At 64.7% G+C, this 56571-nt stretch carries 55 protein-coding genes (1 of these 55 only partly in view); 32 read left to right on the forward strand and 23 right to left on the reverse strand.

Translation table 11 applies throughout. The annotated features are described in order from the left end of the window. Positions 1-27: 27 nt before the first annotated feature. Both JQ633_RS06645 and JQ633_RS06650 read left to right on the forward strand, forming a co-directional pair. Entirely contained in the window at positions 28-372 is a 345-nt protein-coding gene (locus JQ633_RS06645; RefSeq protein ID WP_211983700.1) for a DUF952 domain-containing protein, read from the forward strand. After that, positions 369-1466: a quinone-dependent dihydroorotate dehydrogenase gene (locus JQ633_RS06650; protein ID WP_211983701.1), complete on the forward strand. Its 1098-nt coding sequence runs from the start codon at positions 369-371 to the stop codon at positions 1464-1466. The genes JQ633_RS06645 and JQ633_RS06650 overlap by 4 nt, the downstream gene beginning before the upstream one ends. Before the next feature lie 110 nt (positions 1467-1576). On the opposite strand, the gene JQ633_RS06655 is transcribed toward JQ633_RS06650, so the two are convergent. The 4 genes from JQ633_RS06655 to JQ633_RS06670 form a co-directional block, all read right to left on the reverse strand. Continuing rightward, positions 1577-2896, reverse strand: coding sequence for an MATE family efflux transporter (locus tag JQ633_RS06655; protein WP_211983703.1), 1320 nt, complete (start codon positions 2894-2896; stop codon positions 1577-1579). 58 nt (positions 2897-2954) lie between these two features. Next, positions 2955-3260: a DUF6460 domain-containing protein gene (locus tag JQ633_RS06660; RefSeq protein WP_211983705.1), complete on the reverse strand. Its 306-nt coding sequence runs from the start codon at positions 3258-3260 to the stop codon at positions 2955-2957. 98 nt (positions 3261-3358) lie between these two features. Further along, positions 3359-5014, reverse strand: a complete 1656-nt coding sequence (locus tag JQ633_RS06665; RefSeq protein WP_211983707.1) for a cisplatin damage response ATP-dependent DNA ligase — start codon at positions 5012-5014, stop codon at positions 3359-3361. Then, entirely contained in the window at positions 5011-6066 is a 1056-nt protein-coding gene (locus tag JQ633_RS06670) for a ligase-associated DNA damage response exonuclease (RefSeq protein ID WP_211983709.1), read from the reverse strand. The genes JQ633_RS06665 and JQ633_RS06670 overlap by 4 nt, the downstream gene beginning before the upstream one ends. A gap of 131 nt (positions 6067-6197) precedes the next feature. Here JQ633_RS06670 and JQ633_RS06675 point away from each other — a divergent pair, with 131 nt between their 5' ends. From JQ633_RS06675 to JQ633_RS06720, 10 genes are all read left to right on the forward strand, one after another. Next, entirely contained in the window at positions 6198-7118 is a 921-nt protein-coding gene (locus tag JQ633_RS06675; protein WP_211983711.1) for a class I SAM-dependent DNA methyltransferase, read from the forward strand. Between the two features lie 287 nt (positions 7119-7405). Continuing rightward, positions 7406-8608 carry a site-specific integrase gene (locus JQ633_RS06680; RefSeq protein ID WP_211983713.1) on the forward strand — a complete coding sequence of 401 codons (1203 nt, stop codon included), beginning with the start codon at positions 7406-7408 and terminating at the stop codon, positions 8606-8608. A gap of 67 nt (positions 8609-8675) precedes the next feature. After that, entirely contained in the window at positions 8676-9146 is a 471-nt protein-coding gene (locus JQ633_RS06685; protein ID WP_211983715.1) for a hypothetical protein, read from the forward strand. Positions 9147-9256: 110 nt separating this feature from the next. Further along, the gene (locus tag JQ633_RS06690) at positions 9257-9517 is read left to right on the forward strand and encodes a hypothetical protein (RefSeq protein WP_211983717.1); all 261 of its coding nucleotides are present in this window, start codon (positions 9257-9259) and stop codon (positions 9515-9517) included. Positions 9518-9639: 122 nt separating this feature from the next. Further along, positions 9640-10536 (forward strand): helix-turn-helix domain-containing protein, encoded by an 897-nt coding sequence (locus JQ633_RS06695; RefSeq protein ID WP_211983719.1) that lies wholly within the window; start codon positions 9640-9642, stop codon positions 10534-10536. Between the two features lie 203 nt (positions 10537-10739). Continuing rightward, positions 10740-11126 (forward strand): hypothetical protein, encoded by a 387-nt coding sequence (locus JQ633_RS06700; RefSeq protein WP_211983720.1) that lies wholly within the window; start codon positions 10740-10742, stop codon positions 11124-11126. 68 nt (positions 11127-11194) lie between these two features. Continuing rightward, the gene (locus JQ633_RS06705) at positions 11195-11461 is read left to right on the forward strand and encodes a hypothetical protein (RefSeq protein WP_211983722.1); all 267 of its coding nucleotides are present in this window, start codon (positions 11195-11197) and stop codon (positions 11459-11461) included. 63 nt (positions 11462-11524) lie between these two features. After that, positions 11525-12589: a hypothetical protein gene (locus JQ633_RS06710; RefSeq protein ID WP_211983724.1), complete on the forward strand. Its 1065-nt coding sequence runs from the start codon at positions 11525-11527 to the stop codon at positions 12587-12589. Beyond that, complete coding sequence (locus tag JQ633_RS06715; RefSeq protein ID WP_211983726.1) at positions 12576-12755, forward strand: hypothetical protein; 180 nt, start codon at positions 12576-12578, stop codon at positions 12753-12755. The genes JQ633_RS06710 and JQ633_RS06715 overlap by 14 nt, the downstream gene beginning before the upstream one ends. A 612-nt stretch (positions 12756-13367) precedes the next feature. Then, the gene (locus JQ633_RS06720) at positions 13368-14120 is read left to right on the forward strand and encodes a DUF5131 family protein (RefSeq protein WP_211983727.1); all 753 of its coding nucleotides are present in this window, start codon (positions 13368-13370) and stop codon (positions 14118-14120) included. Here the strand turns inward: JQ633_RS06720 and tcmP are convergent. From tcmP to JQ633_RS06745, 5 genes are all read right to left on the reverse strand, one after another. After that, positions 14078-14980 carry a three-Cys-motif partner protein TcmP gene (gene tcmP / locus JQ633_RS06725; protein WP_211983729.1) on the reverse strand — a complete coding sequence of 301 codons (903 nt, stop codon included), beginning with the start codon at positions 14978-14980 and terminating at the stop codon, positions 14078-14080. The two genes, JQ633_RS06720 and tcmP, sit on opposite strands and share 43 nt — an antisense overlap. 255 nt (positions 14981-15235) lie before the next feature. Further along, positions 15236-16381 (reverse strand): hypothetical protein, encoded by a 1146-nt coding sequence (locus JQ633_RS06730; protein ID WP_211983731.1) that lies wholly within the window; start codon positions 16379-16381, stop codon positions 15236-15238. Between the two features lie 57 nt (positions 16382-16438). Further along, positions 16439-17101, reverse strand: coding sequence for an SOS response-associated peptidase (locus JQ633_RS06735; protein ID WP_211983733.1), 663 nt, complete (start codon positions 17099-17101; stop codon positions 16439-16441). Positions 17102-17108: 7 nt separating this feature from the next. Further along, complete coding sequence (locus tag JQ633_RS06740) at positions 17109-17972, reverse strand: GIY-YIG nuclease family protein (RefSeq protein WP_211983735.1); 864 nt, start codon at positions 17970-17972, stop codon at positions 17109-17111. After that, the gene (locus JQ633_RS06745) at positions 17972-18385 is read right to left on the reverse strand and encodes a hypothetical protein (RefSeq protein ID WP_211983737.1); all 414 of its coding nucleotides are present in this window, start codon (positions 18383-18385) and stop codon (positions 17972-17974) included. Before JQ633_RS06745 ends, JQ633_RS06740 begins: the two co-directional genes overlap by 1 nt. Positions 18386-18595: 210 nt before the next feature. Here JQ633_RS06745 and JQ633_RS06750 point away from each other — a divergent pair, with 210 nt between their 5' ends. Beyond that, positions 18596-18763: a hypothetical protein gene (locus tag JQ633_RS06750; RefSeq protein WP_211983739.1), complete on the forward strand. Its 168-nt coding sequence runs from the start codon at positions 18596-18598 to the stop codon at positions 18761-18763. Continuing rightward, a complete protein-coding gene (locus JQ633_RS06755) occupies positions 18760-19314 on the forward strand; it encodes a hypothetical protein (protein ID WP_211983741.1) in 555 nt (184 codons plus the stop codon). Before JQ633_RS06750 ends, JQ633_RS06755 begins: the two co-directional genes overlap by 4 nt. A gap of 9 nt (positions 19315-19323) precedes the next feature. Here the strand turns inward: JQ633_RS06755 and JQ633_RS06760 are convergent, their stop codons facing one another. Both JQ633_RS06760 and JQ633_RS06765 read right to left on the reverse strand, forming a co-directional pair. Next, the gene (locus tag JQ633_RS06760; RefSeq protein ID WP_211983743.1) at positions 19324-20088 is read right to left on the reverse strand and encodes a hypothetical protein; all 765 of its coding nucleotides are present in this window, start codon (positions 20086-20088) and stop codon (positions 19324-19326) included. 382 nt (positions 20089-20470) lie between these two features. Then, positions 20471-20911: a hypothetical protein gene (locus JQ633_RS06765; RefSeq protein WP_211983745.1), complete on the reverse strand. Its 441-nt coding sequence runs from the start codon at positions 20909-20911 to the stop codon at positions 20471-20473. 473 nt (positions 20912-21384) lie between these two features. Between JQ633_RS06765 and JQ633_RS06770 the strand changes: the two genes are divergently transcribed. From JQ633_RS06770 to pdeM, 3 genes are all read left to right on the forward strand, one after another. Next, entirely contained in the window at positions 21385-22611 is a 1227-nt protein-coding gene (locus JQ633_RS06770) for an ABC transporter substrate-binding protein (protein ID WP_211983747.1), read from the forward strand. Positions 22612-22837: 226 nt separating this feature from the next. Further along, the gene (locus tag JQ633_RS06775) at positions 22838-25456 is read left to right on the forward strand and encodes a ligase-associated DNA damage response DEXH box helicase (RefSeq protein WP_211984172.1); all 2619 of its coding nucleotides are present in this window, start codon (positions 22838-22840) and stop codon (positions 25454-25456) included. Between the two features lie 63 nt (positions 25457-25519). Next, positions 25520-26191, forward strand: a complete 672-nt coding sequence (gene pdeM, locus JQ633_RS06780) for a ligase-associated DNA damage response endonuclease PdeM (RefSeq protein WP_211984174.1) — start codon at positions 25520-25522, stop codon at positions 26189-26191. Positions 26192-26230: 39 nt separating this feature from the next. Here pdeM and JQ633_RS06785 read toward each other — a convergent pair whose 3' ends face one another. Further along, positions 26231-27094, reverse strand: a complete 864-nt coding sequence (locus JQ633_RS06785; protein WP_211983749.1) for a LysR family transcriptional regulator — start codon at positions 27092-27094, stop codon at positions 26231-26233. Between the two features lie 98 nt (positions 27095-27192). Between JQ633_RS06785 and JQ633_RS06790 the strand changes: the two genes are divergently transcribed. From JQ633_RS06790 to JQ633_RS06800, 3 genes are all read left to right on the forward strand, one after another. Continuing rightward, positions 27193-28119, forward strand: coding sequence for a DMT family transporter (locus JQ633_RS06790; protein WP_211983751.1), 927 nt, complete (start codon positions 27193-27195; stop codon positions 28117-28119). Next, on the forward strand, positions 28116-28877 hold the full coding sequence (locus tag JQ633_RS06795) for an MBL fold metallo-hydrolase (protein ID WP_211983753.1): 762 nt from the start codon (positions 28116-28118) through the stop codon (positions 28875-28877). The genes JQ633_RS06790 and JQ633_RS06795 overlap by 4 nt, the downstream gene beginning before the upstream one ends. Before the next feature lie 70 nt (positions 28878-28947). Further along, positions 28948-30285: an NRAMP family divalent metal transporter gene (locus JQ633_RS06800; RefSeq protein WP_211983755.1), complete on the forward strand. Its 1338-nt coding sequence runs from the start codon at positions 28948-28950 to the stop codon at positions 30283-30285. 103 nt (positions 30286-30388) lie between these two features. Here JQ633_RS06800 and JQ633_RS06805 read toward each other — a convergent pair whose 3' ends face one another. The 5 genes from JQ633_RS06805 to JQ633_RS06825 all read right to left on the reverse strand — a co-directional run bounded on the left by JQ633_RS06805 (position 30389) and on the right by JQ633_RS06825 (position 37743). Beyond that, positions 30389-31171, reverse strand: a complete 783-nt coding sequence (locus JQ633_RS06805; RefSeq protein ID WP_211983757.1) for a TIGR02186 family protein — start codon at positions 31169-31171, stop codon at positions 30389-30391. After that, entirely contained in the window at positions 31168-32100 is a 933-nt protein-coding gene (locus JQ633_RS06810; protein WP_211983759.1) for a sulfite exporter TauE/SafE family protein, read from the reverse strand. Before JQ633_RS06810 ends, JQ633_RS06805 begins: the two co-directional genes overlap by 4 nt. Positions 32101-32356: 256 nt before the next feature. After that, on the reverse strand, positions 32357-33205 hold the full coding sequence (locus JQ633_RS06815; protein ID WP_211983760.1) for a hypothetical protein: 849 nt from the start codon (positions 33203-33205) through the stop codon (positions 32357-32359). Between the two features lie 109 nt (positions 33206-33314). Beyond that, positions 33315-36941, reverse strand: a complete 3627-nt coding sequence (locus tag JQ633_RS06820; protein WP_211983762.1) for a tetratricopeptide repeat protein — start codon at positions 36939-36941, stop codon at positions 33315-33317. Positions 36942-37155: 214 nt separating this feature from the next. Further along, positions 37156-37743 (reverse strand): PadR family transcriptional regulator, encoded by a 588-nt coding sequence (locus JQ633_RS06825; RefSeq protein WP_211983764.1) that lies wholly within the window; start codon positions 37741-37743, stop codon positions 37156-37158. A 155-nt stretch (positions 37744-37898) separates the two neighbouring features. Between JQ633_RS06825 and JQ633_RS06830 the strand changes: the two genes are divergently transcribed. From JQ633_RS06830 to JQ633_RS06845, 4 genes are all read left to right on the forward strand, one after another. Beyond that, positions 37899-38318: a nuclear transport factor 2 family protein gene (locus JQ633_RS06830; protein ID WP_211983766.1), complete on the forward strand. Its 420-nt coding sequence runs from the start codon at positions 37899-37901 to the stop codon at positions 38316-38318. A gap of 108 nt (positions 38319-38426) precedes the next feature. Next, positions 38427-40217 carry an acyl-CoA dehydrogenase C-terminal domain-containing protein gene (locus JQ633_RS06835; protein WP_211983767.1) on the forward strand — a complete coding sequence of 597 codons (1791 nt, stop codon included), beginning with the start codon at positions 38427-38429 and terminating at the stop codon, positions 40215-40217. A 75-nt stretch (positions 40218-40292) separates the two neighbouring features. Beyond that, positions 40293-41501 carry an acetyl-CoA C-acetyltransferase gene (locus JQ633_RS06840; RefSeq protein ID WP_211983769.1) on the forward strand — a complete coding sequence of 403 codons (1209 nt, stop codon included), beginning with the start codon at positions 40293-40295 and terminating at the stop codon, positions 41499-41501. A gap of 19 nt (positions 41502-41520) precedes the next feature. After that, positions 41521-43746: an FAD-dependent oxidoreductase gene (locus JQ633_RS06845; RefSeq protein WP_211983771.1), complete on the forward strand. Its 2226-nt coding sequence runs from the start codon at positions 41521-41523 to the stop codon at positions 43744-43746. Between the two features lie 169 nt (positions 43747-43915). Here JQ633_RS06845 and gstA read toward each other — a convergent pair whose 3' ends face one another. Continuing rightward, a complete protein-coding gene (gstA, locus tag JQ633_RS06850; protein ID WP_211983773.1) occupies positions 43916-44533 on the reverse strand; it encodes a glutathione transferase GstA in 618 nt (205 codons plus the stop codon). Between the two features lie 130 nt (positions 44534-44663). Here gstA and JQ633_RS06855 point away from each other — a divergent pair, with 130 nt between their 5' ends. The 3 genes from JQ633_RS06855 (at position 44664) to JQ633_RS06865 (ending at position 47372) form a co-directional block, all read left to right on the forward strand. Beyond that, the gene (locus JQ633_RS06855) at positions 44664-45188 is read left to right on the forward strand and encodes a MarR family winged helix-turn-helix transcriptional regulator (protein WP_211983775.1); all 525 of its coding nucleotides are present in this window, start codon (positions 44664-44666) and stop codon (positions 45186-45188) included. A 93-nt stretch (positions 45189-45281) separates the two neighbouring features. Further along, positions 45282-46652: a glutamate--cysteine ligase gene (locus JQ633_RS06860; protein ID WP_211983777.1), complete on the forward strand. Its 1371-nt coding sequence runs from the start codon at positions 45282-45284 to the stop codon at positions 46650-46652. 165 nt (positions 46653-46817) lie between these two features. After that, positions 46818-47372 (forward strand): PAN domain-containing protein, encoded by a 555-nt coding sequence (locus JQ633_RS06865; RefSeq protein WP_211983779.1) that lies wholly within the window; start codon positions 46818-46820, stop codon positions 47370-47372. Between the two features lie 104 nt (positions 47373-47476). Here JQ633_RS06865 and JQ633_RS06870 read toward each other — a convergent pair whose 3' ends face one another. From JQ633_RS06870 to JQ633_RS06890, 5 genes are all read right to left on the reverse strand, one after another. Further along, positions 47477-48043: a nucleotidyltransferase family protein gene (locus JQ633_RS06870; protein WP_211983781.1), complete on the reverse strand. Its 567-nt coding sequence runs from the start codon at positions 48041-48043 to the stop codon at positions 47477-47479. A 99-nt stretch (positions 48044-48142) separates the two neighbouring features. Then, complete coding sequence (locus tag JQ633_RS06875; RefSeq protein ID WP_211983789.1) at positions 48143-48481, reverse strand: MmcQ/YjbR family DNA-binding protein; 339 nt, start codon at positions 48479-48481, stop codon at positions 48143-48145. Positions 48482-48609: 128 nt separating this feature from the next. Next, positions 48610-49386, reverse strand: coding sequence for a signal peptidase I (gene lepB / locus JQ633_RS06880; RefSeq protein WP_211983791.1), 777 nt, complete (start codon positions 49384-49386; stop codon positions 48610-48612). Then, positions 49386-50810, reverse strand: a complete 1425-nt coding sequence (gene tldD / locus JQ633_RS06885; RefSeq protein ID WP_211983793.1) for a metalloprotease TldD — start codon at positions 50808-50810, stop codon at positions 49386-49388. The genes lepB and tldD overlap by 1 nt, the downstream gene beginning before the upstream one ends. A 422-nt stretch (positions 50811-51232) precedes the next feature. Beyond that, the gene (locus JQ633_RS06890) at positions 51233-51766 is read right to left on the reverse strand and encodes an invasion associated locus B family protein (protein WP_249158881.1); all 534 of its coding nucleotides are present in this window, start codon (positions 51764-51766) and stop codon (positions 51233-51235) included. 583 nt (positions 51767-52349) lie between these two features. On the opposite strand from JQ633_RS06890, the gene coxB reads away from it, so the two are divergent. From coxB to JQ633_RS06915, 5 genes are all read left to right on the forward strand, one after another. After that, positions 52350-53189 (forward strand): cytochrome c oxidase subunit II, encoded by an 840-nt coding sequence (coxB, locus tag JQ633_RS06895; RefSeq protein WP_211983795.1) that lies wholly within the window; start codon positions 52350-52352, stop codon positions 53187-53189. Positions 53190-53272: 83 nt separating this feature from the next. Beyond that, on the forward strand, positions 53273-54889 hold the full coding sequence (gene ctaD / locus JQ633_RS06900) for a cytochrome c oxidase subunit I (protein ID WP_211983797.1): 1617 nt from the start codon (positions 53273-53275) through the stop codon (positions 54887-54889). 63 nt (positions 54890-54952) lie between these two features. Further along, positions 54953-55891 (forward strand): heme o synthase, encoded by a 939-nt coding sequence (locus tag JQ633_RS06905; protein ID WP_211983799.1) that lies wholly within the window; start codon positions 54953-54955, stop codon positions 55889-55891. A 29-nt stretch (positions 55892-55920) separates the two neighbouring features. Further along, positions 55921-56085, forward strand: coding sequence for a CoxF protein (locus JQ633_RS06910; RefSeq protein ID WP_211983801.1), 165 nt, complete (start codon positions 55921-55923; stop codon positions 56083-56085). A 5-nt stretch (positions 56086-56090) separates the two neighbouring features. Further along, positions 56091-56571: the 5' portion of a cytochrome c oxidase assembly protein gene (locus tag JQ633_RS06915; RefSeq protein ID WP_211983803.1), read on the forward strand. It continues 176 nt past the right edge of the window; only the first 481 of its 657 coding nucleotides appear in the window; it begins with the start codon at positions 56091-56093; the stop codon falls past the right edge of the window.

The following is a 56571-nucleotide window of genomic DNA, read 5'->3' on the forward strand; positions in this document are numbered from 1 at the left end:
CTCAAGGACAAAAGGGACCGCCGGCACGTGCCTATGATCTACAAAATCACCCCCGCCTCGGCCTGGCGCGAGGCCGAGCGGCAGGGCGTGTACCGGGGCAGTGCGGACGACATACGCGACGGCTACATCCATTTTTCGACTGCCGCACAGGTCGCCGAGACCGCGCGCAAGCACTATTTCGGGCAGACCGGCCTGTTCCTGGTGGCGGTCGATGCGGACGCGCTCGGCGATGAGCTGCGCTGGGAGCCGTCGCGCAACGACGAACTGTTTCCGCATCTCTATGGCGAGCTCGATCTTGGCGCCGTGACCGAGATCCTCGATTTGCGCGCGCGATCCGATGGCGGGCACGACGTTCCGGAGCTCAAGCCGTGATCCGCGCCTTCGATGCCTTCTCGCTGCCGCTGCTGCGCTGGTTCGATCCCGAAGATGCCCATCGCATGGCGATCCATGGCCTGAAGCTGCTGCCGCCGATCCGCCAGCGGGCGGATGATCCGAAGCTCGCGGTGCGCGCCTTCGGGCTGAACTTTCCGAACCCGATCGGCATGGCGGCCGGCTTCGACAAGAGCGCGGAAGTGCCGGACGCGCTGCTGCGGCTCGGCTTCGGCTTTGTCGAGATCGGCTCGGTGACGCCGAAGCCGCAACAAGGCAACCCGCGGCCGCGGCTGTTTCGCCTGGAACGTGATGAAGCCGTCATCAACCGCATGGGCTTCAACAATGACGGCGCGGAGGCGGTGCTGCGCCGGCTCGCCGCGCGCGCCAGCCAGGGCGGCATCATCGGCGTCAATGTCGGAGCCAACAAGGATTCGGCCGATCGCATCGCCGACTATGTGAAGCTGATCGAGACCTTCGCGCCGGTTGCGAGCTACTTCACCGTCAACGTCTCCTCGCCGAACACGCCGGGCCTGCGCAACCTGCAGCAATCGGCCGCCCTCGACGATTTGCTGGCGCAGGTGATCGACACCCGCGAGCGGGTGCGCCGCAATGCCGGCGACTCGCCCGTGCTGCTGAAGGTCGCGCCCGATCTCAGCCTCGCCGAGCTCGACGATGTCGTGCATATCGCGCGCTCGCGTCGTGTCGACGGCATGATCGTCGCCAACACCACGCTGGCGCGGCCGTCGACCCTGCGCGAAGAGAACCGCGCCAGGGAGCAGGGCGGTCTGTCGGGCCGTCCGCTGTTCCGCCTCTCGACCCGGATGGTCGCCGAGACCTATGTGCGTGTCGAAGGCGCATTCCCCTTGATCGGCGTCGGCGGCATCGACAGCGGCGGCGCCGCGCTGACCAAGATCCGCGCCGGCGCCAGCCTGATCCAGCTCTATTCGTCGCTGGTCTACAAGGGGCTCGGCCTGGTCGAGGACATCAAGCGCGATCTCTCCTCGACGTTGCTGCGCACCGGCCGCGATTCCTTGTCCGAAATCGTCGGCGCCGACGCCGCGACGATCACCGCCGAGGATTGGCCGGTGAGGTAGGTGCTTTACTGCCTCGTAGCCCGGATGCAGCGAAGCGTAATCCGGGGCGATCTCGCTGCGGATAGAGGCCCCGGATTTCGCTTCGCTGCATCCGGGCTACCGATGTGGTGCTACCTGAACGATTTCCGCAGCAGAGACGGATAGCGCAGTCCCTGGAAGCCGCCGCGCGCGACGTAGAAGCCGAGCAGTGCAATCCACAGTCCGGTGTTGCCGTAGCCGCTGAGCGCCCACCAGATGACGAGGAAGGCTGCCAGAGAAGCGAGCATCAGATTGCGCATCTCGCGCGCCCAGGTGGCACCGACATAGATGCCGTCGAAGCCGAATGCGAACACGCCGGGCAGCGGCGCCAGGATCACGAACAGCAGGAAGTCGCGCGCAGCGCGGCGCACCTCCGCGCTGGTCGTCATCAAGTCGATCAGCGCCGGTCCGAACAGCGCAAACAGCACCGAGACGACGAGCGCGAAGCCGATGCCCCACAGCAGCACCAGCCGGGTCGAGTCGGCAAAGCCCCTCGCATCGCGCGCGCCATAGCTGCGACCGCAGAGTTGTTGGGCGGCGTTGGCGAGGCCATCGAGGAAGAACGCTGAGACCAGCAGGAAATTGTTCAGCACCGAATTCGCGGCCAGCGTGACGTCGCCGTCGCGCGCCCCCTTTGCGGTGAAGAACAGGAACACGACGATCAGTGCCGCAGTGCGGATCATGATGTCGCGGTTGACCGCCAGCATGCGCATCAGCTTGGCACGGTCGAATAGCGTCGCGGGCGATACGGCAAAGCCGCCCGCGGAGATCCGCCATGCCGCGACGACGCCGAGCACAAATCCCGCCGTCTCGCCGAGCACGGCGGCGATCGCCGCGCCAGCGATGCCGGCGGCGTAGACCTGCACCAGGAGCACGGTCGCCACCACGTTGATGACGTTGATCACGATCTGCAGCGCCAGCGCCAGATTGGCGCGGGCCTGTCCGACCAGCCAGCCGAGGATGACGTAGTTGCCGAGCGCCAGCGGCGCCGACCAGATCCGGATCATGAAATAGGTCTTGGCGGCGTGCGTCACGCCCTCGCTGCCGCCCATCAGCTGGAAGGTGACCGCGGCGAGCGGCACCTGCAATGCGATCAGTGCGGCGCCGATCAGGCCGGCGACGATGAAGCCGCGCACCAGGATCGCGGAAAATTCCTGCGGCTCGCCGGCGCCCTGCGCCTGCGCGGTGAAAGCCAGCGTCGACATGCGCAGGAACGCGAACAGCCAGAACAGGCAGTCGAAGATCACCGACGCCATCGCGACGCCGCCGAGCAGCGCGGCGTCGTCGAGCCGGCCGATCGCGGTGGTCGAGACGATGCCGATCAGCGGCGTGGTCAGGTTCGCGACCATCGCGGGGCCGGCGATGGCGAACACCTCGCGCGAGGTGATTTTGGGATGGACGGGCGCGTGCATGGTCAGAACTCGATCGTCATGCCGTCGCCCGCTGCTAGATGCGGCCTCTCCTGAAGTGTCAGCGGCCGCGCGGCGCGCCGAACAGCCGCGACAGCAGCCAGATCGGGATCACGACCACCGCGCCGAGCAGGAAGTAGCGCCAGGCCCAGTTGATGGCGTCGAAGCCGAAATCCCAGATATTCTGGAACAGTCGCTGGATGCTGTAGAGGATGTTCCAGGGATCGAAGCCGATCGTGGCGAGCACGACGCCGACCAGGATCGAGAGCAGGATCAGCCGGAACGCCACCGACAGCGGCGAGCCGCCGAGGAAGCGGTACAGACCGTCATTCTGGCTGGCCGGCAAGTCCCGGACGTCGTTCGGCATCTCTCGGTCTCCCGCGGAATCGTCCGCATTATAGGTCACGGCGGGGCACATGGGGAACCCGCAATGCGCGTTCAATGGCTGCCATGCGCGCTTCGCGCTTAATTTCCCGTCATGCTCATTAACAGCCGTTCAAGTGTCTCCAGCCGGTCGGCCTCGCGCGGCGGCTTGTCCCAACGCAGCCGGCTGATGCGGGGAAAGCGCATCGCGACGCCGGATTTGTGCCGCGGCGAGCGCTGCAAGCCTTCGAACGCGACCTCCAGCACCAGGCCCTGGTCCGGCTCGTGCACGACGTGGCGTACCGGGCCGAATTTCTCGGTCGTGTTGCGGCGGACGAAGCGGTCGATCTGCAGCAGCTCCTCGTCGGTGAAGCCGAAATAGGCTTTTCCGACCGGCACCAGCTCATCGCCGCCATTCTCGCCACTCGTCCAGACGCCGAACGTATAGTCGGAGTAGTAGGACGAGCGCTTGCCGTGGCCGCGCTGCGCATACATCAGCACCGCGTCGATGATGTGCGGATCGCGCTTCCATTTCCACCACGGGCCCTTCGGCCGTCCCGGCAGATAGGGCGCATCGCGCCGCTTCAACATCACGCCTTCGACCGCGTCGGCATCGTCACCTGCGCCGGCGCTTTTCGGATCGGCGCGCGCTGCGGCGAGTTCGTCCCAGCTTGCGAACGGGACGGTCGGCGAGAGATCGATGCGCGGATCGTCCAGCTTCGCCACGAAGCGTTCGAGATGGGCGCGGCGCTCGGTGAACGGCAGCTCGCGCAGATCGGTCTCGTCGTCGCCGAGCAGATCGTAGGCGCGCAGATGGATCGGGAATTCCTTGATCAGCTTGGGCGAGACGACCTTGCGGTTGAGCCGCTGCTGCAGCACGTTGAAGGTCTGCACGCGGCCGTCGCGCAGCACCAGGAGTTCGCCGTCGATGGCGCCGGGCAGATGCAGCGACGGCGCGAGGTCCGGGAAGCTGCCGGTGATGTCCTCGCCGGTGCGCGAATAGAGCCGCGCCTGGATGTGGCCGCGTTCGTCGCGGCCGGACACCGCCTGCACGCGGATGCCGTCCCATTTCCATTCGGCGCTGAAATCGGCGGCGTCGAGATTGGCGAAATCCGAATCCTCGATCGCATGCGCCAGCATCACCGGGCGGAACGGTGTCGGGTCGCGGTTGACCGGCTTGTCGCCGCGGCCTTCGAGCCAGGCGAACAGATCGAGATAGGGCGGCGACAGGCCCGGCCACATCAGCTCGATCTCATGCGGGTCCTTGTCGCCGAGCGCCGCCGCCGCGGTCTTCGCCAGCCGCGCCGAGATCCCGATCCGCATCGCGCCGGTGACCAGCTTCAGCAGCGCCCAGCGCCCGGTCTCGTCGAGCTCGTCCAGCCACCGCGCCAGTTGCGCCGGCAGTTCGGCCTTGCCGAGCGTGCGCAGCGTGGTGACGACGTCGGTGAGGGTCGGCGGGGGTGGGTTGTTGTGGCCGGGCAGCTCCGCCTTCGGCCACATCAGCGCGACCGTCTCCGAGAGATCGCCGACATAATCGTAGGAGTAGCCGAACAGTACCGGATCGGCGCGCTCGGTGATGAGGTCGCGGATCAAGCCGGGCTTGGCATGCTTGAACGACAGCGCGCCGGTCAGCGCCGCCAGCGCATAGCCACGGTCGGGATCCTCGGTGTCGCGGAAGTAGGCGACCAGCAGCTTGATCTTGTTGTTGCGGCCGGGTTCGTAGGCGAGGCGGTCGAGCAGCTCGGCGAAGCGGTTCATGCAGTGGTCTCGCCGCCGTTGGCCTCGCCGGTCAGCGCCGCGGTCTCGCCTTCGTCCTCGTCACCATAACCGACCAGGTCGAGCGGTCGTGCAGCGAGGCCCTTCGTCTTGCACCAATGCACCAGCGCGTCTTCCTGGCCGTGGGTGACCCAGATCTCGCCGGCACCGGTGGCGGCGATCGTCGCCGTCAGCCCGTCCCAATCGGCATGATCCGAGATCACCAGAGGCAATTCGACGCCGCCCTGCCGGGCGCGGGCGCGCACCCGCATCCAGCCTGAGGCGAACGCGGTGACCGGATCGGGGAAACGCCGGGTCCAGACGTCCGAGGTCGCGCTCGGCGGCGCCAGCGTGATGGTGCCAGCGAGATCGGCTTTCTTCACGCCGCGCGCCGGCCTGAGCTCGCCGAGCGGGATGCCACGCTCCTGATAATAATAGGTGATCTTCTCCATCGCGCCGTGCAGATAGATCGGCGCGTCATAGCCGGCCTCGCGCAGCAGCGCGATCACACGCTGCGCCTTGCCGAGCGAGTAGGCGCCGACCAGATGCGCGCGCTCAGGAAACAGTTTTACCGAGGCCAGCAGCTTGCTCACTTCGCCCGCGGCATCGCCATGGCGGAACACCGGTAGCCCAAACGTCGCCTCGGTGATGAAGACGTCGCACGGCACCAGCTCGAACGGGGCGCAGGTCGGATCGCGTGCGTCCTTGTAGTCGCCGGAGGCGACGATGCGCGTGTCCTTGCAGGTCACCGCGATCTGCGCCGATCCCAGCACGTGGCCGGCCGGATGGAAGCTCACGGTGACGTCGCCGAGCCTGATCTCCTCGCCGTAAGCTATGGCCTGCGTCGAGCCGGCGAAATCATCGCCATAGCGCAGCCGCATCATGTCGAGCGTCTCTTGCGTGGCGAGCACCGCGCCATGGCCGGGGCGGGCATGGTCGGAATGGCCGTGGGTGATCAGCGCCCGCTCGACCGGCCGCACCGGGTCGATATGAAAGCCGCCGGGCTTGCAGCAGAGGCCGGCCGGTACGGGCATCAGGATGTCTTGCGGACGCATTGTCCCAATATAGGCGCTCGATCCGCGATGTTTAGCCGTCATGCGCGGGCTTGACCCGCGCATCCATCTTCGGAAAGAGTTGCGGCTTTCATGGCCGAAGCCGGCCACGACAACCGGTTCCTTAAGAGAGAATGCGCCTGTTCCTGTCCTCCGGCGATCTCGTCGCCGACCGCCGCTACGAATTCGCGCGCGACCTGCAATTGAAGGGTGATCTGCCGGCCGCTGCCGACCTGCTCGAACAGGCGATCGAGCTGGCCCCGAACTTCGCCTCGGCCTGGTTCACGCTCGGTGAGATCCGCCGCCAGCTCGGCCAGCCCGAGGCGGCGATCACGGCCTTTCGCGCCGCGCGCGAGGCCGATCCCGAGGACCGCCATGGCGCCGGCCTGCGCCTGATGCAGCTCGGCGCCGAGGCGGTGGCGGCGATGCCGCCGGCCTATGTGCAGACGCTGTTCGACCAATATGCGCCGCGCTTTGAGGCCGCGCTGGTCGGCGATCTCGGCTATCGCGGACCGGCGCTGCTGCTCAGGGCGGTGCTGTCGGTGTGTGCTGCCCCGAAGCAGCCGGCCTTCTTCAAGCGCGCGATCGATCTCGGTTGCGGCACCGGCCTCGCGGCCGGCGCCTTCGCCGAGCATGTCGACCGCTTTATCGGCATCGACCTGTCGCCGCGCATGATCGAGAAGTCGCGCGCCACCGGGTTCTATGCCGAGCTCGAGACCGACGACATGCTGAGCGGCATGACGACCAAGCCCGACGCCAGTGCCGAGCTGATCCTCGCCGCTGATGCGATGGTGTATGTCGCCGATCTCGCGCCGGTGCTGCGTGAAGCGAAGCGCGTGCTGGTGGCCGGTGGCGTGTTTGCCTTCACGGCCGAGACCCATGATGGCGAGGACGTCATCGTCGGCGGCGGGCTGCGCTACGCCCATAGCGCGCCGTATGTGCGGGCGGCTGTCGCTGCGGCGGGGCTGACGCTGGCTTTGCTCGAAGATCTTTCGGCGCGCAATGAAGACAATATCCCTGCGCCGGGTCTTGTCGTCGTCGCAGTCAAGCCGTGACGCTCTCATCCTCTCCCCTTGTGGGAGAGGGTGGCTTCGATGCGGAAGCATCGAAGCCGGGTGAGGGGTATCGCTCCGCGGATACAGACCCCTCATCCGTCGCGGACCGCGTCCGCGCCACCTTCTCCCACAAGGGGAATATTTGTCCCTCACAGAGCCTCGTGCTATACCTCGATCCATCAGTAACCCCTTATAAATCCTAGAGAATACCTCATTTCGCATCATAGAGCCTCATAGAGGGATATCTACACTCTAGGGACATTCTAAGGGACACCGAGGGATACGATATGGCTCGAAGCCGCTACTCCAACAGTCTAAAGAACCGAACAAACCGCCTCAAGCTGCCGATCAAAAAGAAGCCGTACAAGCTGCTGATCGCGCCGCAGATTTTCCTTTGCTATCGACGCAACGAAGGCCCGGGCACGTGGAGCGTCGAAGCCGGATGGTTGAAGCGCTTCGCGCTCGCCGATGATTATGAGGCCGCCAACAACGGCAGCGTGATGACCTTCTATCAGGCGCAGCAACGCGCGCTGAAGCTGGCGCGCGGCAGCGAAGGCGACAGCGACAAGCCCGTGACGGTTGACGAAGCGCTCACCGCATATGAGACCGATCTGGGGGCACGCGGCGGTGCCAAGTACAACGCAACATCGGTTCGCAACCACCTTGACGCGGCCATGTTGTCGAAAGTGGTGATGCTGCTCACCGAGCAGGAGCTGTTGAGCTGGCGCAATGGGCTTGTCACTAAAGGCCTGAAGCTGTCGAGCGCGAACCGCATCGGAAAATCGTTCAAGGCCGCGCTGGCGTTGGCAGCCAAGCGCGACAAGCGGATTACGAACGGCGGCGCATGGAAAAATGGCCTCAAGCCGCTGAAGGCCAAGGGCGGCAGCAACCCGCCGCGCGATAACTACTACCTGCCGGATGCCGGCATCCGCGACATCGTCGCCGAATGCTATGTCGAGGGCGACGATTTCGGCGCTGCGATCGACGTTCTCGCGGTGACGGGCACGCGCGAAAGTCAGGCGCTGAAGATTTACCCTCACGACCTCCGCGACGACAATGAAAACGAGCCGCGCCTGATGGTCTGGTGCTCGAATAAGGGCGCGGTGGATCGCGACCCCGAGCAGCGTTCGGTTCCGATCACGCCGAAGCTGGCCGCGATGCTCCGAAAGCGCGCGGATGCACGCGGAGCGAAGCGCCCGCTGTTCGACCGCATCTGGAATATGTCGGCGCGGTTCCGCGTCGTGCTCAAGCGGCTGGAACTCGACCTGACGCTAACACCCTACACGATGCGGCATTCATCGATCATCCGGCAGATACTCGCCAACGTGCCGGTGCGCGTCATCGCCTTCAATCACGACACCTCCGTGCAGGAGATCGAGCGCACCTATGGCCGCTATCTCGGCGATGCCTCGAACGACCTTACCCGCAAGGGATTGCTGGCCGACACCGAGCCGCAAAAGCTGGACAACGTGGTCCGGCTGGCGCGATAAAAGCGACCGGGCCGAAAGGCGCTCGCAACGCCCCGGCCCGGACTGACCAACCCAGTGAGATGTGCACATGGGCAAGGCTAAGCGTGACGGTAGCACGCCCGAGAAGCCAACCGCTATCGGGAGGTTAGCGGCGACGCCGGCGCAGCGCGCCGCCTTCCAGAAGGTGGTGGCTGAAAAGTTTGAGCGGGCCGCTCAACTAGATCGGGCACGCGCAAACATCGACCGCGCCATTGCCGTCCGCGACGGTTTGATAGAACCGCCGTGGGCAGAGCCGCGCGGCGGCCCCGAAGCGGAAATTCAGACCGCCACCAAGCGGAAGGCCAAACCCAAACCCGAGAAGGAGCGGAAGTCGTATTGGGACGACGCGGTGACGCGTGTCTTGAAAGAGAAATTCCCCAACAATGACGCCAACACCTTCCGCCCCGGGGTCGTTCGGAAATTGGTTCAGGACGCGCTTGCCGACGAGGTCAAGCAGTCTGGTCGCCGGGAGCCAGGCCGAGGCTTGATTTTGCGCAAAACCGGTCACTGGAAAACTTGACCATAGGAAAGATTGCACGTGTGCAACACCACCGCACAGGTGCAATCTCTGCGCTGGCATTTTGACGACGTGGCCGCATCATCCTCCTCATCATCACTGAGGAGGCAGATATGGCGAACAAGACGAAGGCGGAAAGGGCAGCGGAGTTGCAGGCTGCGGGCATTCCGCAGAAGGCTTTTACGATCCCGCAGTTCTGCGCGCGGCACGCGATTTCCGAAGGGCTGTATCAGAAGCTACGCGACCAAGACCCTCCGCTTACGCCACGCGAGACCCGCCTTCTCGACCGCGTCATCATCACCGAGGAGGCGGAAACCGATTGGCGGCGCGAGCGCGAGGCCGCGAGCGTCAGGCGACAGGTCGCTGCCGAATAGAACTGCCGGGCGCTGCCAGCAGCAGCGCACCGGCCAAATGTAAGGGCATTCAACCCGCCCTCCATATGCGCCAGCGCGCGCGACACCGCAAGCCCGGCCTTTCACATCTGAAAGGCCACGATATGCCCGCCGACAAAGCCAGACCCGTTGCCGCCCACGAAGGACCTCCGCGCGACGTGACAACCTTTAAACTCCGCGACGAATGGGTGCGGCTCGCAGCGGTGCAGGAGTTGTCACCGATACTGCGTGTCGTTGGCATGAGGCTGGCCCATTTCCGCAACGGTGAAACCGGGCAACTGAACCCGTCCTACGCGACGCTCGCGAAGGAGTGTGGCACCACGGAACGGACAGCGCAGAAAGCCGTCGCCGCGTTTCGGAGGATTGGAATGATAGCAGACACGCGAAATCCCGGCGGACACCACGACGCCACCAACGATTTCGTCCTGATCATACCCTATCGACGGGTGTCCAAACGGACACCCGTAAAGTCAAAGTCACGGGTGTCCAAGCAAACACCCGTAGAAGCGCGGACGGGTGTCCATGCAGGTGGCGAACGGGTGTCCGGATCGGTCGTTGACGGGTGTCCACCCGTGCACCCAAATAGCGTAAGGAATAGCGTAACGAATAGCGTGCTCGCCGCTCACGGCGAGCGCACCGCCGATGCCGATACAGACAGCGCACCTATCAGCAGCGCAGAAGCTGTCGATGACGCACCACTGAACCAGCGCGCTGTCGCGCTGGTCGATAATGTCGCAACACGCCAGCAACTACCTTCCGCAACCTCAATAGGTACTGACGCAAACGACGCGAGCGCTGCGCCCGCCGCCGTGCACGACCTCGCGAGGGAGGTCCTTGGCGCGGACAATGCCGACGCCCTGCTGTCCGATCTTCTGCGCGCATACGACGGCGATCCTGAGGAAGTAGAAACCGCACTGCTCGCCGCCAAACTGGATTTCGACCCGGTTGGGTACATCGAGGACGACATCGCGAGGCAGGCGCGCTGGAGCGGCGGGCAATGACAAGCAGAGGAGCGAGAGAGCATGCCGACACCCTACAGCCGCGCGACCAGCCCCAAGGCCCGCGCCGACAAGCGGCAGCGCGTGTCCCATGCGTCAAAGCGAGGTCGCCGGGCAAGAGAGTGCGGCCAAAGCAAACGCGCGTCAGCGGGCCGCGCTGTGGCTTGCAGACGTGGTTCTTATCATTCACGGCAGGAAGCGTTTGTATGAATAGGCACCAGCGCCGCTCCGATCTGCGCGCCTTCAGGCGCGCGACAACAGCACTGCGGACCTATCTCGTCTCGCCTGATGATGCCGCCCTCGACGAGGTGCCCTTGCTGCGACAGGCTTCGCAAAGCTGGGTCGATGGTCTCGCGGAACGGGCGCGGCACTGCATCATCTGCGCGTCATGGGTCGTGGACCGGGAGCACGTCGGTGCGCTGCTCTTGAGCACTCCGGACATACCCCGGCCGAGCACCGTTGGCACCTGCGCGATCTGCAAGCCCTGCTGGAATGCCAATCTGCCTGTCGATGCGCTGGAGCGCGCCTGTGCGAACGTGCTGAGGCCGGTCGTGCCAGGCGGGGCATTCGAGCCGTTGGACCCGGCAACATGAAGCCGCTTCGAACCAGCGACCTCCCGCATGCGGTCCCGGTCGGTCGGGATCATGGCCGGACCCCAGCCGTGCAGCTAGCGCTGGATGAGCGCGACCGGCTGCTGATCGCGGCGGCGGGGTTCTACCCCGGCCACTCAGGTCGTGAGATCGCGCGGCAGTTCCGGGTCAGATTGTCGAGGTACCGCAACGGTCGTTGGCGTCGAGATCGCACCGAGTTGACTTGCCCGCTGCAGTACCGGGGCACGCTGACGCAGGTGCTGTGGATGATCCTCAAAACGAGGGATGCGATACCGGGCGACCGGACGATCAGATCGGCGCTCCGTGATCTACCGTGAGCCGGGCTACTCGTTGCCCACGCGAGGTGATCCGCTTCATCAATCATCGCGATGGAGGCGACCATGACATTCGAAGCCGCATCGAGACCTGCAGCGCCGATCAGCATGCATATGGGCACCGAAGTCGATGCCTCGCGGTTGTCGGACAGGGCCGTGAGCAGGCTTACCAGCCTGCGCCAGCGCGTTGCCGATCTGCATGCGCAAATCCCATCGTTCGAGCAGATCAAGGAGCAGGCGGACGCCAAAGCGATCCACAGCAGCCGCATCGAGCAACTGCGCAAACCGAGATCGGAGGGTGGCTTCCAGCTTGATGAAACGGCACCGCAGGTTATGGCCGAAGGCAGGCGGCTTGAACTCGCTAGCGCCCAGCTTGCGCGCCTCACTGGGCTCTATGAGACCCGGGGCGAGCGCTGGAGCTTGTCGGGCCAGCTTGCGCGAGCCGTAACTGATTGGCTAACGCAGGGCGGCATCCCGCTCGGCGTCGTGCTCGAAGATGTCGAGGACGACGATGTCGCCGAGTTGCTGAAGCCGAAGGAAACCATCGCCGACGGCATCGAGCGCTATCGGTTGCGGCTGCGCGAGCTGAAGGCGGACTTGCACCGCATTCGCTCGGCGCCGTACCCGTCGGCCGGCGCGAAGTCCGCGATGCGCGAGCAGATCGCCGCGCTTGCGGTCGCTGCGGCACCGAATGTTGATGGAGCAATCGAGTTCGGCCAGCCGGTGCAGTTTGCGACCTCGCGGCTGACCGCGAACATCTACAATGCGAATTCGCCGGGCGTCATCGGTTTCGGCGAGACACACGATGCCGTTGGTTTGGTCGCATGGCTGTTTCGCGATCAACTCGTCGCCGCGCTGGAGCGCGAGATCGACGCGGCTGCGGACGACGCCGCCGCTCTGACGCGCGAACAGCGCGAAGTGCAGGAGGCGGCAGTTCTTCAGGACATTCTCGCTATCGAACGGCGCGAGGTCGCCTTGATCTTTGTCGCCGAGGCGCAGGGCACCATTATTGATTTCCGGCCTGATACGTCACCCCAAGCGCTGCTTGGTGTGCGGCTTGTCACCGCGCCGCGTCAAGCGTCGGGCTCATCGCCGGAGCATGCGTGGGATGTCGCCTATGGCAGAAGGTAGCAGACTGCCCGATGGTCTCTTCCGGTTTCACGTGAAATCAGATGGAGCACGCCGCCGCCATCTCTCGGCCCTGTTCGCTGAGTTCGCCGATCAGCAGCATGATGTGCCGGACCTCGCCGTCGTCATCTCGGTGGAGGTGGACGACGTTGCTGCCGTTTCCGTTTGACTTCGATGCTCCGTTCCCATTGCGACTAACGTTAGTCGCACCGTCCTCCGTTCTAATCCGCGACATCCCAGCCCATGACACCGCACTGGCGGATCACCATCGGTTTTCGCCTGCGCGCGCTTTGGATTGCAGCCGATGAAGTGCCGTCGAACTCACCGGCTTCGTCGCCATTCCTCATCAGTCTCCCGAGAACGACGATGCCTGGAAGCGGAGGGCAGCTTCAGCGATGGTCGGGAAGCGGTCGGCCCAATCATAGCCACCGCGTGTGAAGCGGCGCACCCGGGAGCCGTCCCGGCGCACCATCAGCCGGTCGCCGTCATGCTTGTTTTCATGGACCCAGTCCGGACCGGAAGGTGGTCGCGCCGCCTTTGACGGCAGGCACGGTTCGATGAAGCCGGAGGGACGCCGCCGCTGGATCATGGCCGAAGGATAGGGAAGCCGCCGCCCGCAATCTGCAGGAAAGTGCCTTTGTGTTAACCTTCAACCCGCGGCGGTATGGTAGGTCTTGGTTTCGGGGAACTGCAAATGGCCCAAAGAGTAGGTTATCGATCCCACACGTGCGGTCGGTCAGAAATTTTGGATTGACCATGAGCTACAAGGATCGAGACCGTCATGGCTGATACTTCAATCGAATGGACCGACGCGACATGGAACCCCGTGGCCGGGTGTACAGTCCTGACGGCGGGCTGCACGAACTGTTACGCCATGCGGATGGCCGCTCGGCTCGACGCTATGGGCACGAAGAAGTACCGTGGGCTCACTCGGAAAAGCGGGAAAAGAGCCGTGTGGACCGGCAGAATTCGGTTGGATCACGCATCGCTCGACGCACCGAAGGCGTGGTCTAAGCCTCGCAAGGTTTTCGTCAATTCCATGTCAGACCTCTTCCACGACGACGTGCCCGTGGAATTTATTGCGCGGGTTTGGGCCGTGATGGAGCAGACCCCGCGCCACACATATCAAATCCTCACAAAGCGACCCGAGAGAATGGCCGAGGTGCTATCGCAGCCATCCTTCCCAGTTCTCTCGAACGTTTGGCTTGGTACTAGCGTTGAGGATGGTCGTGTCCTGCACCGTTTGGATGCATTACGACGTGTCCCAGCCGTAGTTCGATTTGTTTCCCTAGAGCCCCTGATCGGATCGGTTGCCACAGGCGACTTCACGGGCATCCACTGGGCAATCGTGGGCGGAGAAAGTGGTCCGCGCGCGCGGGAAATGAAGCCAGAATGGGTCGATGAAATCGAAGGGATGTGCCGTCGTTCGGGTACGGCGTTTTTCTTCAAGCAGTGGGGTGGGAAGAACAAGAAGGCGGCGGGGCGCACGCTTCACGGGCGTACTTTCGACGAGATGCCAGATTTCAGAATGTGACCCGCGATGCGCGAGGCAAGGCCTATCGCGACGTTCTTAGGATTTGAAATCGCGAAGAAGAGCGCAAACTGAGGAATGCCTCTATCGTCATTCAGTCGCAACGGCGGCAGTACGGCCGGAAACAGTTTCGCCAACCGCGCGCCAAAATACCGCTCCATGTCATCGACTTCAGCCGTGCGTGCAAGGCGCTCGTCTACATCGCCGAAAAGGTTAGTTCGCCGCTTCATCTCATACCAGTCGTTCTCCCAGTCTGCCGTTCCGATCATTCTGGTGAGCGCAGCACGCTTTGAGGGGTCCAAATCTTCAGCGTCGCGAGTTGCTTGACGAAACAGGCCGGAGAGCGAGACCAGATACCAAACATCGATTGCTTCGGTTCTTCTGATTGCTTCTAGCGTGCGCCAATCGACCGACATGCCATATGGGTCGAGGAACATCACAGCCCGTGTTCCAGCCCAGCTTTTTTGTTCACCGAGCAGCTTCATTATTTCTGCGTTGGCGTCGCCGGGAACGACAGAAATATTTCGGGATTGATTTGCGGCTCGCAAATCATTCAATGCCGCGATGTGCTTCGGCCTTTTATCCATGAAAACCAGCTTGTCGAAGGCTGGTGAGACATCGATTGCAATTTTGGCTGATCCAGCCCGGCGCTCAACGCGCGCATCGATTTCGGGTCCGAGCATGTCGGCGGCCCGCCCCGGAATGATAACGGTCCTCTCACCCGTGCCCGCGAAGGCGTCAATATACCAGAGCTGTTGGAATTGAGGCCGCAACGCCGTTGTAAATTGCTGCAGGTACCCGCCGACCAGAGACAACTTGAGGTCCGTGGATATCCCGCCAAATTCGTGGTCGCTGTGTGCCATCGCCGCCTGTGCCCGCTGTCCGATCCGATAGTTCCGCAACCGGAAGGCGAGAGCAAGTGTCTGCAATACCGAAAGGCCCTCTATTTGCCAAAGCTTGAATTGAAGGCCTGGGCGGCGCCCCGCCGCCCTTGCCTTTTGAGCCCGTGTCCATCGTAGGCGATCTTCCTCGCCCGCCCGCGCATGATCCTGAGTGCGTCATCAGGAAGGGGACGCACGGCGCACGCTCGATGAGATGCGGCGCGCCGCCGCAATGTCTTAGATTATCGTTGACCCAGATATGGCTGGTCGCACACCTTCCTTGTGTGCTTGCTGCAACTCAGGGAGGACATCCTCCCAAATACCTTCGATGATCTTCAAGAAGCACTCTCGCATATTCTTCGCGTTAGCTCGCAATTCTTCCGGCAAGTGCTGATCTAAGAGACCGAAGACGTTGACGCGATCAGCAAGCGGCGGGTGTGACGTTCCAGCTGGGGCGTTGTCGAAGCCTGTCTCTAACACCCAACGCGCACGTCGGATCATGTCCATCAACCCCAGCACGATAACGCCGCCTACACCCGACAATGCATAGATGTTCGGCGGCTCTGCCTTGTCGCCTAAAGTCATGCTGACCGCGCGCGCAAAAAGATCCGCTTCGTGCTCATCGTCGAAGACGCTGCGCGTTCCTGCAGTGGACGTAACTTGACCATGTTTCATCACGTGATGGCCATACTCGTGGGCAAGCGCAAACCATTCCATTGCCCTCAGAAGCAAAATTCGGATCACTTGCTGCCCAACCTCATCAGGCGGCGGGCTAATGAAATGCGGCGGCAATTCACCGTAGGCGAAATGCAGGATGATCAGCTTCCATTCGCCCAGTAGCTTTAGCGATGCGCGTAAGTTCGGAAGCACCACAGCAGGATCATTGCTCACTTTGATTAGCGGCCCCGCTTCATGCGGCAGCGTTCGAGCGAGCGCTTTGCTTGTGCAATTGCAAAACACCAGAAATGGCAGGCTGACATCGATAATGCTGACGTCAGTCGCCATGACTTCGCGCTGTCTTGCTAGCAATTCAAATTCCGGCGCAACGCCATGGACTACGCCGTTTCGGATCGGAATTTTCTGTTCAAGGCAGAGGTCTTCAATATCCCGCAATATCGGATCGAGGATCGCACGTGCATTTTTGTCGTCGAGTTTTGAACCGGGCGATGCCGAGGCGAGGTACGCCTTGTATTCTTCAACCACGGTTTCAACGTCGATGTCTGGGGTTCCGTTTGCTTTGATCAGATCGCGCAGACGCTGCTCGTTTTTCGCCAACCACTCATCAAAGCCTGTAGAGGAGTATGCGAAGCCACTTCGCTGCGCGTCGGCATGCTGGCGCTGCTGCCGATAGTCTTCTGCAGCCGCTTTGCTCTCTTCTGTCATTGCGGTTTTGGACCCTTTCGCGAGTGGGTAGTCGATGACGGCATCTGGGCGCACAGGTCACGCTGCCGGCCTATCTTCCTTTTCCGTACCGCGCATTACGATGTTGAGCGCGTCTTCGACCAATGGCCGCTGCAGCGCTTTGGCTTCATCCCACGGCGCGCGCATCCAAACGTCGCGTTCCTCGTTGGTAGTCAGGATCACCGGCATCGCCTTCGGATGGATCGGCTCGACCACCGCATTCGGCGATGTCGTGAGAAAACCGTAGACCTGATGCGGTCCGGGCACCGGCTTTGACTTCGTGCCACGATCACCGTTGAAAGTCGTCCAGATGCCTGCGAAGCAGAACAGCGGGCGGCTCTCATTGAGCGCGAACCAGACCACATCCTTTTTCTTAGTCTCTGGGTTCGGCTCCGGCGCATATTCGGCGAAGCTGTTAGCCGGGACCAAGCACCGGTTCTCCGGCTTGAGCCACGTGCGCCAGTGCGGCGATGACGTGTTGCGGATGTTGGTGACCGGGGGACCGCCAGTGCGCGGTGGCGGCGGCATGCCCCACCGCATCAGCGCCAGTTCCGTTCCGGCATCATTGTTGCGGATCACCGGAGCCGGGTAATCCGGGAATACGCCCGGCATCGGTGCGAGATTGCCTACGTAGCGGTTGACGACGCGGAACAGCGCAGCAATCGCGGCTTGGTTGGTGGTGATGCTGTAGAGATTGCACATGCCTTGACTAAACCTTTGCTGCCAAGGGGCCTACCACCACCTCATCTCTTGCCCGCTTGTATTCCAGCAGCTGCGACACCGCATCGTAGGAATGATACCTAGCGTAAACGCTCTTTGCATTTCTTTCGCGAAGGTCGGCGAGGGCGTCCGCCCAGTAGGCAACCATTGCACGACGAACTCCGTCGCGCTTGAAGAAGCTCTCGGCCTTTGCAAAATCGTGCTCGAAACTCACGCTTACTGCCCGTTCAGCGGTCTTGTAATCAGCTTGCTGAACATCACCACCATTTTGGCCGAGCCATAAAATCGTTTTCGGGTACTCTAAGATGAGGCGATCTAGCACGAGGTAATGCAAGAACTTGCCGTCTGCGCCCGTACGTGTGCTAAACGCCACTTCATGCGGCCCAATGTTCACCGTGAACCAGCGACCTCCCTTGGTCTGAGGAAGAACGCTCAAGGTCCACGCACCCTGAATGTCGAGATTGCCGTACAATCCAGAGAGTTGGAACAGCCTAAAGAGATACAATCTTGCGGCATCGTTGTTGAAAAGCTGATCCGCTTTTTCGGGATCGACACGAAGTGGTCCACTTGTCGAGCGTAGTCGTTCACGAGCTTCATGAGGAGCTACACTGAAGAGTTCGTTCGTTCCCTCCATCTTGACGTGGCGGTCACGGAAATGGCGATGAAGGGCGGTCTCTACGACGACGCAGTCTGTCACGTGGACGAAGTCTGACAATTCCCAAGGCCCGTGAGGAGCGTATGCTTCGCCGCCGTTAATTCCTCTAAGCCGCTCGCTGATTGGCCGCTCTGTACGACCGATCTTTATGTGGTCGCTGTTGGGAGAAACGAGCACATAGACAAACCCTTGCGACATTAGCGCTCCCCCGGCCACCAAGTGGACGGTGGATCACTTGCGGAAATCTTCGTGGGACGCAAGGCAACTAAATGGCTACGCTTATACGGATAGCCTCGCACCTGCGAGCAGTCCTTACAGCGCATGTAGCGCTCCAGCTCATGGACCGGCGTCGTCTTCGGTCGGCGGACGATGTCGAGCGCAACGGTCTGGTTGGTGTTGCAGCCGAGACAGCGCACTTCGAGATAGCCGTATCCGGCATTGAGCGCGTCGCCTATCGTCGGCGACGGCTGCGCTGGTCCCTGAAAGCCGAGCATGCGCATGTTCCACGCCGCGACGGCGAGCCGGTCGGCGTCTTTACGCGCCTTGGCAGCCTGTTCAGCCGCCGCCCGGATCGAAGCGCCGTAGATGCTCTCGCGTGATTTCGTGCCCATGCCAAGGCGCAGGATCGCCGGGCGGCAACGGTCAAGCAAGCCGCTACCGATAGCGGCCTAGGTCGCACCGGACACAACACAGGCGCAGCCCGCCCAGTCGGGTACCCCGGCAACGATGGCGGGGATAATGAATTCCGGCCGAAAACTTGGTTTTACTGCACGCGCGGTGGGTGGCTGCCTTCGGGCTCCAGCAACAACAGGAGCAAGCCAGTGCAGACCCCGAAACCCTTCACCGTTTACCAGCCAGTGCCAGGGCAGACCGCCAAGCCGCTTTTCACTGTCCACGCCTACACAATCGAGCAGGCGCGCGCGGTCGCCGCCGCCAAGGTCGCGGGCGAGACCATCGTCGTCGCCGCGCCGGAGGGAGCAACCCGATGATCCCCGACACCAAGAACGGCCTCCCGGCGATGGCGTGCCTCAGCGCGATGCAGAAGTGCATTCGGCGCGGCATGGAACGAGAAGCGATGGAATTTGCTGTTGAACTCATGCACACCTCGAAGGCCTTCCACTCGATGGTCTGCAACAGGCTTGAGGTCATCTGCCACGAGGACCTCGACACCTTGGCAGCGCCGCACGTCTTTCCGTTCGTCGCCGCATCGCTCGCCGCATCACGGGAGCGGTACAGCAAGAGCATCGGTGAAGCCCGGCTGATGGTCGGGAATGCCATCAGCATGATGTGCCGGTCACCGAAATCCCGGGCGGGCTGCCACTTCGCAGCCGCCATCGGCCTGCGGTCATTGCTGCAAGGCTTCGCGCCGACGATACCGGACTACGCGCTCGACATGCACACGATGAAGGGCAAGGCGATGGGGCGCGGTCTCGATCACTTCCGCAGCGAGGGCGCGAAGCTTATCCCGCCGCCGACTGGCGATGATCCCTACGAGGACGAGGCTTACCGGCTCTGGGCGATCAAGCAACAACGCAGATGAACATGTGCGTTACAGCCCATAATGTTGCACAAGGTCCGCAGGGGTCATCATGGTGATCCCCTGCGCTCGAAGGGCAGCACGATTGCTGTGATGCAAAAGACTGTTCGCACCAGCGCCTTTGCCCTCGTCGATTGTACAGAACACATCGTTGCCGTAGGCAAAGTGCGAGCCAACGATCAGGCCGTCGCACCACTCCCCTATGATCGGACCCACTTCGCTCCTGATTTTCTCGCCAGCATCCGACGCCCGCTTGAAGGCCGACTTCCATGTTCCCGGTCCCTTCATCGGTGTTCCATGGAAGTTGGACGGAAATTTTGCCTCCAGCGCCTCCCCAGATTGCTGCAGCTTTTCTCGGCCACCGAGCGGACGGCAGAACTCTGAAAACCGCGACTGTCGGTCTTCTTGGCTGAAAACGTCGTCGCCGGCCCAGCGGAAGCCCTCGATGAAAATCTCACCAGCAATGAGCGGCGCGTGTAGAAGTCTCGCACCAACCTTCTCAACATCCTCAAATCGTGCAACCGCTCTCGGGTCTGGAGCCGGTCGCGGCTTATCGGTTCCGGCAACGGCAAGGTAAGCCAGCTTGTCCTCGAAGCTCAGACACTCGATGAACAAAGTCGCTTCTGAGATGAACCCCAAAATCTTACCGTCTTTGATGGCTGCACGGACCTTGCGCGCATCTTCAGGATCAACCTGACCCGGCCATCTATCGGGATTGTGGATCACGTTGCAGACGTTGGTATCGAACGTGACGCGCGGCGGCATGGGTCCGGACATGAAGCACCGTGGTTTAGGGTTGAAGGCGCTCTCAACTTAAGGTTTCGTCAAGAAAAGCAAAGGGGATTTTTGCCCTAAAATCGATCTTCTCCGTGGCGCTACACCGGGCGCTGCCTTTGTGTACCGAGTGGCACAAAATTTAGTTGAGATTGCGCGATGGCAAATATGCTCAAAGAGCGCGGTCGCGCGGTCCCCGCGCAGGTTCGCGGCCCCCACAGTACCTGCAGGCCCGACGTGCCAGTGCGCTTGGCAACTGGCCCACAAGGGCCAGTTGCCTCCGCGTTCCTGTCGGTTTTTTCCACTACCAGCCGTTGGCAACGGGCAATCGCTTGTTCGTCAGGTGAACCTGAGAGACGTAATGATCGAGCGCCATGGGTACTGATTAACAGGCAGCAACAAGAGGCGACAGAACGGTAGCGCCGTCCAGCGTCCGATAGAGATATTGGACTTGGCCGCCCAGCCTGACAAACGCGGCCATGAGTTCCATGCTGCAAACGGAATTCTGTGTCGCGACGTCCATCTTCGCGGTCAAATCGGCCACTGTCGTATTGTTTGCCCGTAACCGGGCATCGAACTCGGCTTTGTCGATATTCCAAATCGCGGTGAGGATGAGCCGTGGCCCTACGACAATCGCTGTGGACATCGTGATATTTGCATTCATCTTCAGCGGAAGCGTCGCGGCCAAACCGGCTTGCGCTTCGCGCGCCTTTTCGCAGACGTTAAACTTTGTGCGCTTCGAGAAGCATTCCGGACCATCTTCCGCTGCTGCTCTCACGTTGCTCGCCAACGCGGCTCCTAAGATCACGATCAACAAGAGGCGCATCCAATAATCCCCACCGGACCTCAGGGAGTGTTTCGCAAGCATGCGGTAAGGGCAAGCGGCCCGAGCGGTCTGGTCACCGCTACGACACGCCCGGGCGTGCGGGTAGCCGTCACCATCGCAGCAATAATAAGCGACCGGCCCGCGCGGAGCGCAGGAAGGGCTACAGCAAGCCGCAAGCGCAGGGGCTACGGGATAGCGGACAAGCCGCGCCAGCGCACAGGCACCTACGCGGGCGCGCGCCGCGCGCTGCAGGAACCCCGCGCAAGGGACACTATACGGACACCATTTTCAGTTTTGCCCGTTGCGCCAATCGGTTAGATAGAGACACATACTCCCACAAGGGGAGAAGGGAAGAACTTGAGTCTACACGCTACGCATTTGCCGTGGCGCGGCATTGCGCCGCAAAGCTGCGACTTCACGCTTGCCCGCTGCAGGACGGAATGCGACAGCTTGCTCTCCAAGGGAGAGAAACAATGAAAAAGCATACTCGCCGCGAGTTCGGCGCCACCGCATTGTCAGCCATCGCCGCCTCCGTGCTACCCGCGCCGTTCGTCTGGGCCGCCGACAAGAAATACGATCCGGGCGCCAGCGACACCGAGATCAAGCTCGGCCAGACCGTGCCGCATTCCGGGCCTGGCTCACTCTACGGCGTGCTCGGCCGCGTCGGCGAAGCCTATTTCCAGATGCTGAACGAGAAGGGCGGCATCAACGGCCGCAAGGTGAAATTCCTCACCATGGACGATGCCTACAGCGCGCCGAAATGCGTCGAGGCGACGCGCCGCCTGGTCGAGCAGGAAGAAGTGTTGGCGTTGTACGGCTCGCTCGGCACCGCGCCGCAGACCGCCGTGCATAAATACCTCAATTCGAAGGGCGTGCCGCAGCTGCTGCTCAACACCGGCGCCTCGAAGTGGAATGATCCGAAGAACTTCAAATGGACCATGGCGGGCCTGCCGCTCTATCCGACCGAAGCGCGCATCCTCGCCAAGCATGTCGTCAGCGTGAAGCCGGACGCCAAGGTCGGCATCCTCTACCAGAACGACGATTTCGGCCGCGACTTCCTCGGTCCGTTCAAGAAGGTGCTGGCCGATGCGGGCGGCAAAGCATCGGTGATCATGGAGCAGACCTACGATCTCACCGATCCGACGGTCGATTCCCAACTGATCAATCTGTCGAAGTCGGGCGCCGACGTGTTCTACAATATCAGCACCGGCAAGGCGACGTCGCAGTCGATCCGGAAAGTCGCCGAGCTCGGCTGGAAGCCGTTGCAGCTGTTGTCGGCGGGCTCGACCGGCCGCTCGATCCTCAGCGCTGCCGGCTTCGAGAATGCCAAGGACATCGTCGCGATCCGTTACGCCAAGGAAGTCGGCGTGCCGCGCTTCGAGAAGGATCCCGACGTCGTCGCGTTCGAGGAACTGCGCAAGAAGTACCTGCCGAACATCGACCCCGACAATACCATCGCCTTCGCCGGCTACGGCCAGGTCGCGAGCATGGCCGAGATCCTGCGCCGCTGCGGCGACGACCTGACCCGCGCCAACGTGCTCAAGCACGCCACCACGCTGGCCGGCTTCCACTCGCCCTACTTCCTCGACGGCATCAACTACAGCTACACGCCCGAGGACTACACCCCGATGAAGACGCTCTACATCTCGATCTTCAACGGCAAGGACTGGGATATCTCCGACAAGCCGGTGACGGAGTAGCAAGCCACCTCGTCGTCCCGGCGAAAGCCGGGACCCATACTCCGCGGCTATCGTAAAAGGCGCGTGGCCAGACAATTTTCCAACATCGACCACTAGTGGTTATGGGTCCCGGCTTTCGCCGGGACGACGGATAGGCGGGAGCCGGTGGCTCACGCTTTCTCCTGCCACCTGCCGCCATCTCCCGCCCACCCTCGACGAAACCGCCTGAACCACCTACCTCTTGGGCGTGTCGACCCTCGATCTCTTCTCCGTCACGCCGCCCGAGGCGGCGGCCGACCTCTTGCCGCGCCGGTTTAGCGACTGGTTCGCTTCGCGCGGCTGGGCGCCGCGCGAGCATCAGCTCGCGCTGCTTGGGAAAGCGCGCGACGAGCGGTCGGCGCTGCTGATCGCGCCGACCGGCGCCGGCAAAACGCTGGCGGGATTCCTGCCGACGCTGGTGGAGCTGGCGCGCGAGCCGGCTGATTCCAGAGCTCTGCGACAAATCAGGGAAGAGACAGCCGTAGACGATCCCCGGCCAAACGTCGTCTCCACCGGTCGCGGCGTCCGCCGCACCGGTGGCCTGCACACGCTCTACATCTCGCCGCTGAAGGCGCTCGCGGTCGACATCGCGCGCAACCTGGAGACGCCGGTCGCCGAGATGGGCCTGCCGATCAAGATCGAGACCCGCACCGGCGACACGCCGGTGTCGCGACGGCAGCGGCAGCGGCGCTATCCGCCGGACATTTTGCTCACCACGCCCGAGCAGCTGGCGTTGCTGCTCGCCTCCGACGACGCGCCCTATCTGTTCGCTTCGCTGAAGCGGATCGTGCTCGATGAATTGCATGCGTTGGTGACGTCCAAGCGTGGCGACCTGCTGGCGCTCGGACTTGCCCGGCTCTGGACCATCGCGCCGCAGATGCGCGCCATCGGTCTCTCTGCGACCGTCGCCGAGCCCGAGCAGCTTGCCCGCTTCCTGGTGCCGCAGCCGGGCGGCCAGTTCGCCTCCGCCGACGTCGTCATCGCCGGCGGCGCGGCGCCGCCGGTTGTCGAGATGCTCGACACGCGCGAACGGCTGCCGTGGTCCGGCCACAGCGCGCGTCACGCGCTGCCCGAGGTCTACGAGCTGATCAAGCGCAACAAGACCACGCTGGTGTTCGTCAACACCCGCAGCCAGGCCGAGATGCTGTTCCAGGATCTCTGGCGCATGAACGACGACGGCCTTGCGATCGCGCTGCATCACGGCTCGCTCGACGTCGCCCAGCGCCGCAAGGTCGAGGACGCGATGGCGGCGGGAAAGCTGCGCGGCGTGGTCTGCACCTCCTCGCTCGATCTCGGCGTCGACTGGGGCGACGTCGATCTGGTCATCAATATCGGCGCCCCGAAAGGCTCATCGCGGTTGATGCAGCGGATCGGCCGCGCCAATCACCGCTTCGACGAGGCCTCGCGCGCCGTGCTGGTGCCGGCCAATCGCTTCGAGGTGCTGGAATGCGCCGTCGCGATCGAGGCCATCGCGGAGAATGCGCAGGACACGCCGCCGCTCCGCACCGGCGCGCTCGACGTGCTGGCCCAGCACGTGCTCGGCTGCGCCTGCGGCGAGCCGTTCTTCTCCGACGAGCTTTACGCCGAGGTCAGGACCGCGGCGCCCTACGCAGCGCTGTCGCGCACCGATTTCGATGATGTCGTCGACTTCGTCGCCACCGGCGGCTACGCGCTGAAGACCTATGAGCGCTTCGCCCGCATCAAGCAGGACAAGCAGGGCCGCTGGCGCGTCGCCAATCCCAAGGTGCGGCAAAGCTACCGCCTCAACGTCGGCACCATCGTCGAGGAGACCATGCTGAAGGTGCGGCTGGTGCGTTCGCGTGCCGGCGGCAGCGGTTCGACCGGCGCGATCGCGCGCGGCGGCCGCATGCTGGGTGAGATCGAAGAGGTCTTCATCGAGGGCCTCGTGGTCGGCGACACCTTCGTGTTCGGCGGCGAGGTGGTGCGTTACGAAGCGCTGGTCGAGGACCAGGTCTATGTCTCACGTGCCAACGACAAGGACGCCAAGGTGCCGTCCTACATGGGCGGCAAGTTCCCGCTGTCGACCTATCTCGCCGAGCGCGTCCGCAAGCTGCTCGACAACAGCCGCGCCTGGAACGCGCTGCCGGACCAGGTGCACGACTGGCTGTCGCTGCAGCGCAGGTTCTCGCGTGTGCCGGGCTTGCGTGAACTGCTGGTCGAAACCTTCCCGCGCGGCGGCAAGCATTACATCATCTGCTATCCGTTCGAGGGCCGTCTCGCACACCAGACGCTCGGCATGTTGCTGACGCGCCGGCTGGAGCGCGCCCGTGCCCGGCCGCTCGGTTTCGTCGCCAATGAATATTCGCTGGCGATCTGGTGTGTCGGCGATCTCCCCTTCATGATCCGGCAGGGCCGGCTCGACCTCAACGCGCTGTTCGACCCCGATATGCTCGGGGATGATCTCGAGGCGTGGCTGGCGGAATCGGCGCTGATGAAGCGCACCTTCCGCAATTGCGCCATCATCTCCGGCCTGATCGCGCGCCGCTTCACCGACGAGGAGAAATCGCGCCGCCAGGTGCTGTTCTCGACCGATCTGATCTACGACGTGCTGCGCAAGCATCAGGCCGACCACGTGCTGCTGCGCGCCGCGCGCGGCGATGCCGCCACAGGATTGCTCGATCTCCGCCGTCTTGGCGACATGCTGTCGCGCATCCACGGCCGAATCACCCACAAGGACCTCGACCACGTTTCTCCGCTTGCCGTCCCCGCGCTGCTGGAAATCGGCCGCGAGTCAGTTTATGGCGAAGCATCCGACGAGCTCCTGGCCGAAGCGGCCGAGGAACTCGTGCGGGAGGCGATGACATAACTGCTGTACTCCGGGGAACGGGACGTGACCGCAAGCGCGCTGGCTTTGGGACAGAGTGACGAGATGCGCGTTTCGAAGGTTACGGTGGCAGATATCGGTTTCGTCGCCGATTGCTCCGGCGCGCTGTTCTGGGAGGAGCAGCGCCTGCTCGTCGTGTCCGACCTGCATCTGGAAAAGGGGTCCAGCTTCGCCAGCCGCGGCGTGCTGCTGCCGCCCTACGATACGGTGGCGACGCTGAGCCGGCTTGCGGCCGTGATCGCGCGGCACGATCCGCGGCAGGTGATCGCGCTCGGCGACAGCTTTCATGATCGCACCGCACATGAACGCCTGTCGGAACCGGATCGCGAAGCGCTGGCGGCGCTGCAGGCGCGGCGCAGCTGGATCTGGATTTCGGGCAACCACGATCCGGCGTTGCCGTCCGATCTCGGCGGCGTGGTTGCAACCGAAGTCGCGATCGGCCCGATCGCGTTCCGCCACGAGCCCACCGGAAAAAGCGGCGAGATCGCCGGTCATCTGCATCCGAAGGCCCGTGTGCCGACCCGCGGCCGCTCGATCGAGCGGCGATGTTTTGCCAGTGACGGCGAACGTGCCGTGATGCCGGCCTTCGGCGCCTACACCGGCGGCCTCAGCATCCGCGATGCCGCGTTCGCCAAGGTGTTCGGGGCGCCCACGTTCATGGCCCACGTGCTCGGCGACAATCGCGTCCACGCCTTCGCCGCGTCGCGGTGTTATTAGGCCACACACTCGGTGTCGTCCCTGAGTTTGTGGCGCGACCTACGCCGCCTTCGCCTGCACGCTCTCGCAGAACTCCGCCAGCCGCTCTGCCAGCCGCAGCGTCGCGGGGCTGGCGTCGGGGGAGGCGACCAGCGCGACTTCGGTCTTGTCGATCGGCGCGAAACCGTCCTTCGCCGTCAGCACGCGGTGATCGGCCTGGATCGCCATCTCGGACAGGATGCTCAGCCCCATGCCGGCGGCGATCGCGGCCTGGATGCCGGAGAGGTTCGACGATGTGTAGGCCATGTGCCAGCTGCGCCCCGCGCTCTCCAGCGCATGGATCGCGCCGGCGCGATAGAGGCAGCCGAGCGGGAAGCCGATCAGCGGCACTGATCCGGTGGTGGTGTCGCGCGGATGCTGCTTGCTGGTGACCCAATGCACCCGCTCGGGCCAGGCGGCGATGCCGCCTTTCTCGCCGGCCGGGCGCTTGAACAGCGCAAGGTCGAGTTCGCCGCGCTCGAGGTCGCGCCGCAGCTGCGTGCTCTGGTCGGTGCGCACGTCGAGCCGCAGCGCAGGATGTGAGCGCGAGAAGCCGGCCAGCACCTTCGCCAGGCGGAACGCGGCGAAATCCTCCGGCACGCCGAGCCGGATCGCGCCCTGATTGCCCGGCTGCGAGACCACGTCGCGCGCCTCCTCGGCGAGCGCAAGCAGCCGTCGCGCATAGGACAACAGCCGCTCGCCGGCTTCGGTCGGGGTCACGTCCTTGCCGTTGCGGATCAACAGCGGCTGGCCGACATCCTCCTCCAGCCGCTTGATCTGCTGGCTCACCGTCGACTGGGTGCGGTGGACCCGCTCGCCGGCGCGGGTAAAGCCTCGGGCGTCGACCACCGAGACGAAACTGCGCAGCAGCTCCAGGTCGAGCATCGCAGCCTCCATTTATAAATCCACTGCATGTCAGTTTATCATTTAATTTCCAAATATCAAGGCGCGGGCCTAGATCATGGGGGAAGGAGAACCTTCCCATGTCCACCGTATCGTCAATGGCGGTCCCCCGCGCCCGCTTCAACACGCTGCCGTTCCTGATCGCGCTGTTCTGCCTGCTCTGGAGCTACGCCTTCGTCGCCGGCAAGATCGGCGTCACCGATTGCCCGCCTCTGATCCTGCTCGCCGCGCGGTTTTCGCTGGCCGGCATCCTGATCCTCGGCATCACCCTGCTGCGCCGGGACGAATGGGATCTCAGCTGGCGCGACGTCGCGGTATTCGCCGTGCTCGGCGTCGCCAACAACGCGCTCTATCTCGGCCTCGGCTATACCGGTCTGAAGACGGTTTCTGCCGGCCTCGGCGGGCTGATCGTCTCGGCCAATCCGGTTTTCACCGCAGTGCTCGCCGCGCTGTTCCTCGGTGAGAGCCTGACCTTGCGCAAGATCGCCGGTCTTTTGCTCGGCATCAGCGGCGTCGCCTTCATCGTCTGGCATCGCATGTCGGTCGGCACCGATGATCCGCACGGCATCCTGTTCACGCTGGCTTCGCTGGCCTCGATCGTCGCCGGCACCATCCTGTTCAAGCTGCTGTCGCCGAAGGGCAGCCTGTGGATCGGCAACGGCATCCAGAACATCGCCGGCGGCCTTGCGTTGGCGCCGTTCGCCGTCACGCTGTCCAGCGTCGGCGACATCGTGCCGAGCATGCGGCTTGCCGGCGCCTTCGCCTTCCTGGTGCTGGGCGGCTCGATCCTCGCCTACCTGCTCTGGTTTCATCTCCTGAAAGTGTGTGGTGCGACCGCCGCGAGCGCGTATCACTTCCTGATGCCGCCGCTCGGCATGCTGTTCGCGTTCCTCGTGCTCGGCGAGCATGTCGAATTCCGCGACCTGCTCGGGATCGTTCCGGTCGCGCTCGGCATTTATCTGGTGACCCGCCCGGCCGCCGCCGCGCCCAAGAGGAGTGTGACATGAGCATCACCATCACGCTGATCGGAGGGCCTACGGCGCTGATCGAAATCGACGGGTTCCGCCTGCTCACCGATCCGACCTTCGACGCTCCTGGCGACTACCAATTGCCGCATGTGAAGCTGGAGAAGCTGACTGGGCCTGCGCTCAGCGCGCGCGATGTCGGCGAGGTCGATGCTGTGCTGCTGAGCCACGACCAGCATTCGGACAATCTCGATCATTCCGGCCGCGATTTCCTCACCAGGGCAAAGCGCGTGCTGACGACGGAGGCGGGCGCCAAGCGGCTCGGCGGCAACGCCGAGGGTTTTGCGCCGTGGGCAGCGACCGAATTGAAGAAGGGTGGCCGGACACTGACCGTCACCGCGACGCCGGCGCGGCACGGGCCGGCGGGGATCGAGCCGTTGTCCGGCGACGTCATCGGTTTCGTGGTGGAAAAGGCGGGCAGCCGTCCGGTCTATATCAGCGGCGACACCACCTGGTTCGACGGCGTCGCCGAGGTCGCGCGACGCTTCAATTGCGGCGTGGTGCTGCCGTTCGCCGGCGCGGCGCAGACCCGCGGGCCATTCCATCTCACCATGGACACCAACGACACGATCGAGACCGCGCGCGCATTCGCGGATGCTGTGATCGTGCCGGTTCATACTGACGGCTGGGCGCATTTCCGCCAGAGCGCCGACGACCTGCGGAAATCCTTCGACACGCTCGGCTTCGGCCGCCGTCTGCGTATCCTCGAGCCCGGGGTTGCGACGGTGATCGCGCAGTAGGTTCCTGCCGGGTTTCATCGCTGGAACATTGGCGAAACCGGTTCGTTGTCGCGATGGCTGGAACCGGACAATGACGCGGCACAGGACGATCTCGCAACGGCACCTAGACAAGGACAAGAGCGCGCCTGAAGCGAAGGAGCGGCGTGAGCGCTTCGGCATCAAGTCGGTCCTGAAGACGCTCGGCCCCGGTCTGATCACCGGCGCGTCGGACGATGATCCCTCCGGAATCGGGACCTACAGCCAGGCCGGCGCGCAACTTGGCTACGGCATCGGCTGGACCATGCTGCTGACCTTCCCGCTGATGTCGGCGATCCAGGAGATCTGTGCACGGGTCGGCCGTGTCACCGGGCGCGGAATCTCGGGCAACGTCTGCCGGCACTATCCGGGTTGGTTGCTGGTGATCGTGGTGGCGCTGCTGTTTGTCGCCAACACCATCAACATTGCGGCCGATCTGTCGGCGATGGCGGATGCATCAAGGCTGCTGGTCGGCGGCCCGGCGATCCTCTACGTCGTGCTGTTCGGCGTCACCTCGGTGGCCGCACAGATATTCATGAACTACCACCGTTATGTCGCGGTGCTGAAATGGCTGACGCTCAGCCTGTTCGCCTATGTCGCGGCGCTGGCCTTCGCCAAGGTGTCGTGGAACGAAGCGCTGGCCGGCGTGCTGGTACCGCGCATCACCTGGAGCGCGGACTATCTCACCACCATTGTCGCGATCCTCGGTACCACGATCTCGCCCTATCTGTTTTTCTGGCAGGCCGCGCAGGAAGCGGAGGAGCAGCGCGTCGATGCCACCAAGCATCCGCTGATCGAGCGGCACTACGGGGCGCAGCGGGAGTTCTCCCGCATCCGTGCCGACACCATCACCGGCATGGCGTTCTCCAACGTGATCGCGCTGTCGATCATCGTCACTGCCGCGGCCTCGCTGCACGCCTCCGGCAAGACCGACATCCAGACCTCGGCGGAGGCGGCCGAGGCGCTGCGCCCGATCGCCGGGCCGTTGGCCGAGGTGATCTTCGCGCTCGGCATCGTGGGCACCGGCCTGCTGGCGATCCCGGTGCTTGCGGGCGCGACGGCCTACGCCGTGGCCGAGGGATGGCGATGGCCGGTCGGGCTGACGCGAAAGCCGGGCGAAGCGGTGGCGTTCTATTCGGTGCTGGCGCTGTCGGGCGGGCTCGGCATCGCGCTCAACTTCACGCCGATCAATCCGATCTCGGCGCTGTACTGGAGCGCCGTCGTCAACGGCGTCCTCGCGGTGCCCGTGATGGTGCTGCTGATGCTGATGGCGCGCCGCACGGAGGTGATGGGCCGTTTTGTGATCCGCGGTTGGCTCTCTTGGCTCGGCTGGCTCGCCACCGCTGCGATGGGCCTCAGCGTAGTCGCGATGGGGATCATGCAGCTTCTGTAGGCGCTGTAGGATGGGTGGAGCGAAGCGATACCCATCATCTCACCGCGCGGATGCAATTGATGGGTTTCGCTTCGCTCTACCCATCCTACGGGTCCGGGGAGATTCAATCCTTCCGGAACACGATCGAGGCCATCCAGCCGGTCATCAGCGCCATGAACGCCGTGACGAGGCCATAGACAAAACCGTTCTGCCGCGCAGTCGTGGCGACGAACTGCTCGAAGCCGACCTTGACGATCTCGAACGCGGTCTCGGCCTTGGTCACCAGCGCTCCGTCGGCGAACAGCTTGATCTCGACATTGTAGGTGCCGATCGGCACCTCGGCCGGCAGCGGAATGCCGGTACGGAACAGGGTCGGGGTCAGGAACGTCACGGCGGAGGTCGCCTCGCGATACAGCCCGTGCTCGGAGCGCAGCCGGACGTACGCGCTGCGGAAGGCGTCGTTCGGCACCACGTCGGCATAATCGGTGCCGACGCGCTGCGTGAGCAGCACATTATTGAGCCCGAGCTGCTGGCGCCGCTGCACCTCGGGCGAGGCGATCTGGTCGAACGGACGGTTGGAGAACAGCGCGAGATAGCCCGGCACTTGCAGGAACTGGCGCGAGTCGGTGTTGATCCAGATGCCGAATTTGCGCTCCTTGCGCCGCGTCACCATGTCGGCGCGCGGACCGGACACGGTCACCACGAGATCGTAGCTACCCTGATGCGGCTGCGTCCTGTCGTCCTTCTCGACCGAGCCGAACAGCACGAGCTCGCCGCCGGAATAGTTCGGCGTCACCGTGACGCGGTGGTTGGAGACCGACACGATCAGCCGCTCGGCCTGAACCGGCGCCGCGGCGGACGTCGCGGTGGCCAGGCTCAAGGTCACGAGCAGCGTGCGCAGCCTCATGGCGGACCTCCGCCACCGCTCTCGCGGATGCTGAACAGGTCCTGCGGCCGGATCACGAGTTCCACCGCGAAGCGGATGCCGACTGCGAGCACGAGCAGGCCAAGCAGCAGGCGCAGATGCTCGCCGCGGATCTTCTGTCCGGCCCGCGCGCCGAACTGCGCGCCGGTGACGCCGCCGATCATCAGGATCAGCGCCAGCACGGCGTCGACCAGATGGTTGGTCACCGCGTGCAGCATGGTCGCGAACGTCATGGTGACGAGGGTGAGCACCATCGAGGTGCCGATCACGGTCGAGGTCGGCACCCGCAACAAATAGATCATCAGCGGCACCAGGATGAAGCCGCCGCCGATGCCCATGACGGCGCCGATGAAGCCGATCACGAGGCCGACCATGACGACCGGAATCACCGAGAGATAGATCTTGGAGCGTTTGAAGCGCACCTTCAGCGGCAGGCCGTGGACCCAGCCATGGCTGCCGGGCTTGCGCAGCGTGACCGCGCCGCCGCGACGGACCCGCAGCAGGGCGCGCAGGCCCTCCCAGAACATCAGTCCGCCGACCGTGGTCAGCAGGATGACGTAGGACAGCGCGATCATCAGGTCGAGCTGGCCGAGCGAGCGCAGGAAGGTGAAGGTCCACACCCCGAGCGCGGTGCCGATCGTGCCGCCTGTCAGCAGCACCGCTGCCAGCAACGGATCGATCGCGCGTCTGCGCCAGTACGAGATTGCGCCCGAGAACGACGAGGCTGCGATATGGCTGGCGACCGAGGCGACCGCGACCGCGGGTGCGATGCCGACGAAGATCAGAAGCGGCGTCATCAGGAAGCCGCCGCCAATGCCGAACATGCCGGAGACGAACCCTACCGCCGCGCCCATCGCCAGGATGAGGAAGACATTGACCGGAATGTCGGCGATCGGAAGGTAGAGCTGCACGCGCGTCGCTTCTGTCGGTTCGCCGCGCGTCGGGCTTATGGCCGCATCACGGGTGTGGTGTCGTTCTCGTCGGCATTCTCCGGCAGAACGATCCGGTCAGCGCGCAAGAAAGCTTACGCGAACGCGGGTCGATTGCCGCATCCCTGCATAACTGAAATCGGCAGGGGGAGGGACTAAAGAATCCGCTTCGGGCGGGCTTTTTTCGCCGCAGCCGCCGCCGTGGTTGATGATTCAGATTAATGACAGGGCGCGCCCGTCAGGACCGGCCGGCGGGCCTGGTGATGAGGTTCATCGCCAGCGCCTCCTTCGGGCTCAGCCAGCGGATGTCGGAGGTCTGCGACATCGCCTCGATGATTTTCGAGGAAACGCCCATCCGGGTCATGTAGTTCAGCACCATGCCCTGGATGCGCTGGGCCTCGGCGAGCGGATCGCTCACCTGGGTTGCGGTGGTGAAACGATGCACGCCGAGCCGCGAGCCCTCGATGCCGTAGCGGGTCTCGCCGCCCGCATAGACCAGCACGCAGGCGCTGGCGCATGAGGCGGCGCGAAGCTTGCCCGATGCGTCGGCGGTGGCGACGGCGGTGACGAGCCGCTGTGCGCGGATGACGTCGCCCATGATCGCGGCCTGATCCAGTGCGCCGCCCTGCGACGACAGCAACACGGCATCGCCCGGCGACAGGCGCGCCTCATTGAGCCGGTCGCGGAACCAACTCGCGCTGGCCGAGCCGATCTTGCCGTTGATCGCGAGCGCGCGCCGGCCGCGGCCCGATCCGTCGATGTCGACGTCGGCAATCACGGTCGCGGTCATGCTTGCCGTGACATAACGCTCGCGCCAGAATTCCCAGGCGCCCGGCTGCGACAGGTCGCGGTAGGCGGGAATGACGATGCTCATGAGCAGCAGCACGAAGATGATCACCGACCAGATCGATGGCCTGAAGGTGGCGCCCGGCGGCGTCGGGTGCGGCTGCGCATTCCATACCGGAGCGGATGCAGGGCGCGGCGGCGGATCACGCTGCTGCGGCTGGCGCGGCGGTGCGATCCGGGGCCCGGTCGGCGACGAACGATGAACATCCGGTCCATCATCCTGACGATCATCGACAGACAAGCCTGATCCTCCGGAACGCAACGACGTTTCGCGCGGCCTTGCGCGTCTATCTACACGGTCGAAGCGCGGAGGGATAGGACGGCGACGCCAGGTGGCGTCGCGACGGTCTTTAGTGGGCGGCAGTCAGCGCGGCGGTCCGCTTCGCTGGCGGCTTGGCCGGCTTGGCGGCGGCGGGCTGAACGGCGGCGCCATCCCAGCCGCCGGGCGGGACCTGCACGCCGATCGCATCGCTCGGCTGCGGCTCGGCGGTGAAAGTCTGGATCGCGAGCTTGGCCGCCGCCAGCGACTGCGCGTCGAGCCGCTTGGCGATGTCGTCGCGCTTGTGGCCGGCGTCGGCGTCGCCCTGTGCGGCCGCGAGGCTGAACCATTTGAACGATTCGGCGAGGTTCTGTTCGACGCCGATGCCGCGGGCATAGAGGATGCCGAGGTTGAACTGGCTGTCGGCGACGCCGCGGTCGGCGGCCTTGCGGAACCACTGCGCCGCGCTCTTGTAGTCTGCGCCCTTGCCGCCACCGTCGGCGTCGAGCACGGCGAGGTTATGCATCGCCTTGGCGTTGCCGCGATCGGCGGCCTGCACGTAATAGCGCCGCGCGACGTCGAAGTCGCGTTTCACGCTGAGGCCCTTTTCGTAGAAGGTGCCGAGCCGGAAGATCGCAGGGATCACGCCGGCCTGCGCCGCGCGGTTATACCATTTGGCGGCTTCGTCGAGATTGGCGGCGACGCCCTTGCCCTCGGCAAAGCGCAGGCCGACCTCGTAGGCCGCGCCGGCATCGCCCTTCAGCGCCGCGGCGCGCAGCACCGGTCCGCCGATCGCGTCGGGCAGCTTCTCGCCGGCCGGAATCTGAATCGTGGCGAGCTTGCCGCCGAGCGGCGGGGCCACTGCGACCGGGATCGCGCCGGTGACGTCATTGCTCGCCGGCGGCGCGGCGACAGGGACCGCCGCGGGAGCGGGCATATTGGCGTAGGGGATCGCCTGCGGGATCGCGACCTGCGCGGCATCCAGCGTGTTCGGTGCCGGCGTGTTGTTGGACTGCCGGTCGAGCGGGGTTGGCGAGGTCATCGAGGGGCCGGGCGCCGACGACGGCGCTGCCGGCGCGGGCACGGTGAGATTCTCGGCCGGCGGCTGCGCCGGAGCCATCGCGGGCTCGCTTCTTTCGATCGCGGACCCCAGCGTCGGAGTGCCGGTGTCGAGCATGTTCATCGCCATCTTGAACGCGCCGAGCACGATCACGACCACGCTGGCGCCGACCAGCAGCGAGCGGATCTTCGAGGTGATGGTCGAGCCCTGGCTCTGCTCGGGTGCTTCAACCTTGATCGCAGCGGCCTTCGCGGCCTTGTCGTCCTTCGCCTTGGCCTTCGCTGCAGCCTTGCTGGCGGCGCGTGCCGCCTTCTCGTTGACCGGCTGGGCGGCGGCGGCCTGCGCGGCGCGGCGCGCGGCGGCGATGAAGCTCGAGGTCGAGACCGGCTCCTTCTTGCCGGCCGGCAGATCGCTGATCGCGTTCTCCGACGCGGCGATCCGCTCCGACGGCGAGGACGCACGTCCCGACGGGCGGGTGCCCGGCTCGAGCGGGTGATCCGGCGGCAGCTCCGGCGCGAGCGCGGGACGCGCGGGCGCGGTATGCGGCTCGAGAATCTCGCTGATCGCGCGCGGCGTCGCGGGCACCAGCGGCGGCGGTGTGGCGACACTCGGCTGCGCGGCGTGGAATTCGCGCGAGGCAGCGGCAAAATGCTCCTGCGCCAGCGCCGGGTTGGGCAGTTCGGGCTTGTAGGAGTCGGGCTTGTACGATTCGGTCCGGTAGGTTTCGGGCGCGTAGGTCTCGGGCCTGTAGCTCTCTTGGCTCGGCTGCGGCGCCGCAGCGCGCGGCACCTCCATGCGCGACGGCGGCGGCTCCGGTGCCGGCGGCGCTGACCGGACCGTGCGCAGATCGTTCTCGATCATCGCGAGGCGATCGACGACATGGCCGAGCGTGTTGTGAACCGTCTCCAGCGAATCCTGGGTGCGGCGATCGGTCTCCGACTGGCTGAAGCGGATGTCCGACAGCTCGCGCTTCATCAGGTCGACGATGCCGGGATCCATCATCGGCTGCTGCGCGCCGCCCATATTACGCGTGGCGTCGGCGAGCGAGGCGATATGGGCGTGCTGGGCCTCGAGGTGGCGCATGATGTCATGCAGACCTTCCTCGACCCGGCCGAGATTGCTGGTGCGCTGGTCGGTCGCCTCGAGGCGCTCGAGCAGATACGACACGCGCTGTTCGAGATGGGTGAACGCGGAGGCGCTGTCGTTGCCGACCTGCAGACGGTCGATCCGCTCCGACAGGGCGCGCACCGCGCCTTCGATCGCGTCGGAATTCTCATAGCCGGCCGGAGCCTGGCGGCTTTCCAGTGTCGAGGCCAGCGCGGCGATGCGCTGCTCCAGCACGGCGAAGGCGTCGCTTGCGGTGTCGCCGCGCGACATCTGCGACAGCTGGTCGACCTTCGACGACAGCGCATGCACGTCCTCGGACAGCCGCAGCAGCGCGTCGTTGGAGGCGACGTTGGAGACGATCGCCCGCAGCGCCGCGATCGCGCCCTCGAGCTGCTGCACGGTCGACGGATCGTCATTGGCGCGCAGGATGGTGTCGAGCTTGGCGCCGAGATTGCGGATCGCCTCGTCATAGCCGGTGAGCTGCTCGGCCGGGGTCAGCGTGCGCAGCGCTTCGCGGATCTCGGACAGCGCGCGTTCGATGCCGGCGATCGCCGGGCCGTGGCTGTTGCTGCCTTCCTGCCGGATCTCGTCGATCCTCCGGTGCAGCGAGCGGATCTCGTTCTCGATCGATTCGATCGCCCGGCGCGGCATCGCTTCGGTGATGGCCTGGCGGATTTCGGCGAGTTCGCCGCGGAACGCGGCGATCGACTGCTCGACCTGGTCGGGCCGCTGCAGTGCCTCGATCTGGCTCGTGATCTTGAGCAGGTGGCGCTCGAGCGCGGAGAAATCCGGCCCGCTCGGCGTGGGCGGTGGCGGCGACGGCGCATAGGCGCCGATCGGCGGCGCGGGAGGCGGCATCGGCGCGCTGCGCGGCGGCGCCTGCCGCGGCGCGGGCTCGTCGAGCTCGTTCTGCCGCGCGGTAATCTCCGCGATCGCAAAGTCGAACGACGCCGGGCTGAGCGGCGGCGAGGCGCGGTAGACCTGTGCGGCGGCGCGCTCGACCATCTCGGTCTGGCGCAGCCGCTCCTGCATCAATCGCTCCTGCTGCATCCGCTCCTGGATCGCGGGTTCGCGCATCTGGATCGGCGGCTCGCGCACCGCCTGGGGCGGCGGCTCGCGCATGGGCTGGGGCTGCACCTCGCGCACGGGTTGGGACTGCGCTTCGCGCACGGGCTGCGGCTTCGAAATCTGCGACAGCCGCGCATCGAGGCGCGAGATGGCGTCGTTGAGCTGCCGGGCGACGGCGGGTTGGCCGCGCGGCACCTCGGCGCGCACGGCCTCGCCGCGCGACATCGGCTTGGCAATCTGTTCGATCTGGCGGGTGATGGCGTCGAGCCGCTGATGGATATCGGCGACCTCGCGGCTCTCCCGGCTTGGCATCGCCGGTTGCTGCTGTTCCTGGGCGGCCCGGTAATCCGGCGGGCTGGCTTCGCCGACAGTGGAGTTGAGCCACTCGTTCAGCGACATGCCGGCGCGGCGAGCCGCCGCCTCAGCCCTTTCGCGGACGGAGGGATCGATGCCGTCAACACTCCACGATACGCGCGAATTCATGATTCCGTCCGGTCCCGACTCCGGCGCTACACCCTGCGCCCGCAGCCTCCCCGCGCATCCCGGTTAAGAGACAATCGAATTCTGCGCGGGGCGTCTGCCTCAGCTCCCGACTTTTTCCCGTCACGGTAAATAACGGGTTAAGGAATGCGGCCGCGGAGGTTTAAAGTTAGGAATCCGGGAACCTGTTGCGCCGGAACAGGACAGCAATTTGCTTCTACGCGTTGCTCTCGCGCCTGCCGTCGTCGAGCGGCAGCACGTTGCCGCGATGGGCCATCGCCGAGAGCGCGTCGAGCGCCTCCTCGCACCACTCCACCACGACGCGCTCGTGGCGCATGCCGAGGCGAAGGTTGAGCATCTTGCCGAGGTCGGCCGGCGGCGCGACCCCGTCGGGGAAACGCTTGTTGAGCATGCGCTCGTAGCGCTCGCAGCGGTCGCGATGGTGCTCCAGCCGCGCCATCAAGTCGGTGCGCAGGGCCTCGATGTCGACGCCGTCGAGCGCGTAGAGCCGGACCAGCAGGTCATCCTTGATCGAAGGCGGCACGCTCGGCCGCGCCGCCCAATGTTTTAGCGCCGCGCGGCCCTCGACCGTCAGGGTGTAGACCAGCTTGTTGGGCTTGCCGGTCTGAACCACCTCGCGGCCCTGGACGTGGCCCTTGTCGCGCAGCCGCGACAGCTCCCGGTAGATCTGCTGGTGGTCGGCCTTCCAGAAGAAGCCGATCGAGGCATCGAAGGTCTTGGCGAGCTCGTAGCCCGTCATCGGACGTTCCGTGAGGCATGCGAGGATTGCGTCACCGAGTGCCAACGCCCACCTCCATCTGGGTTCCCTAGGCCGTCCTGAAGTTCGCTTGACTTTATGCGTTACTGTGCATATGCGTCAATATGCATATGGTGATGGGCGTGCCGCCTGATGGCACGCGCCCGTTCAGGCTTCCCAACCTCGCCGCAGGAGACGTCCGAATGAGCAAGCCGGGCCTCGACAAGTGGTACGCCTACATGAAGTCCCACGACACCTCGGCGTTGTGGGACCTGCTGCATCCAGATGCAGTGTTCGAAAGCCCGGTCGTGCACACGCCGCAGCGCGGCCGCGACATCACCTTCAAATACCTGACCAGCGCCGCCAAGGTGCTCGGCGGTCCGACCTTCAAATATACGGGCGAGTGGACCAGCGCCACCGGCGCGGTGCTCGAGTTCGAGAACGAGATCGAGGGCATCAAGCTCAACGGCGTCGACATCATCACGTTTGATGGCGACGGCCGCATCACGCATTTCAAGGTGATGGTGCGTCCGCTCAAGGCAATCAATCTGCTGCACCAGATGATGGGCGCCGAACTGATGAAGCAGCAAGGCGGCGCTACGCCGCAATCACAGTCCCGATAGTACCTGCCGCGGACCTCCGGAACCGGATAAGGTCCGTTCCAACAAACCAGACAAAAAGCTGCGCAGCGTCCGTCGCGAATGCGATCGCGGGCCAGCCGGGAGACCAGCATGCCGATCTACAAAGCCCCCGTCGAGGACGTCAGCTTCCTGCTCAACGACGTCTTCCAGATCGATCGCTACGACAATCTTCCAGGATTCACCGATGCGTCGGCCGATGTGCGCGAAGCGATCCTCGGCGAAGCCGCCAAGCTCAGCGAGGAAGTGCTGCAGCCGCTCAATCGCGTCGGCGATCTCGAAGGCTGCAAGCGCAACGACGACGCCAGCGTCACCACGCCGAAGGGTTTCAAGGACGCCTTCAAGCAGGTCGCCGAAGGCGGCTGGCTCGGCCTGTCGGCGCCGGCTGAATATGGCGGGCAGGGCCTGCCGGTGACGTTGTCGCAGGCGGTCAACGAATTCCAGATCTCCGCCAACATGGCGTTCTCGATGTATGGCGGCCTCACCATGGGCGCGACCGCCGCGCTATTGGTGCACGGCACGCCCGAGCAGAAGAAGACCTATGTGCCGAAGATGGTCGCCGGCGAATGGACCGGCACCATGAACCTGACCGAGCCGCATTGCGGCACCGATCTCGGCCTGCTGCGCACCAAGGCCGTGCGCCAGCAGGACGGCAGCTTCAAGATCACCGGCACCAAGATCTTCATCTCCGCCGGCGAGCACGACCTCACCGAGAACATCATCCATCTTGTCCTGGCGCGCATCGAAGGCGCGCCGGCCGGCATCAAGGGCGTCTCGCTGTTCGTCGTGCCGAAGGTGCTGGTCAATGCCGACGGCTCGCTGGGGCAGCGCAACGGCGTGTCCTGCGGCTCGATCGAGCACAAGATGGGCATCCACGGCAATTCCACTTGCGTGATGAACTACGACAACGCCACCGGCTGGCTGATCGGCGAAGAGAACAAGGGCATGCAGGGCATGTTCGTGATGATGAACGAGGCTCGCCTCGGCGTCGCCGTGCAAGGCCTCGCGCAGTCCGAGGTCGCCTATCAGAACGCGGTGGCCTATGCGCGCGAGCGCCTGCAGGGTCGCTCGCTGACCGGCGCGAAGGAGGCCGACAAGCCGGCTGACCCGATCATCGTGCATCCCGACGTGCGCCGCACGCTGCTGACCATCCGCGCCTTCAACGAGGCGGCGCGCGCCATGGTGATCTGGACCGCGCTGAAGAGCGACGTTGCGCATCGCTCGGATGATCCCAAGGATCGCCAGGCCGCCGACGACCATATGGGCTTGCTCACGCCGGTGCTGAAGGGTGTCCTGACCGACACCGGCTTCGCCAACACCGTCTCGGCGCAGCAGATGTATGGCGGCCACGGCTACATCGCCGAACAGGGCATGGAGCAGTTCGTGCGCGATGCCCGCATCGCGATGATCTATGAGGGCGCCAACGGCATCCAGGCGCTCGATCTGGTCGGCCGCAAGCTGCCGCGCGACGGCGGCCGCGCCGCGATGGCGTTCTTCGGCGAGGTCGGCGCCTATGCCAAGGAGCATGGCGGCGACGAGGCGATGAAGCCGTTCATCACGCCGCTGTCGTCAGGGCTCGGCCATCTGCAGCAGGCCACCGGCTGGCTGATGCAGAACGCGCTGGCCAAGCCCGACAATGCCGGCGCTGCCGCGACCGATTACATGAAATTGTTCGGCCTCGTCGCGCTGGCCTATATGTGGGCGAAGATGGCCAAGGTGGCGCAGGACAAGATCGCCGCCGGCGACGCCTCGCAATATCTGACTACCAAGCTCGTGACCGGCCGCTTCTTCATGGAGAAGCTGCTGCCGGAGACCGCGGTGCACCTGGCCCGGATCCAGAGCGGCAGCGCCACCACGATGGAACTGGCTGCGGAAGCGTTCTGAAAAATTGCCGCCGCACCCTCTGCGGCGGCGCTTCCTTCGGTTATATATTATGATCCTCATATCAAGGAGGGCGTCATGCCTGAGGCATATATCTACGATCACGTTCGCACCCCGCGCGGCCGCGGCAAGGCCGATGGCGCGCTCCACGAGGTCACCGCGCTGGCGCTCGCCACGGTGCCGCTGAAGGCGCTGAAGGACCGCAACAACCTGCCCGAGGATTCGGTCGACGACGTCGTGCTCGGCGTGGTCGATCCGGTCGGCGAGGCCGGCAGCGACATCGCGCGCTTCGCCGCGCTGAAGGCGGGTCTCGGTGAAAAAGTGCCGGGCGTGCAGATCAGCCGCTTCTGCGCCTCCGGACTCGATGCCGTCAACTTTGCCGCCGCGCAGATCATGGCAGGCCAGCATGAGCTCGTGATCGGCGGCGGCGCCGAATCGATGAGCCGCGTCGGCATCGGCGCCTCCGGCGGCGCCTGGCCGATGGACCCGTCGATGGCGGTGCCGGCCTATTTCATGCCGCAGGGCATCTCGGCCGATCTGATCGCGACCAAATACGGTTTCTCCCGCGATGACGTCGACGCGTACGCGGTGCAGAGCCAGCAGCGCGCCGGCAAGGCCTGGGAAGAGGGCCGCTTCAGCAAGTCGGTGGTGCCGGTGAAGGACATCAACGGCCTGACCATCCTCGCCAAGGACGAGCACATGCGTCCGACCACGACGATGCAGTCGCTGGCGCAGCTGCAGCCGTCATTCGCGGCGATGGCGGCGATGGCCGGCTTCGACGCGGTGGCGACCCAGTCGCATCCCGAGGTCGAGAAGGTCAATTACGTGCATCACGCCGGCAACTCCTCCGGCATCGTCGACGGCGCCGGCGCGGTGCTGCTCGGCAGCAAGGAGGCCGGTGCGAAACACGGCCTGAAGCCGCGGGCCAAGATCCGCGCGTTCGCCAATATCGGCTCGGAGCCCGCGATGATGCTGACCGGCCCGGTCGACGTCACCGAAAAGCTGTTCGAGCGCTCCGGCATGAAGAAGTCGGATATCGACCTGTTCGAGCTCAATGAAGCCTTCGCCTCGGTGGTGCTGCGCTACATCCAGGCGTTCGACATCGACAATGCCAAGATCAACGTCAATGGCGGCGCGATCGCGCTCGGCCATCCGCTCGGCGCCACCGGCGCGATGATCCTCGGCACCGTGCTCGACGAGCTTGAGCGCACCAACAAGCAGACTGCGCTGGTCACGCTGTGCATCGGCGGCGGCATGGGCACCGCGACGATCATCGAGCGCGTGTAAGGCGAGGGGAGCGAGCAACATGGCTTTCAAGAATTTCAAGTTCGAGACCGACGCCGACGGCATTGCGCTGGTCACCTGGGACATTCCGGGCCGCTCGATGAACGTGTTCGACGAGCTTTCCAACCAGGAGCTCGGCGAGATCATCAAGCAGACGACGAGCGATGCCGCGATCAAGGGCGTCGTCATCACCTCGGCCAAGGAGGCCTTCTGTGCTGGGGCCGACCTCTCGATGCTCGAGGGTATGAACCATGCCTACGCCAGGCTCCTGAAGGAGAAGGGCGAGGAAGCCGCCAACCAGATGCTGTTCGAGCAGAGCCGGCAGATGTCGCTGGCGTTCCGCGCGATCGAGACCTCGGGCAAGCCGTGGGTCGCTGCGATCAACGGCCTTGCGCTCGGCGGTGGCTTCGAGGTCACGCTGGCCTGCCACTACCGCGTCGCGGCCGATAATCCGAAGACCCGGCTCGGCTTGCCCGAGATCAAGGTCGGCCTGTTCCCGGGCGCCGGCGGCACCCAGCGCGTGCCGCGCCTCGTGCCGCCGCAGGATGCGATGACGCTGCTGCTCAAGGGCGAGGCGGTCAAGCTCGACCGCGCCAAGGCGCTCAATCTGATCCACGCCATCGTTCCCGCCGCCGACCTGATCAAGGCCGCGAAGGACTGGATCAAGGGCGGCGGCAAGGCCGTCGCACCGTGGGACGAGAAGGGCTTCAAGCTGCCCGGCGGCCCCGTCTTCTCGAAGATGGGCATGCAGATGTTCCCGGCCGGCAACGCAATCTACCGCCGCGAGACCTTCGACAATTATCCGGCCGCGCGCGCCATCATGAGCTGCGTCTATGAAGGCCTGCAGTTGCCGATCGACGCCGCGCTGCGCGTCGAGTCGCGCTACTTCACCAAGGTGCTGCGCTCGAAGGAAGCGGCGGCGATGATCCGCTCGCTGTTCCTGTCGATGCAGGAATTGAACAAGGGCGCGCGCCGCCCGGCCGGCGTGCCGCCGACCAAGGTGAAGAAGCTCGCCGTGATCGGCGCCGGATTCATGGGCGCCAGCGTCGGCTACGTCTCGGCGCAGGCCGGCATCGACGTCGTGCTGGTCGATCGCGACCAGGAGAGCGCCGACAAGGGCAAGGGTCACGCCAAGAGCGTGGTCGACGGCCAGGTCGCCAAGGGCCGCATGAAGGCCGAGGCGGGCGAGGCGATTCTCGCGCGCATCTCGGCAACATCGGACTACAACGCGATCTCCGATTGCGACCTCGTCATCGAGGCGGTGTTCGAGGACCGCAAGGTCAAGGCCGACACCTACGCCAAGGCGCAGCCGCTGCTCAAATCGGGCGCGGTGTTCGCCTCCAACACCTCGACCTTGCCGATCAACTCGCTGGCCGAAGAGTTCAAAGACCAGGGCAAATTCATCGGCATCCACTTCTTCTCGCCGGTCGAGAAGATGATGCTGGTCGAGATCATCCTCGGCAAGAACACCGGCGACGTCGCGCTGGCGACCGCGCTGGATTATGTCCGCGCCATCGGCAAGACGCCGATCGTGGTGAACGATTCCCGCGGCTTCTTCGCCAATCGCCTGGTGATGCGCTACATCGGCGAAGGCAACGAGATGCTGCTCGAAGGCGTGCCGCCGGCGATGATCGAGAACACCGCCAAGATGGCCGGCATGCCGGTCGGGCCGCTGTCGCTGCAGGACGAGGTCGCGCTCGACCTCGGCCTCAAGATTACCAGGGCGACCGAGGCCGATCTCGGTCCCAATGCGGTCGACCAGGCGCAAAAGAAGCTGATGGTCGAGATGGTCGAGAAGCAGGGCCGCTTCGGCCGCAAGAACGGCAAGGGCTTCTACGACTATCCCGAGAAGGGCAAGGGCCAGAAGAGCCTGTGGCCGGGGCTTGCGGCGCTGCAGCCGAAGCAGCTCGATCCTGATACGCTCAGCGTCGAGGAGTTGAAGCAGCGCTTCCTGGTGGCGCAGGCGGTGGAAGCTGCCCGTACCGTCGAGGACCACGTCATCACCGACGTGCGCGAGGCCGATGTCGGCTCGATCCTCGGTTTCGGCTTCGCGCCGTTCACCGGCGGCGCGCTGTCCTATATCGACTTCATGGGCACCAGGAACTTCGTCGAGCTCTGCCACACCTTCGAGAAGAAGTACGGCTCACGCTTCACGCCGCCGAAGTTGCTCGAGGAGATGGCCGCCAAGGGCGAAACCTTCTACGGCCGCTTCCCGCCGAAGAAGCCGGCGGCGCAGGCCGCGGAGTAACAGGCAGCCTCCGTAGCCCGGATGGAGCGCAGCGAAATCCGGGGCAGGTTTTGCCGCGGTTGGTGTGGTCCCGGATTGCGCTTCGCTCCATCCGGGCTACGCATCTCGCGTAAATAAAAAGGGCCGGATCATCGATCCGGCCCTTTCGCTGTTCGTGCGTGCGAAAACCTCACGCCGCCTTCAGCAGGCCTTCCTTCTTCAGCGCTTCCTGCACCTTCGGGCGCGCGGCGACGCGGGCCTTGTAGGCGGTCAGGTTGGGCAGGCCTGAGAAATCGAAGCCGAGCCGGTCGGTCGCCCACATGATCATGGTGAAGAGGTAGCCGTCGGCGACGGTGAACTGGCTGCCCATCACATAATCGCGACCGGCGAGCTGGCTCTCGATATATTTGAACTTGCCCATCGCGCGGTCCTTGAAGAACGCCTTGGCATCGTCGGCGAGCACCGGCGAGAACATCGGGCCGAGGTTCTTGTGCAGCTCGGTGGTGATGTAGTTCAGCCATTCGAGCAGCTTGTAGCGCTCGTTGGAGTCGCGGGCCGGTGCCAGCTTCTTGTCGGCCACCTTGTCGGCGATCATCTGGATGATGATCGGCCCTTCGGTGACCATCTCGCCGCTTTCCAGCGCCAGCGCGGGCACCTGGCCCTTCGGGTTCACCTGCCAGAAATCCTCGCCGTTTTCGAGCTTCTTGGCCCGCAGATCGACCTTCACGAGGTCGTAGGGCAGCCCGGCTTCGAGCAGGGCGATATGGGGGGAGAGGGAGCAGGCACCGGGGGAGTAATAAAGCTTCATGGGGGTATTCCTTCCCTTGTTCTTGGCGGCCGGAGAGGGATTGCCTACATGCACCTGCATGGAATAGTCAAGATTGATGCAGATGCATTCAGTGCGGTACACTCTGCGCCGGGAGCTTATGAGCCAGACCATGAAACGCAAGCTATCGACCGAGGCGACCGCCGCGTGGATCCGCCTGATGCGGGTGCCGAGCCGGGTGCTGGACTGCGTCGAGCAGGATCTGAAGAAGGCCGGCTATCCGCCGCTCGCCTGGTACGATGCCCTGCTCGAGCTATCGCGCGCGCCGTCCGGCGAGCTGCGCCCGGTCGAGCTCGAGCGGCAGATGCTGATCCCGCAATATTCGACCTCGCGGCTGATCGACAAACTGGTCGACGAGGGGCTTGCCGCCCGCCGCGAATGCAAGATCGACAAGCGCGGGCAGTTCGTCGAGATCACCGAAGCCGGACGCGAGCTGCAGAAGCGGATGTGGAGCGCCTATTCCGCCGCGATCGAGAAGCATGTCGGCTCCAAATTGTCCGATGCCGAGGCCGCCCGGCTCTGCGGCCTGCTCGACCGTCTTGGTTGCTCTTGCGCTGACGCGAAAGGCGAGGCAAAGGCCGAGGCGAAGAGCGAAACCAAGCCGGCGCCGCCGCGAGACGGCGTGCCGGCCCGATGATAGTCTTGACCCCATCATCCGCGGCCGTTCCGGCGCGCGGATGTCCCTGCCACTGCGCGACTTCGATCGAAGCGCCCTTGAGTTGGATTTCGTATGGCGCGTGACCAGATCGACATGACGCCGCTTGAGTCGCGCGACGAACTCGTGGCGTGGATTGCAGCGGGCGTGAAGCCGGAGTCCGAATTCCGGATCGGCACCGAGCACGAGAAGACGCCGTTCACGCTCGACGGCCACGAGCCCGTGCCCTATGCGGGCGCCAAGGGCATCGGCGCGCTGCTCGAGGGCATGAAGCTGCTGCTCGGCTGGGAGCCGATCATGGAGCGCGGCAACATCATCGGGCTCTATGATGTCACCGGCGGCGGTGCGATTTCGCTGGAGCCGGGCGGGCAGTTCGAATTGTCCGGCGCGCCGGTCGAGACCGTGCACCAGACCCAGTCGGAGCTGATGGCGCACCTCGCGCAGGTGCGCGAGATCGCCACTCCCCTGGGTATCGGCTTCCTCGGTCTCGGCATGACGCCGTCCTGGTCGCGGGAGCAGATCCCGGTGATGCCGAAGGGCCGCTACAAGATCATGCGCAACTACATGCCGAAGGTCGGCAAATACGGCCTCGACATGATGTTCCGGACCTGCACGGTGCAGACCAATCTCGACTTCTCCTCCGAAGCCGACATGGTCAAGAAACTGCGGGTGTCGCTGGCGCTGCAGCCGGTCGCGACCGCGCTGTTCGCCAACTCGCCGTTCACCGAGGGCAAGCCGAACGGCTTCCTGTCGTTCCGCTCCGAGATCTGGCGCGACACCGACAATGCGCGCTCGGGCATGCTGCCGTTCGCATTCGAGGACGGCATGGGCTTTGAGCGCTATGTCGATTACGCGCTCGACGTTCCCATGTATTTCGTCAAGCGCGGCGAGGACTACATCGACGTCTCCGGCTCCTCGTTCCGCGATTTCTTCGCCGGCAAGAACAAGGCGTTCCCCGGCCAGCGCCCGACGCTGTCGGACTGGGCCAACCATCTGTCGACCATCTTCCCCGAAGTGCGGCTGAAGCGGTACCTGGAGATGCGCGGCGCCGATGGCGTGCCGTGGGGCCGTCTGCCGGCGCTGCCGGCATTCTGGGTCGGGCTGCTCTACGACAATGACAGTCTCGATGCCGCCTGGGACATCGTGCGGCACTGGACCGCGCCGGAGCGGCAGGCGCTGCGCGATGATGTGCCGCGCTTCGGCTTCAAGGCGCGGATCAAGGACCGCTATCTGTTCGAGATCGCCAAGGAGTGCCTGATCCTGTCCCATGCCGGCCTGCGCCGGCGCGGCCGGATCGACCATCTCGGCCGCGACGAGAGCCGCTTCCTCGAGCCGCTCGAGCGCATCATCGAAACCGGCCGCTCGCCGGCCGAGGAGATGCTGGAGAAGTTCAACGGGGCCTGGAAGGGCTCGGTGGAACCGGCGTATTCGGAATACGCGTTCTAGCCCGTTCGGTCCTGATAAGGCTGACCTTGCCGCCCGCGACGGTGGCGGCAAGATGCCGGATGTCGCGTCCTGCGCACCCTGCCGTTCATCCGCCGTACAGGTTCATGGCGTTCAAATGACGGCCCGCGAGATGGCGCGGGGCTGCGCGAATTTGAAAGCAATCTCATGGCGATAGGCCGCCTCTTCCGGGCGTGTGTGGCGACGTTCGCAATTTTTGCGGCGCTCGTCGTCGCGCGCCCGGCACTGGCGCAGTCCGCCTTCGACCGGCCCGGCGGCGATTATTCGAACTCGCCGGTGGCCACGGGCGATCCCGCCGATTGTGCGCTGGCCTGCGAGCGCGACCGCCGCTGCCGTGCCTGGAGCTTCAACTATCCGACCGACGTCGCGGCGGGCGCCGTGTGCTGGCTCAAGAACACGGTACCTCCGCGGGTGCCGGATTCCTGCTGCGTCTCCGGCGTGCGTGGCGCCGGCGTGGTCGAGCCGCGCAACGGCGCGATCGAAAGCTCGATCGACCGCTTCGGCGGCGACTACAAGAATTTCGAGCTCAAGACCAGCGACGGCGACGAGGCCTGCCAGGCTGCCTGCACCTCCGACAACAAGTGCCGCGCCTGGACCTACGCCCGTCCCGGCTATACCGGCCGCACCGCGCATTGCTTCCTGAAGAAAGAGATCAAGCCGCCGCGCCGCAAGGCGGGGTTCACGTCGGGCGTGGTGCGCTGAGACCCGTAGCCCGGATGGAGCGAAGCGCAATCCGGGGCGGCTCGTGCCGCGGATGGACCTGCCCCGGATTACGCTTCGCTGCATCCGGGCTACAAGTGCCGACCTCACTCCGCGGCCAGCACCGTGATCTCCGGCCACAACGCCTTCCAGCGCGCCGCCTTTGTCGCGTAGTTGGCTGCGGAAAAATTCGCTGACCGGTTCGGCCGCACGATCATGCCGGCGACGTCAGCAAATCCGTTCGGCGCATAGACGTCGTAACCGCCGCCGCTGCGGCGGATGCCGATCTGCGTGGTCGCGGTGAGGAAGCGGTCGATGCCGTCGCACGTGCGCGACAGCGCCGGGTAGGGCAGGCCGTGCTTCTCGGGATACCAGAGATGGACGCGGGCCTGGTTGCGCGCCTCGATCGCGACGCCGAGCTCGCCGAGCCGCGCCTGCAGTTCGCGGATCATGGCGTCCTCGGTCTCCCATGAGGTGTCGGGATCGAAATAGAACACGTCATAGTCGCTGATGCCGTGATCGAGCGGCCGGTTCGTCAGCACATTCCACACGGTCTGCACCAGGCAGCCGGAGACCAGCCACGCGTCGGGCAGCGCGAGGCGACGCAGTTCGTCGGTAATGGCGCGATTGGCCGGGTTGCGAAGCGCGGCCGTGAGGAATTCTTCTTGCGTCATGCATTCATGTCTCAACCGTCATTGCGAGCGAAGCGAAGCAATCCATCGATCCGTTATGCCGTGAGATGGATTGCTTCGCTTCGCTCGCAATGACGGCGGCTACAGCTCGTCATACTCCTTCACCGCCTTCTTCGAAGCCAGCGTGCGCCAGTGCCGGCGCAGCAGCGGCTCGACGGTCGTGCGCGTCGCCTGCGACAGGCGGATCAGCACGATCGGATAATCGCGGTAGTGATCGGTGAAATAGAACACCTTGGGCTGGCGATCGAGCAGCATGTCGCGCTCGTCGGGCGGCACGCCCGGCATCACCAGGCTGTCGCCGTCCTCTTTCAGCCGCGCCAGCAGCTTCTTGCGCACCTTCAGCGCCGGTGTGCCGTAGGAGGTGCCGTCCTCGACCTCGGGCCACGTCAGCGCGATGTGCCTGATGTCGTCGAAGGTCACGGCCACCGCCCTCGCGAGAGCTGTAGCCCGGATGGAGCGAAGCGCAATCCGGGACGGTCTATCCGCGGTCAGAGCGGTCCCGGATTTCGCTTCGCTCCATCCGGGCTACGAAGCTACAAGACCTTGGCTCACTGCACCGAGGTGAAGAACCGGGCGAGGCGGAAGCCGGAGAACCACGTGTAGATCGGCTGGCTGCGGATGCCCATGTCCCAGGACCCGACCACCGCGTCGGCGCGGCCGATCAGATTGTCGATCGGCAGCAGGCCGACGCCGCCGTCGCGCACCGGCACGCGGCTGTCGGCGGAATTATCGCGGTTGTCGCCGAGCACGAACAGCTTGCCGGGCGGCACGGTCACTTCGGCGGTGTTGTCGAGCCGGCCGTTGTCGCGGATCTTGAAGATCGCGTGGCTGACGCCGTTCGGCAGCGTCTCGATATAGCGATTGGCGTCCTCGCCGCCGCCGCGATCGTCTTCGGCGAAGCCGGTGCCGTCGGGCTTGAGCGCTGCCGGGCGGTCATTGATGAAGAGCTGGCCCTGCCGCATCTGGATGCGGTCGCCGGGCAGTCCGACCACGCGCTTGACCCAGGCCTGCGAACGGTCGCCCGGCCAGCGGAACACGACCACATCGCCGCGCTTCGGTGTCTCGCCGAACACGCGGCCGGTCTCCGGCAGCGTGATCTGGATCGGCAGCGAAGCCGCGCCGTAGCCATAGGGATATTTCGAGGCGACCAGCGCGTCGCCGATCAAGAGCGTCGGCTCCATCGAGCCTGACGGCACGTAGAACGGCTCGGCGATCGCGCCCTTGGCAAGGAACACGACGGCCACGATCGCAACCAGTTGTGCGGCCTGGCCGCGCCAGGTCGATTGCTTCGGCTTCGCCGTCGCCACCTCGTTTCCGCTGCTCACTAGCCTGTTCCTCCGACCGTAATCCGTTCCATCCGCAACGTCGGCTGGCCGACGCCGACCGGCACGCCCTGACCGTTCTTGCCGCAGGTGCCGATTCCCGTATCGAGCGCAAGATCGTTGCCGATCATGGTGATCCTGTGGAGATCGGTCGGCCCGTTGCCGATCAGCATGGCGCCCTTCAGCGGCGCGCCGAGCTTGCCGTCCTCGATCATGTAGGCCTCGGTGCACTGGAACACGTATTTGCCCGAGGTGATGTCGACCTGGCCGCCGCCGAAATTGGCGGCATACATGCCCTTCTTCACCGAGCTGATGATCTCGGCCGGGTCGCGGTCGCCCGACAGCATGTAGGTGTTGGTCATGCGCGGCATCGGCACATGGGCGTAGCTCTGCCGCCGGCCGTTGCCGGTCGGCTTCATGCCCATCAGGCGCGCGTTCTGGCGATCCTGCATGTAGCCGACCAGGATGCCGTCCTCGATCAGCACGGTGCGGTTGGTCGGCGTGCCCTCGTCGTCGATCGACAGCGAGCCACGGCGCGAGGCCATGGTGCCGTCATCGACCACGGTGACGCCCTTGGCCGCGACCTGCTTGCCCATCAATCCCGCAAAGGCCGAGGTCTGCTTGCGGTTGAAGTCGCCCTCGAGCCCGTGGCCGACGGCTTCATGCAGCATCACGCCGGGCCAGCCGGCGCCGAGCACCACATCCATCTCGCCGGCCGGCGCCGGCACCGATTCCAGGTTGACCAGCGCTTCGCGCAACGCGCCGTCGGCGGCGTCGCGCCAGGCCTTGGTCTCGATGAAGCGGGCATAGCCCTCGCGGCCGCCATAGCCCTTGCTGCCGCTCTCCTGCCGGTCGCCCTGGCCGGCGACCACGGAGATGTTGACGCGCACCAGCGGGCGGATGTCGCGATAGCTCTCGCCGTCCGGCCGCAGGATCTCGACCACCTGCCAGGTTGCGGTGAGGCTGGCGGAGACCTGCCGCACCCGCGGATCCTTGTCGCGGATATAGGCGTCGATCTCGCCGAGCAGTTTTACCTTCGCTTCGAAGCCGGGCGCATCGAGCGGGTTCTCGTCGCCATAGAGTTTGACGTTGGTGTGGGCCGGCGCCGCGGCGAAGCTGCCCGAATAGCCGCCGCGCACCGCAGCGACCGCGTCGGCCGCGCGGATCAGCGCCGGGATCGAGACGTCGGAGGAATGCGCATAGCCGACCGCGTCGTCCTTGACGGCGCGCAGGCCAAAGCCCTGCGAGGTGTCGTAGGTCGCCTGCTTCAGCCGGCCGTTGTCGAACACCAGCGCCTCGGTCTGCCCGAACTCCAGGAACAGCTCGCCGTCATCGGCGCCGGCAAGTCCGCGCGTCAGCTCGCGGCGAACGGCATCGCGGTCGAGATTGGCGCGGTCGAGCAGGGAGGTCGTGGCGGGATTGGTCATGGTCACTCCGAAGCAGTGCGAGGTCCTGCCATCCTTGCCCGAAGCGCAGCTGAACGCCAGTGGGGGAACCTGCAGCCAGGATTTCCGGCGATTGAAGCAGAGATGAGCGGCAAACTCACCTTACAACCCGGAAATCTGCGGCTGCCGGCCCCGCTTCGGGACCCGGACGGCGACTTCAAAAGATAGTGTGCGCACCGGTCAACCGGGAGAGGCGGCAGCCGTGCCGACGATCGTGTCAGCCCGCCGCGGTCTTCACCTTGTCGTCACCGATTTTGTCGTCATCGGGCGACGATCCGGGACGCCGTAGCCCGGATGGAGCGAAGCGCAATCCGGGGGCAGTCTCTCACGCGGCGAACGCCGTTCCCGGATTACGCTGCGCTCCATCCGGGCTACGGAGCGTGTTTTTATGACTATATTCCGCACTAGGGCAATTTGTCATAGCCCTCGGACAGCCCGTTCAGGCTGAGCGGAAAGCCGATACCCTCCTCCGGCGTTTCGAAGATAATGAACGTCGCGGTCTTGGCGTTCTTGAGCTGGCCGAGCAGCTTGTCGTCCATCACGACCTCCGCCACGCAGCCGTTCGGCAGGCAGCGCACGAATCCGGCGCGGCCGACGTCCTGATTGTCGAGCTTCAGGCCGAGGCCGGAGGGTAGAAGCACGCCGAGCGGCGCGACCACGCGCATCAAGCGGCTCTTCTGGTCGGCGGTTTTGAGCACGATCACGGTCAGCCCGGCATTGGAGCGGTCTTCCGCCACAACGCTCTGAATCAGCGCGCACTGCTCGCTTTGCGCGCCCGGCGGCGTATCGCAGCGGATTTGCCAGTCACCATGCACCGAGCGGACCGCGCCCTGCGCGTTTGCCGCCTGCGTCAGGCCGAGCAGGCACGCGGCCACAACCAGGCTGCCGAGCCAGCCCGGCAGTATGGGACGTCTTGCCTGAATGTACGAAGCGCCCATCCGGGTCGATCCTCTGAATAAGTTGGGTCCGGCCGTTCCGGCCGCCGGTAGCACGCTCGATCATAACGCGCTTCAAGGATCGCATCATGATCTCATCTACTTGTTTGAGCATGATCTTTCGGAGAACCGGTCTCCGCTGTTCCGGACCATGCTCGAAAGCCGACTGATACCGCAATGACGGCGCCTTGAAGGCGATCTTGCAGCCATTCCCGCGCCGGATTGGGGCGCCCCGTCGCGAATCAAGTTCCTCCGGGGTGCCCCGCATGTGGGTACATCCGGTAATCCGCCTGTCAACTGCGTGCGGCATTGTTTCGGAGACTTTCGCTTGATTTTGCGGGAAAAATTGAGGTCGGCAGGTTAGCCACGCGCGCATGGCTTGCGGCCCCACTACTGCATTGCGAGCGCCTGCGAATTATGGTTTGAGAGGCTGGATTTCGACGCGTTCTAGCGATCTGGCTCCCGTACCCACCTTGACTCGACGACGGGTACGACCGGGTAGGCCGTTTGGCAGGGCGGATCGTGCCGTATTTCCGGCCAGGGCGCCGGGAATGCGTTGGGGAAATATCTAGGGAGCGCGAGCGGCATGAAGATGTCGATTGGCCGGATGGGCCGACAATTGCTGGGATTTGCGGTGGCGGGCATGGCGTGTGTCGCCGCAGGGTCGGCATCCGCCGAATTGGGGCAGCCGGCGCCGTGGGAGCACACGCTGCAGGAAGCCGCGACCCCGGTGATGGAAAACATCATCTGGTTTCACAACTTCCTGCTGGTGCTGATCACCGTCATCACGCTGTTCGTGCTGGCGCTGCTCGTCATCGTGGTGATGAAGTTCAACGCCAAGGCCAACCCGGTCCCCTCCAAGACCACCCACAACACCCTGATCGAGGTGGCGTGGACGCTGATTCCGGTGCTGATCCTGGTCGGCATCGCGGTGCCGTCGTTCCGCCTGTTGTTCCTCGAGCTCGACGTGCCGAAGCCGGATCTCACGGTGAAGGTCACCGGCAAGCAGTGGTACTGGTCCTACGCTTACCCGGATAACGGCAAGTTCGAATTCGACTCGCTGCTCGACAAGGACAAGCAGCCCCGTCTGCTCGGCGTCGACAACGAGATGGTCGTCCCGGTCAACAAGGTGGTGCGGATTCAGACCACCGGCGCCGACGTGATTCACTCCTTTGCGGTGCCGGCCTTCGGCGTGAAGATCGACTCGATCCCCGGCCGCCTCAACGAGAGCTGGTTCAAGGCCACCAAGACCGGCATGTTCTACGGCCAGTGCTCGGAATTGTGCGGCAAGGACCACGCCTTCATGCCGATCGCGGTCAGGGTCGTCAGCGACCAGGAATTCGCGACCTGGGTGGAAGGTGCGAAGAAGAAGTTTGCGACCAACCCGGCGAATACCTACGCCTCGGCTGGTGAGGCGGCGCAGTAGGCTCAAGGCCGACCGCGCGATTGGAAGAATAAGGGCGACGGGACCGCGAGGTCCGAGAGGGACTGCAAGGCAGGATTTGGAACATGGCTACTGGCGCTGCGACACACGACGATCACGCCCATGATGATCACGCCCATCATCCGACCGGATGGCGGCGTTATCTCTATTCCACGAACCACAAGGACATCGGCACGATGTACCTGGTGTTCGCGGTGATCGCGGGCATCATCGGCGCCGCGATGTCGATCGCGATCCGCGCCGAGCTGATGTATCCCGGCATCCAGATCTTCCACGAGACGCACACTTACAACGTGTTCGTGACCTCGCACGGTCTGATCATGATCTTCTTCATGGTCATGCCGGCGATGATCGGCGGGTTCGGCAACTGGATGGTGCCGCTGATGATCGGCGCGCCTGATATGGCGTTCCCGCGCATGAACAACATCTCGTTCTGGCTGCTGCCGGCGTCCTTCGCGCTGCTCCTGATGTCGACCTTCGTCGAGGGTGAGCCGGGCGCCAACGGCGTCGGTGCCGGCTGGACCATCTACGCGCCGCTCTCGACCTCGGGGCACCCGGGTCCGGCGGTCGACTTCGCGATCCTCTCGCTCCATCTGGCGGGTGCATCGTCGATCCTCGGCGCCATCAACTTCATCACCACCATCTTCAACATGCGCGCGCCGGGCATGACCCTGCACAAGATGCCGCTGTTCGTGTGGTCGATCCTGGTGACCGTGTTCCTGCTGCTGCTGTCGCTGCCGGTGCTCGCCGGTGCGATCACCATGCTGCTGACCGACCGCAATTTCGGCACCACCTTCTTCGCGGCCGACGGTGGCGGCGATCCGGTGCTGTTCCAGCATCTGTTCTGGTTCTTCGGCCACCCCGAAGTGTACATCCTGATCCTGCCGGCCTTCGGCATGGTCAGCCAGATCGTCTCGACCTTCTCGCGCAAGCCGGTATTCGGCTATCTCGGCATGGCCTACGCCATGGTCGCGATCGGCGGCATCGGTTTCGTGGTGTGGGCGCACCACATGTACACCGTCGGCATGTCTTCGGCGACGCAGGCCTACTTCGTCGCCGCAACGATGGTGATCGCGGTGCCGACCGGCGTGAAGATCTTCTCCTGGATCGCCACGATGTGGGGCGGCTCGATCGAGTTCAAGGCGCCGATGCTCTGGGCGATCGGCTTCATCTTCCTGTTCACCGTCGGCGGCGTCACCGGCGTCGTGCTGGCCAATGCCGGCGTCGACCGCGTGCTGCAAGACACCTACTACGTCGTCGCGCACTTCCACTACGTGCTGTCGCTCGGTGCCGTGTTCGGCATCTTCGCCGGCTGGTACTACTGGTTCCCGAAGATGTTCGGCTACATGTACTCGGAGACCATCGCCAAGGCGCACTTCTGGTTCACCTTCATCGGCGTCAACCTGGTGTTCTTCCCGCAGCACTTCCTCGGTCTGTCGGGCATGCCTCGCCGCTATGTCGACTATCCGGATGCGTTTGCCGGCTGGAATCTGATCTCGTCCTGGGGCTCCTACATCTCGGGCATCGGCGTTCTGATCTTCATCTACGGCGTGATCGATGCCTTCGTCCGCAAGGAGCAGGCCGCGAACAATCCGTGGGGTGCCGGTGCGACCACGCTGGAGTGGACGCTGACCTCGCCGCCGCCCTTCCACCAGTTCGAAGTGCTGCCGCGCGTGCAGTAATTCAACGAACGCGCGGCGCACCCCAAGGTACGCCGTGCCTCTTGAGAGAAGTGAGACCTGATCTTGTCGGTTGTCGATCACAACGCCATTGAGTTGCCCCGGATCTCCGAGGCCGAAGTGGGCGACTACATCGCGTTGCTCAAGCCGCGCGTGATGTCGCTGGTGATCTTCACCGCGCTGGTCGGGCTGATGATCGCGCCGGTGCACGTCCATCCGGTGCTGGCCTTCACCTCGATCCTCTGCATCGCGGTCGGCGCCGGCGCCTCCGGTGCGCTCAACATGGCCTATGAGGGCGATGTCGACGCACTGATGACGCGCACCGCCAACCGGCCGATCCCGCGCGGCCGCATCACCCAGGCCGAGGCCGCCGCGTTCGGCATCACGCTCGCCTTCTTCTCGGTGATGACGCTCGGCATTCTCGTCAACTGGGTGGCAGGCGCGCTGCTTGCCTTCACCATCTTCTTCTATGCCGTGATCTACACGATGTGGCTGAAGCGCTGGACCGCGCAGAACATCGTGATCGGCGGCGCCGCCGGCGCGCTGCCGCCGGTGGTGGCGTGGGCCGCGGCGACCGGCTCGCTCTCGGTGGAGCCGATCCTTTTGTTCCTGATCATCTTCTTCTGGACCCCGCCGCATTTCTGGGCGCTGGCGCTGTTCCGCAGCGACGACTATGCGCGAGCCGGCATTCCGATGCTGCCGGTCGTCGCCGGTCCCGACGCGACACGGCTGCAGATCCTGCTCTACACCGTCGTGCTGGTCGCGGTCGCGCTGGCACCTTGGCCGCTCGGCTATTTCGACGCGATCTACGGCGTCACCTCGCTGGTGCTGGGCGCCGGCATGCTGTGGCTGGCCGTCGAGGTCTATCGCCACCGTGAGGGCACGGCTGCCAATCGCGCCACCCGCCGGCTGTTCGCATTCTCCATCCTTTATCTGTTCGCGCTGTTCGCCGTCCTCCTCGCCGAGGTCGTGATCCGCGCGATCGCGCCTGTCATCATCGGGTAGGGGACACGATGGGGGCGCAAGGGATAGCAATGGACGACAAACGCGAACCAGAAGGCATCGTCCTCACCGAGGCGCAACTCCGGAGCCGCCGCCAGCGCTCGGTCGCCATCGCGCTCGCGCTCGGCATCCTGGTCGTGCTGTTCTTCGCGGTCACCATCGTCAAGGGGCCGGCCGTGCTGGTGCGGCCGCTATGAGCGAGATGGCGAACCAGCCCCCCACACAGGATCCGAACGGCGAGGGCGCCGCGCGCCAGCGCACCGAGGTCACGCGCCGCACGCTGACGCGCGATGCAGTAGTCGCCTCGATCTGCGGTTTCGTCGTGGTGCTGATGGTCGGCGCGTCCTACGCCGCGGTGCCGTTCTACAACTGGTTTTGCCGCACCACCGGCTTCAACGGCACCACCCAGGTCGCGACCTCGGCGCCGACGGAAGCGCCGCTCGATCGCACCATCGCCGTCAGCTTCGATTCCAACGTCGCGCCCGGCCTGCCCTGGAAGTTCGAGCCGGAGCAGAACACGATCGACGTCAAGATCGGCCAGGTGGTCACGGTCTACTACACCGTCACCAACCAGTCGGCGCGCACCACGACCGGCCAGGCGTCCTACAACGTCGCGCCGCTGACGGTCGGAGCCTACTTCCAGAAGATCAACTGCTTCTGCTTCACCGAGCAGACCATGGCGC

The sequence above is a fragment of the Bradyrhizobium tropiciagri genome (assembly GCF_018130505.1).
Classification (GTDB): Bacteria; Pseudomonadota; Alphaproteobacteria; order Rhizobiales; family Xanthobacteraceae; genus Bradyrhizobium; species Bradyrhizobium tropiciagri_B.

Bases quoted from the DNA above. Each gene is read 5' to 3' on its own strand.
- JQ633_RS06700 (WP_211983720.1), top strand. From the start codon at position 10,740: ATGAATAGGCACCAGCGCCGCTCCGATCTGCGCGCCTTCAGGCGCGCG.
- pdeM (WP_211984174.1), top strand. From the start codon at position 25,520: ATGCGCGTTTCGAAGGTTACGGTGGCAGATATCGGTTTCGTCGCCGAT.
- JQ633_RS06790 (WP_211983751.1), top strand. From the start codon at position 27,193: ATGTCCACCGTATCGTCAATGGCGGTCCCCCGCGCCCGCTTCAACACG.
- JQ633_RS06795 (WP_211983753.1), top strand. From the start codon at position 28,116: ATGAGCATCACCATCACGCTGATCGGAGGGCCTACGGCGCTGATCGAA.
- coxB (WP_211983795.1), top strand. From the start codon at position 52,350: ATGAAGATGTCGATTGGCCGGATGGGCCGACAATTGCTGGGATTTGCG.
- JQ633_RS06870 (WP_211983781.1), bottom strand. From the start codon at position 48,043: ATGACGCAAGAAGAATTCCTCACGGCCGCGCTTCGCAACCCGGCCAAT.
- JQ633_RS06680 (WP_211983713.1), top strand. From the start codon at position 7,406: ATGGCTCGAAGCCGCTACTCCAACAGTCTAAAGAACCGAACAAACCGC.
- gstA (WP_211983773.1), bottom strand. From the start codon at position 44,533: ATGAAGCTTTATTACTCCCCCGGTGCCTGCTCCCTCTCCCCCCATATC.
- JQ633_RS06740 (WP_211983735.1), bottom strand. From the start codon at position 17,972: ATGTCGCAAGGGTTTGTCTATGTGCTCGTTTCTCCCAACAGCGACCAC.
- JQ633_RS06690 (WP_211983717.1), top strand. From the start codon at position 9,257: ATGGCGAACAAGACGAAGGCGGAAAGGGCAGCGGAGTTGCAGGCTGCG.
- JQ633_RS06835 (WP_211983767.1), top strand. From the start codon at position 38,427: ATGCCGATCTACAAAGCCCCCGTCGAGGACGTCAGCTTCCTGCTCAAC.
- JQ633_RS06735 (WP_211983733.1), bottom strand. From the start codon at position 17,101: ATGTGCAATCTCTACAGCATCACCACCAACCAAGCCGCGATTGCTGCG.
- JQ633_RS06660 (WP_211983705.1), bottom strand. From the start codon at position 3,260: ATGCCGAACGACGTCCGGGACTTGCCGGCCAGCCAGAATGACGGTCTG.
- JQ633_RS06730 (WP_211983731.1), bottom strand. From the start codon at position 16,381: ATGACAGAAGAGAGCAAAGCGGCTGCAGAAGACTATCGGCAGCAGCGC.
- JQ633_RS06820 (WP_211983762.1), bottom strand. From the start codon at position 36,941: ATGAATTCGCGCGTATCGTGGAGTGTTGACGGCATCGATCCCTCCGTC.
- JQ633_RS06715 (WP_211983726.1), top strand. From the start codon at position 12,576: ATGGCAGAAGGTAGCAGACTGCCCGATGGTCTCTTCCGGTTTCACGTG.
- JQ633_RS06855 (WP_211983775.1), top strand. From the start codon at position 44,664: ATGAAACGCAAGCTATCGACCGAGGCGACCGCCGCGTGGATCCGCCTG.
- JQ633_RS06865 (WP_211983779.1), top strand. From the start codon at position 46,818: ATGGCGATAGGCCGCCTCTTCCGGGCGTGTGTGGCGACGTTCGCAATT.
- JQ633_RS06890 (WP_249158881.1), bottom strand. From the start codon at position 51,766: ATGGGCGCTTCGTACATTCAGGCAAGACGTCCCATACTGCCGGGCTGG.
- JQ633_RS06655 (WP_211983703.1), bottom strand. From the start codon at position 2,896: ATGCACGCGCCCGTCCATCCCAAAATCACCTCGCGCGAGGTGTTCGCC.
- JQ633_RS06745 (WP_211983737.1), bottom strand. From the start codon at position 18,385: ATGGGCACGAAATCACGCGAGAGCATCTACGGCGCTTCGATCCGGGCG.
- JQ633_RS06685 (WP_211983715.1), top strand. From the start codon at position 8,676: ATGGGCAAGGCTAAGCGTGACGGTAGCACGCCCGAGAAGCCAACCGCT.
- JQ633_RS06710 (WP_211983724.1), top strand. From the start codon at position 11,525: ATGACATTCGAAGCCGCATCGAGACCTGCAGCGCCGATCAGCATGCAT.
- JQ633_RS06765 (WP_211983745.1), bottom strand. From the start codon at position 20,911: ATGCGCCTCTTGTTGATCGTGATCTTAGGAGCCGCGTTGGCGAGCAAC.
- JQ633_RS06675 (WP_211983711.1), top strand. From the start codon at position 6,198: ATGCGCCTGTTCCTGTCCTCCGGCGATCTCGTCGCCGACCGCCGCTAC.
- JQ633_RS06800 (WP_211983755.1), top strand. From the start codon at position 28,948: ATGACGCGGCACAGGACGATCTCGCAACGGCACCTAGACAAGGACAAG.
- JQ633_RS06860 (WP_211983777.1), top strand. From the start codon at position 45,282: ATGGCGCGTGACCAGATCGACATGACGCCGCTTGAGTCGCGCGACGAA.
- JQ633_RS06760 (WP_211983743.1), bottom strand. From the start codon at position 20,088: ATGTCCGGACCCATGCCGCCGCGCGTCACGTTCGATACCAACGTCTGC.
- JQ633_RS06770 (WP_211983747.1), top strand. From the start codon at position 21,385: ATGAAAAAGCATACTCGCCGCGAGTTCGGCGCCACCGCATTGTCAGCC.
- tcmP (WP_211983729.1), bottom strand. From the start codon at position 14,980: ATGGCACACAGCGACCACGAATTTGGCGGGATATCCACGGACCTCAAG.
- JQ633_RS06665 (WP_211983707.1), bottom strand. From the start codon at position 5,014: ATGAACCGCTTCGCCGAGCTGCTCGACCGCCTCGCCTACGAACCCGGC.
- JQ633_RS06845 (WP_211983771.1), top strand. From the start codon at position 41,521: ATGGCTTTCAAGAATTTCAAGTTCGAGACCGACGCCGACGGCATTGCG.
- tldD (WP_211983793.1), bottom strand. From the start codon at position 50,810: ATGACCAATCCCGCCACGACCTCCCTGCTCGACCGCGCCAATCTCGAC.
- JQ633_RS06720 (WP_211983727.1), top strand. From the start codon at position 13,368: ATGGCTGATACTTCAATCGAATGGACCGACGCGACATGGAACCCCGTG.
- ctaD (WP_211983797.1), top strand. From the start codon at position 53,273: ATGGCTACTGGCGCTGCGACACACGACGATCACGCCCATGATGATCAC.
- JQ633_RS06910 (WP_211983801.1), top strand. From the start codon at position 55,921: ATGGACGACAAACGCGAACCAGAAGGCATCGTCCTCACCGAGGCGCAA.
- JQ633_RS06695 (WP_211983719.1), top strand. From the start codon at position 9,640: ATGCCCGCCGACAAAGCCAGACCCGTTGCCGCCCACGAAGGACCTCCG.
- JQ633_RS06840 (WP_211983769.1), top strand. From the start codon at position 40,293: ATGCCTGAGGCATATATCTACGATCACGTTCGCACCCCGCGCGGCCGC.
- JQ633_RS06805 (WP_211983757.1), bottom strand. From the start codon at position 31,171: ATGAGGCTGCGCACGCTGCTCGTGACCTTGAGCCTGGCCACCGCGACG.
- JQ633_RS06830 (WP_211983766.1), top strand. From the start codon at position 37,899: ATGAGCAAGCCGGGCCTCGACAAGTGGTACGCCTACATGAAGTCCCAC.
- JQ633_RS06785 (WP_211983749.1), bottom strand. From the start codon at position 27,094: ATGCTCGACCTGGAGCTGCTGCGCAGTTTCGTCTCGGTGGTCGACGCC.
- JQ633_RS06670 (WP_211983709.1), bottom strand. From the start codon at position 6,066: ATGCGTCCGCAAGACATCCTGATGCCCGTACCGGCCGGCCTCTGCTGC.
- JQ633_RS06755 (WP_211983741.1), top strand. From the start codon at position 18,760: ATGATCCCCGACACCAAGAACGGCCTCCCGGCGATGGCGTGCCTCAGC.